Consider the following 57,671-nt stretch of genomic DNA (forward strand, 5'->3'; position numbering starts at 1 on the left):
GACCGGGGCGCGCACCGTCACGATCGGCGACGAGCGCGTGGTCGAGCTGGTCGTCCACGAGCTCGGCGACGGTGACGGCCCGCTGGTCGTCGTGCTCGGCGGGGTGCACGGGGACGAGCCCGAGGGCATGCTGGTCGCGCGCTCGCTGGTGGCCGACCCGCCGCAGCTGCGCGCCACCCGGCTGCGCGTGGTCACGGTGGCGAACCCGTCGGCGTACCGTGCGGGCACGCGCACCAGCGCCGCCGACGGCGCCAACCTGGCGCGCTGCTTCCCGGGTGCGCGTGACGGCGGCTGGACCGAACGGCTGGCCGACCTGCTCACCCGCGAGGTGCTCACGGGCGCCGACACCCTGATCGACCTCCACAGCGCCGGGCTGCACCTCGCGATGCCGCTGCTCGCGGGCGTCCTCAGCGAGGGTGCGCTGGCGGAGCGGTCCACGCACGTCGGGCGCACGCTCGGGCTGCCGTACCTGTGGTTGCACCCCGAGCTTGCGCCCGGACGCACGCTGAGCGCTGCGGCCGACCTCGGGGTCGCGCCGGTGTACGTCGAGATGCCGGGCGGGCCGTCGCCCGACCGGGCGGCGATGCGCGCGGTCCGCGCGGGGCTGCTGCGGGCGCTCGGCGCGACGTCCGGCGAGCCGGTGGCCGCACCGGTCGAGGTCGTGAGCAGCGGCAACCTCGACGACGCCGAGGTGCGGGCACCCGTCGACGGGCTGTTCCTCGCGTCCGTCGCGCACGGCGACGCCGTGGGTGTCGACGACGTCCTGGGCGAGGTGCTCGACCCGCTCCGACCCGAGCTGCCGGCGGTGCCCGTCCGGACGCCCGGCGCCGGGCACGTCATGATGCTGCGGCGGACGGCACACGTCGCTGCGGGCACTCCGCTCGCGACGGTCGCGCCGGTGGTGGCCCGGTGACCGCGTCGCACCAGCCGGTCCGGGTGGTCGTCGTCGGGTACGGCGGCTACGGGCAGCTGCACGCCGACGCGGTGCGGGCCGAGCCGGGCGCGCAGCTCGTGGCCGTGGTCGACAGCGATCGCACGGCGCGCGAGCGGGCGCGCGAGAGGTTGGGCGCGACGGTACCGGTGGTCGCCTCTCTCGACGAGGTGGCGGATGCCGACGCCGTCGTCGTCGCCACGCCCGACCGGCACCACCTCGCACCCGCGACCGCCGCGGTCGCGCGCGGCTGCCACGTGCTCGTCGAGAAACCCGTGACGACCGACGTGCCCGCCGCGGCGGAGCTGGGCCGGCGCGCCGCCGCGCACGGGGTGCACGTCGCGGTCGGTCACCTGCTCCGGTTCGACCCCCGGTTGCGCTGGTTGCGCGAGCAGGTCGCCTCGGGCGCGTGGGGCCCGGTGGTCCACATGGCGCTGCTGCGCAACGGTGCCGTCGAGCTGCGTGAGACCTACCGGGACGTCAGCCCGGTGCTGCAGGGCGGCGTCCACGACATCGACGTCGCCCAGTGGCTCGCGGGCAGCCCGATCGGCACGGTCACGTGCGAGGTCGCTCGGGCGCCCGACGGCGCCGCTGCCTTCATGACGATGACCGGAAGGACCGCCCTCGGCTGCGTCGTCACCGTGCACGCCGGTCGCACGCTCGACCTGCCGATGCCCCTCGACCCGCAGACCTGGATGTCGCTCGCGACGCCGAGCGTCACGGTGACGATCGACGGCGACCACCCGGTGCGGGTCGTGGGTGCACCGGCGCCGCCCACCCCGCTGCGCGCTGCGACGCCGGTCGAGATGCTCGCACGCCAGCTCGAGGCGTTCGTGGACCTCGTGCGAGGGGGTCCCGGCGGCGTGCTCGCCGACCTCGGCGACGGCGCCCGCGCGGTCGCGGTCGCGCTGGCGGCCGAACGGTCGGCGGCGCGAGGCGGCGTGCCGATCGCGGCGGACCGACCCGACGAGCACCCACCGGACCCATGAGGAGCACCCGTGCGTGACGCCATCCGGTCCCCCGACGCCTCGCTGCCCACCGGCCCGTGGCCGCAGGCCGTCCGTGCCGGCGAGCGGCTGCTCGTCCCCGGCCAGGGCCCCGTCGACCCTCAGGGCCGCTAGATCGGCGAGACGTCCGCGGAGCGTCTGCGTCGGGCCCGACCGCGCGGACCGGTCACGCCCTGCTCGTGCTGCTGCGGCCCACGAGCAGGGCGGAGATCGCCGTCGTGGCCGGGATCGCGAGCACCAGCCCGATCGAGGAGACCAGCGTCCGCGCCACCTCCTCGACGATCTCGCCCGCCATGAGGAACTCGAGCAGGGTGCGGTCGTAGATCGCGCCGATCATCAGCAGCGGCAGCGAGGTGCCGACGTAGGCGAACGCCAGCGTGTAGACGGTCGAGGCGATGTGGTCGCGGCCGATGCGCATCGCCCGGGCGAACACCCGCGCGCGCCCGGCGCCGGGGTCGCTCGCGTGCAGCTCCCAGACGGCCGAGGCCTGCGTGATCGTCACGTCGTTGAGCGCACCGAGGCCCGCGATGACGATGCCGCACAGCAGCAGCGCGCTCAGGCTCACGCCCGGGAAGGTCGAGAAGACCATGTAGGCCTCCTCGGAGCCGTTGCCCACGAGGTTGCCGCCGCCGATCACCCACCAGCCGAGCAGCGTCGTGATCGCGAGCCCGGCGAACGTGCCGAGCAGCGCCGTCGTCGTGCGGATCGAGACGCCGTGCGCGAGGTAGACCGCCAGGAACATCATCGCGCTGGAGCCGACGAGCGCGACCAGCAGCGGCGAGGTCCCCAGCGTGAGCGCCGGGATGACGAACAGCCCGACGACGACGAGCGAGGCCCCCAGGCCGACCACCGCGGCGACGCCCCGCCACCGGGCGACCAGCGCCACCACGAGCAGGTACGCCGCCGCCAGCAGGGCGATCGGCACGTCGCGGACGAAGTCGATGTAGACGAACGGGGACCCGGTGGCCGCCGCGCCCGGCAGGTACAGCATCCGGATCTCGTCGCCCCGCTCGACGCCGGCCTCCATCACCTCGGGCGGCACCTGCACGCTGACCTCGCGGCCGGCGTGCTCGCCGGTGCGCACCGCGACGACGACCTCCTCGCCGGCGGTGCCGGGCACGTCGACGACGACGCCGCGCTCGAAGGTCGCGCCCTCGGCGGTGAGCGGCACCGACCCGATCTGGGTCTCGCCGCGTGGCCACAGCGCCACCAGCCCGACGACGGTGGCCAGCAGCAGCGGCACCACGAGCGCGGCGAGCACGAGCCGGACCCGACGCGCCTCGGCGGCCGGGATCGTCACCGGCCCGTGCCCGTGCGCGTGCCCGGACCCGACCTCACGAGACCGGCGCCGTCGGCGCGCCGCAGGAGGGTCGGGGTGCTCCCCCGCCCCCTCCTGCTCCGGCGACGGCGCGGTCACGCCCCGGCGAGCCGCTCCGCGAGGTAGCCGCTCACCTTGTCGAGCGACACCCGCTCCTGCGCCATGCTGTCGCGCTCGCGGACCGTCACGGCCTGGTCGTCGACCGACTCGAAGTCGAACGTGAGGCAGAACGGCGTGCCGATCTCGTCCTGGCGGCGGTAGCGGCGGCCGATCGCACCGGCGTCGTCGAAGTCGACGTTCCAGCGCTTGCGCAGCTCCGCGGCGAGGTCCCGCGCCGGCGGCGAGAGCTGCTCGTTGCGCGACAGCGGCAGCACCGCGGCCTTGACCGGCGCCAGCCGCGGGTCGAGGTGCAGCACGGTCCGGGTGTCGGTGCCGCCCTTCGCGTTGGGCACCTCCTCCTCGTCGTAGGCCTCGACGAGGAACGCCATGAGCGAGCGGGTCAGACCGGCCGCGGGCTCGATGACGTAGGGCACCCAGCGCTCGTTCGTCGTCTGGTCGAAGTACGACAGCTCCTTGCCGGAGTGCTGCGCGTGCGTCGACAGGTCGAAGTCGGTGCGATTGGCGATGCCCTCGAGCTCGCCCCACTCCGAGCCGGTGAAGCCGAACCGGTACTCGATGTCGACCGTGCGCTTGGAGTAGTGCGAGAGCTTCTCCTGCGGGTGCTCGTAGTGGCGCAGGTTGTCGCGCGCGATGCCGAGGTCGACGTACCAGTCGGTGCGGGTGTCGATCCAGTACTGGTGCCACTCCTCGTCGGTGCCGGGCTTGACGAAGAACTCCATCTCCATCTGCTCGAACTCGCGCGTGCGGAAGATGAAGTTGCCGGGCGTGATCTCGTTGCGGAACGACTTGCCGATCTGGCCGATGCCGAACGGCGGCTTCTTGCGGGCCGCGCTCATGACGTTGGCGAAGTTCACGAAGATGCCCTGCGCGGTCTCGGGGCGCAGGTAGTGCAGACCGCTCTCGTCCTCGACCGGGCCGAGGTAGGTCTTGAGCATCATGTTGAAGTCACGCGGCTCGGTCCAGCGGCCGACGGTGCCGCACGCGGGGCAGGGCACGCCCGCGAGGCCGCCCTCGGGCGCGCGGCCCTTGCGCTCCTCGAACTCCTCGATCAGCTGGTCCTCGCGGAACCGCTTGTGGCACTGGAGGCACTCGGTGAGCGGGTCGGTGAACGCACCGACGTGACCCGAGGCGACCCACACCTGGCTGGGCAGGATGACCGCGGAGTCGATGCCGACGACGTCGTCACGGCCGCGGACGGTGGCCTGCCACCACTGCCGCTTGATGTTCTCCTTGAGCTCGGTGCCCAGCGGTCCGTAGTCCCAGGCGGACCTGGTACCGCCGTAGATCTCTCCCGACTGGAACACGAAGCCACGGCGCTTGGCGAGGCTGATGACGGAGTCGAGACGAGACGGGGCGTTGGCCACGTGGATCCACCTTTCAGACGGGGTGCCCGACCTGGCTGGCCGGGCGTCCGGCCCAGGCTAGCCCGTCGCGCAGGAGCCGATTTGACAACGGTTCTCAACTGGAATGAGAATCGTTCTCATGCCACGCCACCGCGCGCTCCTGCCCGCCCTCGCGGTCCCCGGTCTCGCGCTCGCGCTCGCCGGCTGCGCGGACGACGGCGGCGGCGGCTCGGGCCCGGAGGTCGCGGTCACCGCCTACCCCATGCAGTTCGTGGCCGAGCGCGTGCTCGGCGACGCCGGCACGGTCACCAGCGTCGCGCCCGCCGGCACCGAGCCGCACGACCTCGAGCTCTCGCCGTCGGCCGTCGCGACGCTCGACGGCGCCGACGCCGTGCTGTACCTCTCGGACTTCCAGACCGCCGTCGACGACGCGCTGGCCGAGGTCGGCAGCGGCCTGGTCGTCGACGCGGCCGACCACGTCGACCTCCTCACGGGCGGCGACGACGAGCACGATCACGACGACGCCGACGGGCACGACGACCACGGTCCCGACGACCACGGGCACGACCACGGCGGCGTCGACCCGCACTTCTGGCTGGACCCGCTCCGCGTGGCCGACCTCGGCGACGCGCTGGCGGTCGAGCTGGGCGAGGCCGAGCCCGAGCTCGCCGCGACGTTCGAGAACAACGCCGCGACCCTGCGCGGCGAGCTCGAGGACCTCGACGAGCGGCTGCGCACCGGCCTCGCCGGGTGCGTCGACCGCACGTTCGTCACCAGCCACGAGGCCTTCGGCTACCTCGCGCACGCCTACGACCTCACGCAGGTCGGCATCAGCGGCATCGACCCCGAGGCCGAGCCCTCCCCCGCCCGCGTCGCGGAGGTGCTCGCCGAGGCGCGCGAGCACGGCGTCACGACGGTGTTCACGCAGCCCGGAGGCCTGACCGCGGGCGCCGACGTCGTCGCCGACGAGCTGGGGCTCACGCTCGCTACGCTCGACCCGATCGAGCTCGCCCCGAGCGACACCGACTACCTCGGCGCCATGGCGGCGAACCTCGCCGCGCTGCGCGAAGGACTCTCGTGCCCCTGACCCCCGACCCGATCGAGCTCGACGGCGTGAGCGTCGCCGTCGGCGGCACGCGGCTGCTCGAGGCCGTCGACCTGCGCGTGCGCAGCGGCGAGGCCGTCGCACTGCTCGGCGCCAACGGCTCGGGCAAGTCGACGCTCGTGCGCGCCGTGCTCGGCCAGGTGCCCGTCGTGGCCGGCGACGCCCGGCTGTTCGGCGTCTCGACCCGGCACGCGGCAGCCCGCGCCCCGTGGCGGCGCGTCGGCTACGTGCCGCAGCGTCTCGGCGCGGTCTCCGGGGTCCCCGCGACCGCGCTGGAGGTCGTCACGACCGGTCTGCTCGGGCGGCGCCGGCTGCGGCTGCGCCGCGCCGACACCGACCGCGCGCACCAGGCGATGGAGCAGGTCGGCGTCGCCGACCTCGCCGACCGCCCGTTCGGCGTGCTCTCCGGCGGCCAGGCGCAGCGGGTGGCGATCGCGCGGGCGCTCGTGCGCGACCCCGACCTGCTGCTGCTCGACGAGCCGCTCGCCGGTGTCGACGTGCTCACCCAGGCGACCTTCGCCCGGCTCCTCGGCGACCTGCACGAGCAGGGCCGCACGATCGTCATGGTGCTCCACGAGCTCGGCCCGTTCGGCGACCTGCTCGACCGCGCGGTCGTGCTCCGTGCCGGCTCGGTCGTGCACGACGGCGCGATCCCCCGGGCCGAGCACCCCGGCACCGCGGGACCCGCGGCGGCGCACCTGCACGAGCACGACCACCTGCACCTCGACCACGTCATGCCGACCGAGCCGGCGACCCAGCGGAGCCTGCCGTGACCGCGCCCTCCACGACCCCGCGCGCGGCACGCCCGGCGCGCCCGACGCGAAGGGGCGACGCATGAGCGGGCTGCTGGAGATGCTGACCGTGCCGCTGTTCCAGCGCGCGCTGCTCGCCGCGCTCGTGGTGGGCGTGAGCGCCCCCGTCGTCGGTACCTTCCTCGTGCAGCGCCGGCTGTCGCTGCTGGGCGACGGCATCGGTCACGTCGCGCTCACCGGCGTCGCGCTGGGCTGGCTCGTGGGCGCCGCGACCGGCGCCGCGCGGGCCGATGCCTACGCGGTCCCCGGCGCGGTCGTCGCCGCGGTGATCGGCGCCGTCGCCATCGAGACGGTCCGGGGCCGTGGCCGCACGAGCGGCGACCTCGCCCTCGCGCTGCTGTTCTACGGCGGCATCGCGGGCGGCGTCGTCGTCATCGGGCTCGCGGGCGGCACCAACGCCAACCTCATGGCCTACCTGTTCGGCTCGCTCGCGACGGTCGGCACCGCCGACCTCGTGGCGATCCTCGTGATGTCGGCGGCGATCCTCACGGTCGGGCTCGGGCTGCGCACCGCGTTGTTCGCCGTCAGCCACGACGAGGAGTTCGCACGCTCCACGGGGCTGCCGGTCGGCGCGCTCAACATCGCCGTCGCGGTCGTCGCGGCGCTGACGGTGACGGTCTCGATGAGGGTCGTGGGGCTGCTGCTGGTGAGCGCGCTGATGATCGTCCCGGTGGCGGCCTCGCAGCTCGTGGCGCGCTCGTTCCGGCAGACCATGCGGCTGGCGATGGTGATCGGCGCGACGGCCTGCGTCGCCGGGCTGGTCGTGACGTTCGTGGTGCCGCTCGCGCCGGGGGCCGTGATCGTCGTGCTCGCGATCGCGATCTACGCTGGTGTGGCGGTTCTGCGGCCGGTGCTCGCGCGCGCCCGGCGCCGTGACGGCGGATCGAGGGAGGTGAGCCGCGGCGATGCAACGCATGACGCGGCAGCGGGCAGCGCTCGCTGAGCTCCTCGACGCGACCCCGGACTTCCGGTCCGCGCAGCAGCTGCACCAGATGCTGGCGGAGTCGGGCAGGCCGGTCGGGCTCGCGACCGTCTACCGCACCCTGCAGGCGATGGCCGAGGCCGGTGACGTCGACGTGCTGCGGATCGAGGACGGCGAGGCGCTCTACCGCCGCTGCGCGCACGGCCACCACCACCACCTGGTCTGCCGCGAGTGCGGCACCGCGGTCGAGCTGACCGGGGACGTCGTCGAGCGCTGGGCCACCCGGATCGCGCAGGAGCACGACTTCGTCGAGGTCGAGCACACCGCCGAGCTCGTCGGCACCTGTCGCGACTGCGCCGCCCGCCGCTACCGGGGTCGGTGACGACGGTGCCCGAGTTCCTCGCCTCGATGCCGTTCTGGCTGGCCTTCGCCGCGCTGTTCTGCGGCGCGATGGCGCGCGGCCAGATGCTCTACTGGGTCGGCAGGATCGCCACCGAGCAGACCTTGCGGCGCACCCACCCGACCGGCGGCTGGCGACTGCGCATGCACACCTGGCTCGCCGACGGCGGCGCCGACCCGGGCGTGCGGGCGCTGCGCCGCTGGGGTCTGGTGATGGTGCCGCTGTGCTACCTCACGGTCGGGTTCCAGTCGATGGTGCAGGCCGGCGCGGGCATCCTGCGCATCGAGACCTGGAAGTACGCCCTCGCCCAGGTGCCGGGCGCGCTGGCCTGGGCGACGATCTACGCGACGATCGGGTTCGCGGCCTGGGAGGCGATCGTGTCCGTAGCCGCCGGCTCGCCGGCGGGCATCGCCGCGATCGTCGCGGTCGTGCTCGTGGTCGTGTGCACGGTGGTGCTCGGCCGACGCAGCCGCCGCCGTGCCGCGGAGGCGCGCGCGGACGCGGCTCCCGAGCGGTCGGTCTAGCGCGACCCCTCGGGCTGCTCGGCCCGCCGGGCCTGCTCGACGGCGTCCACCGCGGCGCCGTAACGACGGTCCCGGCGCGCGTACTCGACCGCGGCGTCCCACAGGTCGCGGCGGTCGACGTCGGGCCAGTGCTTGTCGAGGAAGACCATCTCGGCGTAGGCGGACTGCCAGATGAGGAAGTTCGAGGCGCGCTGCTCGCCGCCGGTGCGCAGGAACAGGTCGACGTCGGGCAGGTCCGGCTCGTCGAGGTGGCGCGCGACCGTGCGCTCGGTGACCCGCTCGGGGTCGAGACGGCCCGCGGCGACCTCGCGCGCGATCGCGCGCGCGGCGTCGGCGATCTCCGCCCGACCGCCGTAGTTGACGCACATCGTGAGCGTGCAGGTCGTGTTGTCGCGGGTGAGGCGCTCGGCCTCCTCGAGCTCGGCGATGACGCTGCGCCACAGCCGCGGTCGGCGACCGGCCCAGCGGACCCGCACGCCCCACTCGTGCATCTGGTCGCGACGCCGACGCAGCACGTCCCGGTTGAATCCCATCAGCCACCGCACCTCGGCGGGCGAGCGCTTCCAGTTCTCGGTCGAGAAGGCGTACGCGCTGATGTGGGTGATGCCGAGCTCGATCGCCCCGGCGACGACGTCGAGCAGCACCGCCTCGCCGGCGGCGTGCCCCTCGGTGCGAGGCAGCCCGCGGGCGTTCGCCCAGCGGCCGTTGCCGTCCATGACGACGGCGACGTGCTTGGGCACCAGGTGCGGCGGCAGCGCCGGCGGGCGTGCCCCCGAGGGGTGCGGCGGCGGCGGTTGCGGCGAGCGCGCGCGGCTCATGCCCGCTCGACCAGCCGCAGCGAGCGGAGCGCACGCTCCAGGTGCCACTGCGTGTACACCGCCACGAGCCCGGAGCTCTCCTTGCGGTGCCGGTCCTCGCTCGCGTCGGCGGTGCGCCAGTCGCCCGTGAGCAGCGCGCCGAGCAGCGTCACCGTCTCCGGCGCGGGCGCCGCCGCCCCGGGCGGGCGGCACCGCGGGCACACCATGCCGCCGTAGGCGGCCGAGAACGCCCTGTGCGGGCCGTCGGCGTCGCAGCGCGCGCAGCTGTCGAAGCTGGGCGCCCAGCCGGCGATGGCGAGCGCGCGCAGCAGGTAGGAGTCGAGCACGAGGCTCGGGGCGTGCCGGTGCTCGGCCAGCGAGCGCAGCGCGCCGATGAGCAGCAGGTACTGCTGGGTGGCCGGCTCGCGCTCGATCTCGGTGAGCCGCTCCGCCGTCTCGACCATCGCGGTCGCGGTCGTGAACGACGCGTAGTCGGCGCAGATCGCGCGGCCGTGCGGGGCGAGCGTGTCGACCTGGGTCACGGTGTCGAGGTTGCGGCCCGCGTACAGCTGCACGTCGACGACGCTGAACGGCTCCAGCCGGGCGCCGAAGCGCGACGACGTGCGCCGCACGCCCTTGGCGACCGCCCGCACCTGGCCGTGCTCGCGCGTGAGCAGCGTGATGATGCGGTCGGCCTCCCCGAGCTTGCGGGTGCGCAGCACGACCGCCTCGTCCCGGTAGAGCCTCACCGGCCCATTGTCCCCCGACCGGGCGTCCGGAGGCGGCAGACGCGCCACGTGACGGCGACCACCCGCACCTGCGGCCCGGGCGAGCCGGTGCTGGCGGAGGTGCGCCTCCACCAGCACCGCCGCCGGGCCGAAGAACTCGACTCGTCGAGGTGGCCGCTCGTGCTGCCGCCTTCGACCATCCCGATCCACACGAGACAGCGCGAAGCGGACCATTTTCTCGACTTCGCGCGCCAGTGTGGGGCGATACGGTGAACCGTGTCAAGAGCCCGCGCCGCGCGCCGCCCACCCACCTCGCGCGAGGACGCGCTGCGCAACCGCACGAACCTGCTCCGCGCCGCCGGCGAGCGGATCGCGCTCCACGGCACCGCGGTGCCGCTCGACGAGATCGCGCGCGCCGCGGGCGTGAGCAGCGGGACCCTGTACCGGAACTTCGCGTCCCGGCACGACCTCGTGCGCGCGCTGTACGACGTGCTGGTCGACCGCTTCGACGCCCTCGTCGCCGAGCTGCTCGTCGCGCCGTCGGGGTGGGACGCGATCGTCGGCTACGTCGACGGCGTCATCGCGATCGCGACGGAGCACCCCGAGCTCGCCCAGGTGTTCACCTACATGCGCCGGGAGGAGCCCGGCTACCGACCGGGTGACCAGTGGGTGGAGCCGGCGGAGCGGGTCGCCGAGCGCGCGCACCGCGAGGGCTCGCTGCGCACCGACGTCACCGCGACCGACCTCACCTACCTGCCTCACCTGCTGGTGCCGATGCTGCGCTGGGTCGAGCCGCAGCGGCACGTGCTGCTCGCCCGGATGCGGGCGCTGCTGCTCGACGCGCTGCGGCCCCTCGACGGGCACGGCGAGCTGCCCGAGCAGCCGCTCAGCGTCGCCGAGCTGCGGGCAGGTGCGTTCGGCGGCACCTCCCGCGCTGAGACGAGCGCGAGCGGCTGCTCGACGGCTAGCGCAGCGCGCGGTTGACGGCGGAGATGATCGCCTTGAGCGAGGCGGTCGTGATCGACGGGTCGATCCCCACGCCCCACAGCACCTCGCCGTTCACCTCGCACTCGACGTAGGCGGCCGCGGCGGCGGACTCCCCGCCCGACAGCGCGTGCTCGGCGTAGTCGAGCACCTGCACCTCGACGCCGGTCTGCGCCATGACGCCGACGAACGCCGCGACGGGGCCGTTGCCGGCCGCCTGCACGGTGCGCTCCTCGCCGCGGTCGCTCAGCGAGACCGTGAGGACGTCCTCGCTGCCGTCGCCCGCCGAGGCGACCTGGGTCGCACCGAGCGCGAACCGGCCCCACGGCTCCAGGCCGTTGTGCTCGGCCGCCGGCAGGTACTCGTCGGCGAAGATCTGCCACAGCTGCTCGGCCGTCATCTCGCCGCCGAAGCGGTCGGTGTGCTTCTGCACGATGCCGGAGAACTCGATCTGCAGCCGGCGCGGCAGGTCGAGGCTGCGGGTGCTCTGCAACAGGTACGCCACGCCGCCCTTGCCGGACTGGCTGTTGACGCGGATGACCGCCTCGTAGGTGCGCCCGACGTCGCCCGGGTCGACCGGCAGGTAGGGCACGTCCCACACGACGGCGGTCTCGTCGCCGCCGGCCTGCGCGACCTGCTCGGCGCGGTGCGCGAACCCCTTCTTGATCGCGTCCTGGTGCGAGCCCGAGAACGCGGTGTAGACCAGGTCGCCGCCGTAGGGGTGGCGCGGGTGGACGTCCATGCGTGTGCAGTGCTCGACCGTGCGCCGCACCCCGTCGATGTCGGAGAAGTCGATGCCCGGGTCGATGCCCTGGCTGTAGAGGTTCATCGCCAGCGTCACCAGGTCGACGTTGCCGGTCCGCTCCCCCTGCCCGAACAGGCAGCCCTCGACGCGGTCGGCGCCCGCCATGACGGCCAGCTCGGCGGCCGCGACCGCGCACCCCCGGTCGTTGTGCGGGTGCACCGACAGCGACACGAACTCCCGGCGCGACAGGTGCCGGCTCATCCACTCGATCTGGTCCGCGTAGACGTTGGGGGTCGCCCGCTCCACCGTGGCCGGCAGGTTGAGGATGATCTCCCGGTCGGCGTCGGGCGACCAGACGTCCATGACGCCCTCGCACACCTCGAGCGCGAACTCGACCTCGGTGTCGGTGAAGATCTCGGGCGAGTACTGGTAGCCGAAGACCGTGTCGGGGTCGAGCACCTTCTCGGCGTAGTCCATGACGTGCCGCGTGCCGTCCGTGGCGAGCTCCTTGGTGGCCTCGCGGTCGTTGCGGAACACCACGCGGCGGAACACCGGGGCGGTCGCGTTGTACATGTGCACGGTCGCGTGGTGGGCGCCGATCAGCGAGTCGATCGTGCGCTCGATGAGGTCGTCACGCGCCTGCGTCAGCACCGAGATCGTGACGTCCTCGGGGATCGCGTCGTCCTCGATGATCGAGCGGACGAAGTCGAAGTCCGTCTGCGACGCGGCCGGGAAGCCGACCTCGATCTCCTTGTAGCCCATGCGGACCAGCAGGTCGAACATGGTGCGCTTGCGCGCCGGGTCCATCGGCTCGATGAGCGACTGGTTGCCGTCGCGCAGGTCGGTCGACAGCCAGCGGGGCGGCGCGGTGATCCGCTTGCTGGGCCAGGTGCGGTCCGGCAGGTCCACGTAGGCGGTGGTCTCGTGGAACGGGCGGTACTTGCCGACCGGCATCCCGAAGGTGGTGTGGGTCGTGGTGGTCATGCTGCTCGTGGTCCCTCTCGTCGTCTCCGGTGGCCGGGCACCAGATCACTCCGCGACGAGGGAGCCGGCCTCAGTGGGCCTCGCCGCGGCGACGAAGGAGGAGCAGCGCCGTCCGCACGTCGGGAAGTGTATCTCACGCCCGGGTCCGGCCGGGTAGAGCCGTCCTCGAGGTCCGCGCCACGATCGTCTCGCGGGTCGTGTCGATCCGGCCGTGCGCCGTTCGACCTGTGCGTGAGAGGGTCCGACGGGGACCCCGGGACGAGGAGAACCACGATGAAGTACATGCTGATCATGCGCACCACCGACGACGCTGCGCAGGAGAGCTTCGAGAACATCGATCTCGACGAGATCGTCGAGGCGATGGGCCGGTTCAACGCCGAGATGATCGACGCGGGCGTGCTCGTCGCGGCGGAGGGTCTCGACGACGCCGAGCAGGGCGTCGTCGTCGACTACTCCGCGGAGACGCCGGTCGTGACCGACGGCCCGTACGGCGAGACCAAGGAGCTGTTCGGCGGCTTCTGGATCCTCGACGTCGCATCGATCGAGGAGGCGACCGAGTGGGCGAGGCGGATCCCGATGGCCGGGCCCGGCATGAAGACCGAGATCCGCCGCGTCACGAGCATCGACGAGCTCCCGCAGGACAACGAGTGGGTCCAGCGCGAGCGCGCGTGGCGCGAGGCCACGGGTCAGCTCTGAGCCCCGGCGCGCTGCGGAGGGCGTCGAGGTCGTGACCGAGAACCCGGGCCGCCGAGCCGTCGAGGCGGTGTGGCGGATCGAGTCCGCCCGCATCGTCGGCGCGCTCGCGCGCCTGACGGGCGACCTCCCGACGGCGGAGGACCTGGCGCAGGAGGCGCTCGCCGAGGCGCTGGTCACCTGGCCGCGCGACGGCGTCCCGCGGCAGCCGGCCGGGTGGCTGCTGACCGTGGGGCGCCGTCGCGCGATCGACCTGTTCCGTCGGCGGTCGGCACGCGACGAGCGCTACGCCGCCCTCGCGCGGCACCTCGACGAGGGCGGCACCTCGGCCGGTCTGGGCCGGGAGACCTCCGACGACGGCGCGCTGCCGTGGGACCCCGACCGCATCGACGACGACGTGCTGGCGCTGCTGTTCACCGCCGCGCACCCGGTGCTGTCGCGGGAGGCGCACGTGGCGCTGACGCTCCGGGTGGTCAGCGGTCTGAGCAGCGACGAGATCGCGCGCGCGTTCCTCGTGCCGACCGCCACGGTGCAGGCGCGGATCACGCGTGCGAAGAAGACCCTGGGTGCGGCGCGGGTGCCGTTCGAGGTGCCGCCGCGCCAAGAGTGGCCGCAACGCCTCGGGGCGGTGCTGAGCGTCGTCTACCTCGTCTTCACCGAGGGCGCCCACGCGACGTCGGGACGCGCACCGGTGCGGGTCGACCTCGCCTACGAGGCGCTCCGGCTGGGCCGGGTGCTGAGCCGGCTGCTGCCCGAGGAGGCCGAGGTGCACGGCCTGCTGGCGCTCATGGAGCTCACCGCGGCCCGGTTCCCGGCCCGCGAGGGCCCCGACGGCGTCCCCGTGCTGCTCGAGGACCAGGACCGCACCCGGTGGGACCGCTCGGCGATCCGCCGCGGCCGGGCCGCCCTGGCGACCGCCGGACGGACCGGTCGGGGGCTGGGGCCCTACGGCGTGCAGGCGGCGCTCGCGGAGTGCCACGCCGCCGCGCGGTCGGTCGACGAGACCGACTGGGCGCGCGTCGTGCTGCTCTACGACGTGCTCGCCCGGCTCGCGCCGTCACCGGTCGTCGCGCTCAACAGGGCGGTCGCCGTCGCGATGGCCGAGGGACCCGCGGCCGGGCTGGCGGAGGTCGACGCGCTCGCCGACGACCCGGTGCTCGCACGCGGCCACCAGCTGCCCGCCGTCCGCGGCGAGATCCTCACCCGCCTCGGCCGGCACGACGACGCCCGCGCCGCGCTCGAGACCGCGCTGCAGCGGTGCACCAGCGAGCCGGAGCGGGTGCTGCTCGAGCGCAAGCTCGCTGCGCTCGGCTGAGCGCGCGGCTCAGTCCGCGGCGCGGACCCGCACGAGGTAGCTGCCCAGCAGCACCTCGGAGTCGATCTCGACCGGCTCCTCCGCCCACGGCCGCAGCGTGCGCCGGTAGCCGGTGCCGTCGACGACGGTGGTGCCGTTGGTCGAGGCGCGGTCGGTCACGTGGACGCTGTCCTCGGTGACGCGGAACGCCGCGTGCGTCTTGGAGACGGTCGGGTGCTGCACAGGCACGACCAGGACCACCTCCTCCGGCCGCGGCTGCGGCGACCGGCCCACGAGGCTGACGGCGCCGACCTCGAGCTCCCTGCCGTCGTCGAGCACGACGGCGACCCGGCGGCGAGTCCTGCCCGACCGGGTCGTGTCGCTGCCCGCCTACACGGTCTCGCCGATCTCGTCCAGGCCGAGGTCGTCGAGGCCGAGAGGGTCCGCTCGCCCGGGAAGGGGACGTGCGGCGGCGGACGCCGGTGCCACCTGGGCGTGCGCGTCCGGTGCCGGCGGCCCGCCCGTCGGCGCCGGCTGCTGCCAGGGCTGCGGCGGCAGGCCCGTCCTCGGCTGCGGCGGCGCGGGCTGCTGCCACGGCGGCGGGGACGGCTCGGACGCCGCCGGTGGCGGCGGAGGCTGCTGCTGCCACGGCGAGGACGCCGGCTGGTGGGCGGAGGCGGCTGGCACAGGCGACCCGGGCGCGGCCTGCCAGGCCGCGGTGGCGGGCGGGCCGGTGGGATGCTGCTGCGGAGCCGGCTGCGGCGCCTGGGAAGCCTGCTCCCACCCTGCCGCAGGAGGCGGCTGCCACGCCTGTGGTGCGCCGACGGGCGGCTGGGCAGCCGCGACGTCCTCCGGCCGCGGCGCCGGTGCGAACGCCTCCTGGTCGGTCTGCGGGGCGGCGCGCCCGAGCAGCGTCCGCACCAGCCACCAGCCGCGCACCGCGAGCGCGCTGGCGACGAGCAGCACGACACCGGCGAGCCCGAGCCCGACCCAGGCGGCCGTCGTCCCCGTCGTGGCGGCGACGGCCAGCGCGGCGGCTCCGGAGACCACCCCGAGGGCGGCGAGCACCAGCCGCACGACACCGGGCGCCTGGCCCAGCACCTCCACGCCGCGGACCGGGACCTCCGGCGCGACGGCGTACCACCGCCGCAGCCCGCCGAGCAGCCGGCTGCCGCCGACGACGGTGCGCCGGCCGAGCACGACCGCGACGACGAGCGCCACGGCGGCACCGACCAGCGCGACGACACCCATGGTGGTGGCGTCGTCCTCGAGCCGGCCGAGCCCGAACCACAGCGCGACGCCGGCGAGCGCACCGAGCCCGGCCGCCGCCGCTCCCACCGCGCTGCGCGCGGTGCCGGCATGGCTCGCGACGAGCACCGGGATCGCGAGCGGCCTGGCGTTGCGGCCACCGCTGCGAGGCGCGGTGTCCTCGAGGTAGCGGGCGGCGTCGGCGAGCAGTGCGTCGGTCCGGGAGCTCCCGGCGGTCGCGGCGGCACGCATGGGACCCATTGTGGTGCACGCGCCGGCCCCGTCCGGCGCGACCGGGGACCCGGCTCACGCAGTCGTGGGCCGGACCCGCCTCACCTCGAGCGCAACGACCTCAGGGTGAAGCGCGCGCGGAGCCGTCGACGCCACGACACCCCGCGGCCGGCCTGGCGCACGGCCGTGGCGACGTCGGCCCAGTAGGCGTCCACCTCGGCCTGCGACGGCGGCTCGGGCGCGAACACACCCGCGTCGGCGCGGCGCGCCAGCAGCGTCGTGCCGGCGCCGGTCAGCTCGCCGTCGAAGGTGGTGGCGGCCTCCCGCCTGGTCGCTCCGGTGCCGGCGACGACCCCGAGGTCGAGCACGCGGTCCGAGAGCTCCGCCCAGCCCCCGGCGATCCTGGTCTCGGGGGGCCCGGTCGACCGTCGGCGCCGCCAGCGGCGCGCCTTGAGCAGCGCGATCACCAGGAACGGCGACAGCAGCACCAGCAGCGGCACACCGACGACCGCGACCCAGAACAGGATCCGCTCCGCGGTCGTGTCCTCCTCGGGCTGCTCCTGCTCCGACGGCGCCTCCCCGCGGTCGAGCGGCGGCACGACCGGCGGCTCCTGCGGCGGCTCCGGTGGCTGCAGCACCTGCGGCTCCGGCCGGTCCTGCGGGTCGGGGTTCTGGACCTGTGGGACCTGGTCCTCCTCCGGCGTCGGGAAGAACGGCAACCAGCCGTGCCCTTCGAACGGGACCTCGACCCACGCGGTGACGTCGGAGCCCGTCACCGCCAGCGCGCCGTCCGCACCCGTCGTCGCCTCGGAGACGTCGAAGCCCATGACCACCCGCGCCGGCAGCCCCAGCGCCCGGACCATGAGGGCCATCGCGGCCGCGTACTGCTCGGCGTCGCCGGTCATCTGGTCGCTGTCGAGCATCGTGATCAGCCGGGCGGCGCCGTGGCCCGGGCGGGACGGGGCCTCGCCCTCCAGGCCGTGCGAGAAGTACCCGTAGCTCGACAGCGCGGTCGCGATCATGCTGACCCGCTCGTAGTCGCCGGTGGCGCCCTGGGTGTACTCCGAGGCGAGCGACGCCACGACGTCGGGGACCCCGGTGACCTCGGGCATCTGCAGGCGCGACGCCGTCAGCTGCAGCATCGACTCCGACGGCGCCGCGTCGTCGTCGACGACGTCCGGCTCGGGGCTGGCCACGAGCGTGTAGGCGTCGCCGCCGCGCAGCCGGGCGGCCACCAGGCCGGTGTCGGACGTGCGGTTGAAGTAGAAGGACTCGAGCAGCCGGTCGGCGCGGCTGCCACCGAAGTCGACGTCCTCGGTCGAGCCGATCGTCGGCAGCCACACCCCGCTGTAGTCCTCGACCTGCACGCGCACCCTGGCGGCGTCCTCCGACAGCTGCGGCACGAGGCGCTCGCCCGGTCGTGTGAACGTGCCGCTGCCGGCGGTCGCGGCCGTGATGCCCCAGACGTGCCCGTCGTAGCTGTCCATCGTGGCGAGCCGGACGCGCTCGGTGCCCCCGGGCAGCCCGGCGACCGTGAGCAGGGTGGAGTCGGCGAGCGAGTCGACGTAGCGGCGGAAGCTCGCGAGCGGGCTGGTGTAGTCGTGCGGGTCGGGCGGCGGGTCGATGAGGTCGCGCAGCACCAGCCGCGGGGTGTCGGGCGTCGCGACGAGCGAGGTCGCCGTGCCGCCGATCGCCACGAGCCCCAGGACGAGCGGCACCGCGATCACCCGGTGCGCCTCGAGCCGTTGGGCCCGCCACGCCACCCAGGTCACCGTGATCGCGACCGCGGCCACGCCGAGGACACCGGGCGCCACCGGCAGCCGCGTCCCGAACAGGATCGCGACGACCAGCACGACCGCGGGGACCAGCAGGCTGAGCGACCACCGCGTGGCGCGCAGCGAGATCGTCACCGCGACCAGCGTCCCGAAGAACGCCAGCAGGTACGGCAGCAGCAGCAGCACGCCGCTGGTGCCGAGCGGCGGCGCGATCGTCAGCACCTGCTTCCAGACCGTGACGACCCCTCGGCCCATGAGCCGCCAGGTGGTGACGGTCGGAAGCACGCCGCCGATCGCGGTCGACGGCGCGGCGAGCGCCCCGCACAGGAAGAACGTCGGCAGCGCGACGGCGAGCACCGTCAGGGTCGGCCACCGCCGCTGCGCGCCGAGGGTCGCGATCGCGGTGCCCAGCAGCGCGCCGCCGGCGACCGTCAGCCACATGACCGGTGTCAGGTAGACCTCGTGCAGCGGCGCCAGCGCCATGAGGACGAGCGCGACGGGCACCGCGATCGCGAGCACCCGCTCGGTCGTGAACCAGCCGAGCAGCCCGGCGCTCTGCTCGCGCAGCGCGCGGCGGCTCGGCGCGACCCCGGCGGCCGTCACCGCTCCACCTTCCGGAACCCGCGCGGCAGCTCCTCCAGGGTCGGCAGCGTGAGGACGCTGACGTTGCCCAGCCGGCTCGCGGCGAGCGTCGCGTCCTCGGCGAGCGAGGCCTGCACCGCCAGCGCGCGGACGCCGGCGGGCAGCACGGCACCGGCGGCGCGGATCTGGTGCGGCGACACGGCGGAGCCGAAGGCGAGCACGACGACGGTGGCCCGCTGCACGTCGCGCGTGATCGTGCGGGCGAGGTCGACGATCGTGGTCGGGGTGCGGGACGCCTCGATCCGGGTGAGCCCGTCGAGCAGCTGCCGCCGGGTGCGGTGCTGCAGCACCTCCTCGCTCGTCATCGCGGTGAGGTCGGACTCGCTGCTGAGCGCGTGCAGCCCCAGGGAGCCGACGGCGCTGATCGCCAGCTCCATCTCGTCCGGGTGGGCGTAGTCGCGCTCCTGCACCGACAGCGCGAGGACGAGGTGCGAGCGGCGGGTCTCCTCGAACTGCCGCACCATGAGCGTGCCGGTGCGCGCAGAGCTGCGCCAGTGCACGTAGCGACGGTCGTCGCCGGGCACGTACTCGCGCAGCGCGTGGAACGACAGGTCCGCGTTCGTGATCTCCCGGGTCTCGCGACCCTCGAGGTCGTGCAGGAACCCGGCCGCCGAGCCGCCGATCGTGATCGTGCGCGGGTGCACGTAGAGGTCCTCGGGCTCGGTCCACAGCACGGCGCGCCGGATCAGGCCGAGCGGGTCGCCGCGCACCGAGGAGACCGGACCCACCGTGATGACGCCGCGACGCTCGGTGGGGATCGCGAACAGCTCGTCGTGCTCGGCGCCGGCGCCCAGCGTCGGCAGCGCGAAGGACGCGCGCGCCGGGCCGACCGGCAGCTCGATGCGTGCGGGCAGCACCCGCCGGTGGCTGACGTTGGTCACCTCGATCGCGCCCATCGCCCGCTCGCCCACGACGACACGCCCCTCGCGCAGCCGCAGCCGCACCCGGTAGGGGTGGCGGCCCACCGCGAACGCGATCGCACCGACGACGAGGGTGAGCAGCCCACCGGCGACGACGATCGGCTCCAGCCAGCCGAAGCGCTGGCCCACGACCAGCGCGAGCACGCCCGTGCCCAGCACGACCCAGCCGGCGCGGCTGACCCAGCCGAGCACCGTCGTCGACCGCTTGACGCCCTCGACCAGACCCGTGACGACGCGCGACACCGACCGGGTGCCGGTGGCCCCCGGGATCGTCGACGGCGCGGAGGTCGTCGCGGTGGGCGTGCTCGGGGTGGTCATCGTCGCGCTCAGGCCTCCGAGCGCTGCGCGGGCGGGGGGATCTCGCCGAGGATGCGCTGCACGGACGCCATCGTGGTGCCGCCCTCGAACTCGGCCTCGGCGTCGAGCACCATGCGGTGCGCGAGCACGGGCTCGGCGAGCTCCTTGACGTCGTCCGGGATGACGTAGTGGCGGCCCTTGGACGCCGCCCACGTCTTCGCCGCGCGCACGAGCGCGAGCGCGCCGCGCACGCTGACGCCGAGCGCGATCTCCGGCGCCATGCGGGTCGCCTCGGCGATGTGGGTGACGTACTCGAGCACGGCGCCGTCGACGTAGACGTGCGAGGCCAGGTCGGCCATCGCGGTGACGTCCTGGGCGCCGATGACCGGCTGCAGCACCGAGGTGCGGTCGCGCAGGGCGGCGCCCGCGAGGATCTCGATCGTCGCCCGCTGGTCGGGGTAGCCGAGCGAGGTCCGCATGAGGAAGCGGTCGAGCTGCGCCTCGGGCAGCCGGTAGGTGCCCGCCTGCTCGACCGGGTTCTGGGTCGCGAGCACGATGAACGGGCTCGGCACGACGCGCGGCACGCCGTCGACCGTGACGCGCCCCTCCTCCATGACCTCCAGCAGCGCCGACTGCGTCTTCGGCGAGGCGCGGTTGATCTCGTCGGCGAGCACGACCGAGGCGAAGATCGGGCCCTCGTGGAACTCGAACTCGCGCTTCTCCTGGTCGAAGATCGTCACGCCCGTGACGTCGGAGGGCAGCAGGTCAGGCGTGAACTGGATGCGTGAGTGGCTCGCGTGCACCGACGCGGCCAGCGCCCGCGCGAGCGAGGTCTTGCCGGTGCCCGGGAAGTCCTCGAGCAGCAGATGGCCGCGCGAGAACAGGCACGTGAGCGCGAGCCGGACGACGTGCTCCTTGCCGAGCACGGCCTGCTCCACGTTGGCCACGAGGCGGCCGAAGGCGTCGGCGAACTGCTGCGCCTGCAGCGCCGTCGTGGTCGTGGTGCCGTTGGTGATCGTCATCTGCCGTCCGTCTCCTCGCCTACCAGTTGCCCGTGCCCGTGAACGTGCCCGGCGAGCCGCTGAGGCGCCACGTCACGGTGCCGTTGCACGTCCGGCCGTAGTGCGCCGTCGAGGTCCAGGATCCCGTACCTCCGAGCGACACCGTGTACGTCCGGCTGTGGTCGCAGTTCGTGCTGTTCGTCGTGAACCTCGCGGTGTAGGTACCGCTGGGCAGGTTCTCGTAGGTCAGGACCACCATCTGGCAGTTGTTGCTGCCGCCGGAGTCGCAGTTGACCACGGCCCCGCGCGCGACGCCGATCCTCACCGGTGGCGTCGGGTCCGCCTCCGCGCGCTGGTTGCGGACGTTCGACCACGGGCTCCACTGGCCGTGCTCGTTCTGCACGCGCAGCTGGAAGGTGTGGTTCTGCTCCCAGTCGCCGGAGACGCTGGTCTGGCCGGTCCGGTTGGCGTTCTGCGCCGACCCGTTGTCGACACGGATCTGCGCGCCCGTGATCGCGGCGCCGTTGCTCGACGCCGGGTAGTTCCAGCTGAACGCGACGGTCCGCCCGTTCGCCGAGGAAGAGATGCTGCCCGACGCCGGCGGCTGGGCGGGAGCCGCGTACGGGCTGGCCGCGTTCGAGGACGCGCTCCACGCTCCGCAGTAGGTGTTGCACGCGCGGACCTGGACCGTGTAGCTCTGGCCGTTGCTGAGCCCGCTGATGGTGGCGGGGCTGCCACCGAGGGTGCCGCTGCCGCCCGTGCTCAGGCGGTACTCGTAGCGCTGGATCGCCTGGCCGTTGTCGTTGGGCGCGGAGTAGGTGACGCGGAGCGTTCCGCTGCCCGTGTCGTTGTTCGCGACCAGGCTCGGCCTCGGAGGCTGACCTGGCGCGCCGAACGAGCGCACCTCGGACGAGCGCGGCGAGGCGTCGGACGACCCGGACCGGTTCTCGGCGACGACGCTCACGCTGTAGTCGTAGCCGTTCTCGACGTCGAACAGCCGGCGCAGCGTGCCGCCCGGCACGTCGACCGTGCGGTAGGCGGAGCCGTTGCGGTACAGCGTCACGTGGTACACGTCGATGCTGTCGCCGTTGGCGTCCGGCGCGGTCCAGCTCGCCTCCACCTGGCCGCCGGCCGGGTTGTCGATGCGGACCATCGTCGGCGCCGCCGGCTGCGCGGGCGGGCCCGAGGGGTACTCCGCGCGCGACCAGTCGCCCCACGCGCCCGGGTCGGGCGCGTCGTTGACCGCGCGCACGCGGAACCGGTAGGAGTCGCCGTTCACCAGCCCCTGCCACACATAGCTGGTGACGTTGCCGTCGAGCCGCACCTGGGTGGTGCCGCCTGGCGGCATCGGCGAGATCTGCACGTCGTAGGCGACGATGTCCGACCCGTTGTTGACCGGCTCGCGCCAGGTGAGCGAGAGCTCCTGGTCGCCGAACTGCACCGACGGCGCCGCGACCGGCCCGGGCGCCACGTCCGGCCGGGCCTCGGCCGAGGGTGCGCTCGGGTCGGACGACCCGACGGCGTTCGTCGCCACCACCGTGAACGTGTAGGTGACGTCGTTGGTCAGCCCGCCCACCCGGCACGTGGTCGTCGCGCAGGTGACGGTCGGCCCGCCGCTCGCGGTCACCTCGTAGCCGGTGATCGGCGACCCGTTGTCGTTGGGCGGCGTGATGTCGACGACGACCTCGGAGTCGCCGACCGAACCGATCGCGGGGCGCGCGGGCGTGTCCGGGGCGCCGAGCACGGTCGCGGTGATGCGCGCGTCCTGTCGGCGCTCGGGCTCACCGGTCGCGTCCTCGACGGTGTAGACGACGACGAACCGACCGACGTAGTCGGCGCCCGGCGTCACCACCACCTGGTCGCCGGAGACCGACGCCGACCCGGACCCGGTCTCGACGAACGCGTCGACGACCGTGCGCGGCTCGCCGTCGAACGGGTTGGTGTCGTTGCTCAGCACGTCGACCGTGACCGGCTGCCCCTGCGGCACCTCGCCCAGGTCGTCGTCGTTGGCCACCAGCAGCGGCGCGGAGCTCCCGGTCGCCGTGAGGGTGACGACGCCCTCGACCGGGTCGTTGACGCCGTCGCTCACGAGCACGGGCAGGTCGACCGTCGTGCCGCGGGGGGTGTCGAGGTCGGCCGAGGCCGTGAGGATCGCGCCGTTCTCGAGGGTCGCGCTGAAGCCGTCGGGCACCTCGCCCAGCGACAGCTCGAGGTCGGAGACCTGGGTGTCCGGGTCGTCGGCGAGGCGCCGGATGTCCAGGCTGACGGGGTCGCCGCCCGCCTCCAGCTCCATCGAGCCGTTGCGGAACGTCGGCGGCTGGTCGTCGGTCGCGATCACGCGGATCGGGATCGTCAGCACCGAGGAGATGACGTCGGCGGCGTTGATGTCGGCGAAGTCGGTGACCTCGAACGTGATCGACGCCGGACCGGCGTAGTCGGGCGCCGACACGAACCGCAGCGTCGTGGCGTCGACGACGTACGGGCCGCCGTCGCTGTTGGTCGCCGTCACGCCGTCGTTGTCGAACAGCCGGATCGGGCGGCCGGTCAGCGACACCACGTGCTCGGTGAGGTCGATGACCAGCTCCTCGTTGGAGTTCACCTCCAGCTCGGCGTCGGTCGTCAGCACCGGCCCGGTGTCCTCGGTGCCGGGCACCTCCACGAACGCGTACGTCGACTCGCCGTCGGGATCGGTCACCTGGTAGGTGACGACCTGCCGGGTCGGGGCGACCGGGATCCGCAGCCGGCCGTCGTCGAGCAGCTCGACGTCGGACTCGACCGGCAGCGACACCACGAGGTCGTCGTTGCTGCCGTCGGGGTCGTAGTCGTTGTCGAGCACGTCGACGTCGACGGTCGTCGCGTCGAGCAGCTCGATCGCGGGCACCAGGTCGTCGACCGCCACCGGCGGCACGAACGGCGCGTCGGCGTCGACCCGCACCGTCAGCGACCCCACGTCCTGGCCGCCGTGGCCGTCGTCGGCCTTGTAGAGGACCGTGTACTCGCCCTCCTCGCTCGGCGAGGTGAACGTGAGCATGCCGTCCTCGACCGCGACCTCGAGACCGCCGTCGTCGACGACCGCGGGGTCGCCGAAGCCGAGCTGGTCGCCGTCGGGGTCGGTGTCGTTGATCAGCACGTCGACCTGGATCTGCCGGTCCGGGCGCACGTGCACGAGGTCGGCGGCCGCGACCGGGCTGCGGTTGGTCGACGGCGGCGGGATGACGCCGATCGTCACGGTCGCGGTGCCGATCGCGCCCAGTCGGTCGCGGACCGCCAGCTCGAACGAGTCGGTGCCGCCCTCGGCGGTGTTGTACGCGACGTAGTCGATGTAGCCCGACTGCACGTCGACGATGCGGCCGCGCTCGGGCGAGGTGAGAGGGCCGACCAGCTGCACCGAGTCGCCGTCGGGGTCGATGCCGTAGATGTCGACCGGGATCCGGATCCGCTCGCCCGCGAACGCGCGCACCTCGATGTCGGCCGGCTGCGGCGGCGCGTTGACCTCGTCGCCGCGCGCCTCGACGTAGACGGTCAGCACCGCCGAGTGCGACTGGCCGTTGGTGTCGGTGATCGTGTAGGTGATCCTGTGCGTGCCCGGCTCGTCGGGGGCGGCGTAGCGCACGAGGTCCTGGCTCACGAACGCCAGCCCCGGGGTGCCCTCGGCGGGCTCGATCCCGCTCACGTGGATCTCGAGGCCGTTGGGGTGGGTGTCGTTGCGCAGCACCGGCACCGTCACGTGGTCGCCGACGCGCACCGAGGCTGAGTCGGGGTTGGCGACCGGCGGGAGCGTCTCGGCCTGCCCGTTCAGCGGCACGACGTCGACCTCGCCGTCGGCGGACCGGGTGCCGTTGGAGACCGTGTAGCCGATCGTCACCGGGCTCGTGAGGGTCCGCTCGGAGGTGATGCGCAGCACGCGGTGGTCGAGGATCGCGACCTGCAGCCCGTAGCCGTCGGGCACGTCGATCGACTGCACGGCCAGCACGCCGCCACCCGGGTCGGTGTCGTTGGCGATCGCGTCGACGGCGACCGAGCCACCCGGCGGCAGCAGCGCGGTGTCGCTCACCGCCACCGGGGCAGCGTCGGCGTCGGGTGCCCCGACGTCGACGCGCACCAGACCCTCGGCGCTGAGGCCGTCGTCGTCGGTCACGACATAGGTGAGGTAGTAGCTGCCGGCCGTGCCCGCGCGGAACGTGAAGGTGCCCGCGTCGGTGTCGGTGCGCACGTCGCCGCCGTTGGTGGGCGTGACGATCGCGAGCTGGAGGGGCTTGCCGTTGGGGTCGACGTCGTTGACGAGCGGCTCGACGACGACGTCCTCCCCCACGAACCCGGTGGCGAAGTCGAACACCGCCTGCGGCGGCACGGCGCTGTCGGGCAGCACCTCGACGTCGAGCGTGATCGGCACCGCCTCGCCGCCGCGGCCGTCGGTGACCTGCACGACGACCTGCTTGCGACCGGTCGTGACGCCGAGGTCCTCGACGGTCACGAGGCCGTCGGGGCGCACGCTCACGCGCAGCGTGTCGTCGGCCTGCCCGGACACCAGGTACACCGGGTCGCCGTCGGGGTCGCGGACGTCGTTGAGGATGTTGACCTCGACGGCCTGCCCGGCGACCACGGTCGCCTCGATCGGCTTGAGCTGCTCGGGGGCCGCGTTCTGCCCCTCGCCGTGGACGGCGATCGTGATCGAGGCGGTGTCCTCGCCGCCGCGGCCGTCGGTGACGGCGTACTCGATCACCGTCTGCCCCGAGGCGTCCGCCGCGAGCCTGATCTGGAGGGCACGACCGCCCAGGATCGGTTCGACGACCCCGAACGACTCCGGCGGCTGCTGGAACGACGCGACCGTGAGGAGGTCCCCGTCGGGGTCCTTGTCGTTGACGAGCACCGGGAGCACGACGGTGCGGCCGGGTCGGCCCGCGAGGTCGTCGGGCTCGGCGACCGGGTCGCGGTTCTCGGCCTCGCGGTCCAGCGGGACCTCGTCGGTCTCCTGCTCCGAGGGGTCCTCGGTCTCCTCGTCCTCGGCGTCGGAGGAGATCACGTCCTCCCAGTTCTCGACGAGGAAGAGGCGGTCCTCGAGCATCCAGACGTCGCCGCTGCGCAGGTCGTTGAGGACGACGAGGTCGCGGTTGACCCGGAACACCAGCTCCGCGCCGACCGCGGCCTGGGGCACCTGCTGCTCCTCGGCCTCGGCGTCGCCGCACACCCGCAGGTAGCTCGGCACGTCACCGGCCCACGCGCTGTGCACGCAGCCCCTGACCTGCACCGGCTGCGCGGGCGGCCCCGGCTGCTGGGTCGGCACGACACGCGGCTCGCCGCCCTGCAGCGGCACGAGGACCAGGGCGTCGGTGGTCGCGACCGCGACGACGTCGCCGTCCGCCGCGGATGCCTGCAGCCGCGCCGAGCCGATGTCGGCACCGAGCCCGGAGAGGTCGACCGGGTCGTGGTCGGGCCGGTGCAGCGTCAGCGTGCCGTCCTGCGGCTCGTGGGCGAGCACCACGGCCTCGTCCCCGACCGCCGTGATCTGGATCTGGGAGGTCGTGAGGTCGACGTCGTCCGGCAGCACCGTGACCTCGGGCGGCACCTCGGTGCTCTCCGGCTCCGGGGTCTCGTCGGTCGTAGCGGCGTCGGAGGGCTCGCCGTCGTCGGCGTCCTCCTCGGCGCTGCCGTCGTCCCCGCCGGCCTGCTCGCTCGGCGCGTTCGCCGCGGCCTGCCACGCCTCGGGGGTGTAGCGGACGATCTCGTTGTCGACCACGTCGACGAGGTGGACGGTGCCGTCGTCGCCCATCGCCATGTGCACGCCCTCGCCGAGGGTCGCGGTCGGCTCGACCGTCGCGTCCTCGACGACGCTCAGCCCGGTCGGGTGGGTGACCCACAGCCGCCCGTCGGCCGGGTCGAGGACGGCGACCGCGCCGTCGCCGAGACCGACCTGGGCGTCGGCCGGGATCGCCACCGACGACCCGGAGAACTGCACGTTGACGGTGTCGATGCGTCGCAGCAGCCCTGCGCTGCGGTCGAGCAGCAGCAGGTCGTCGGCGCGCTGCAGCAGGTCGATGTCGGCGGTCTCGGCCGCGAGCGTGGCGTCGATCTCCCGCACCGGGTGGTTGAGCCGGCCGACGAGCACGCTGCTCTCGTTGGAGACCCAGACGCCGCCGTCGTTGAGGTCGACGTCGGCGGTCGCGACCCCGCGGTACGTCAGCGAGAGGGCGACGATCGTGCCGACGACGAGCGCGACGACGAGACCGCTGGCCACACGCCTGCGGTCGCGCAGCCAGCGCGCTCTCCTCGACGGCATGCGCTCACTCCCCCATCACGAACGGCTGTCGGACCCCTGGACGGACGCCACGGGCGGTCCGGCGGTCGATCCTACAGAGGCAGGTTCGGCCCACCGATGGGCAGATCAGTCCACCTTCTCCATGGCTGCCTCGGCCGCCTCGGCCGCCGCAGCGGCCGCGACCTCCTCGGCGTTCTTCTCGAGCAGCTCCAGGTCGGCCGCGACGACCAGGCGGGAGGCGACGCTGTGCTCGACGAGGCGCGCGCGCCGGTTGACCGCGAGCTGCTGCTGCCCGCCGCGCAGGCCGCGCACGCCGTGCCGGCTGAGCTTCTCGCAGACGTTGTCCAGCTTGCGGTTGAAGCGCGTGATGCTCCAGCCCAGCCGCTTGGCCGCATCGGCCGACGTCGGGATCGAGGCGGTGCTCCCCCGGCCGCGCAGCACGGGCTCCGCGAGCGCCAGGATGAGGAGCTTCTGGGAGTCGGTGAAGGTCACCGGACCGATCGTGGTCTCGCCGACCTGGGTGCGCTCGGTCACCGACGAGGTGAAGGTGGGCTCGTCGCCGACGATGCCGAGCTCGTACGTGGTGGGGCCGGCGGTGAACAGCACGGTCGTGTGCGCGAACACCAGCGGCAGCCGGGCGCCCGGCGCGAGCCAGGCCTGCACGTTGCCCTCGCCGTCGGAGACCGTGGCGCTCAGGCGCGAGCCGACGTTCTCGAGCCACCACAGGCCGTCGTGGTGGTTGATCGTGAGGAACCGGCGGTGGAGGTAGGGGTTGTCGTCGACCTCGAGGTCGCCCTCACGCCCGATCTGGAAGGGCGTCGAGGGGTCGAGGTCGTACCACTCGCCGCAGAACTCCACCTGCAGACCCATCCATCAACCCCCTCTGGGACGACCACCCGGCGAGATCAGCCTGCGCACGTCCGCTCCCAGGACGAGAGCCACGCCTGCTCGGCACGGCTGGCGATCTCGACACACACCGTACCCGGATCCTCGACCTCGAGCATGGTGCCCGCCACCGGTTGCTCGGTGCCCTCCGCGCCCTGCAGCCGCCAGACGTAGGTCAGCTCGCCGTCCCACTCCGGCGCCTCCCACGTGAACCGGACGACGTCGCCGTCGCGCTCGCCGGTGAGGTCCACCGGCGGGTCGGGCACCGCCGTCGGGCCCTCGGTCGGCTCGTCGTCGTGTGTCACCGGCGTGGTGGTGGCGACGTCGTCGGGCACGTCGGGGCTGTTGAGGGCGCCGATGACCACGACCGTCAGCACCGCGAGCACCACCGCGATCGAGGCGAGCAGCGCCGGCCAGCGACGGCGCTGCGGCGCCGGCGGCAGCCCCTGGTCGCCGGGCGGCGGGGTCGGCACCGGCACGGGTGGCAGCGTCGAGTCGGACGGGCCGCCCTGCTGCACGGTCGTGACCATGCGGGCGCGGGTGCGCATGTCGTCCTCGTCGGCCGTCGAGCTCTCCGCCCGCGCCCACGAGGTGTCCGGCACGTCGAGCGTCGTCTGCGACAGATGCATCTCCTGCTCGACCCGCTGCAGCGCACGGCCGAAGGCGGCCGCGCTCGGGTAGCGCGCCTCGGGACGCTTCGCCATCGCACGCACCAGCACCGCCTCGAGCGACGGCGGCACGTCGGGCCGCCCGACCGGCGGCACCGGGTTGCGCTCGATCCGGGTGATCAGCTCGAGCGCCGAGTTGGAGCCGCCCGGCTCCTCGAACGGCGAGCTGCCCTTGAGGAGCGTGTAGACGGTGGCGGCCAGCGAGTAGATGTCGCCCGGCACGCCGCGCACCGCGTCGTCGGCGAAGAACTCCGGCGCCGCCCACGGGATCGACATGCCGACGGCCTCGCCGCCGGGGGTGGTCGTCGACACCACCGAGATGCCAAAGTCGGTCAGCGCGGGCCAGCCGTAGTCGGTCGTGAGCACGTTGGCGGGCTTGATGTCGCGGTGCAGGATCCCGATCCGGTGCGCCGTCTCGACCGCGCCCGCCAGCCGGATCCCGATCCTGATCGCCTCCGCGACCTGGATCCGCTCGGTGCGGTAGCGCGCCGAGAGGTTCGGCCGCGGGCAGTACTCCATCACCAGGTACGGCCGCCCGTCCGCGGCCGTGTCGGCGTGGTAGATCGTCACGATCGACGGGTGCGTGGACAGCTGCGCCATGAGGTTGGCCTCGGCCACGAACTGCTGGCGCGCCGACTCCGAGGACGCGTTCGCGAGCAGCACCTTGACGGCGACCTTGCGGTGCGGCAGCTCCTGGTTGTAGAGGAAGACGTCGGAGAAGCCGCCGGACCCGAGCAGCCTGACGTAGCTGAAGCCCGGGATCTCTGGGGGTGGTGCCGGGGGTCGTCTGGACAAGGGCGCGGGCCGGTCAGTACGCGAGCGGCGTGGTCGTGCTGGGCGGCGACACGACGGCGGTCACGCCGTCGCCGAGGTCGACGACGGTGCCGTGCGGCACCGGCATGCTCTCGCCCGGGTGCAGCCGCCGCGGCGGCGACCCGGGAAGCACCACGACCGTGCCGTTGGTCGAGCGCAGGTCCGTGACGAGCACGTTGTCGCCCTCGAGCTTGATCTCGACGTGCGTGCGCGAGATGTCCTGCTGCGGGCTCGGCACGGTCACCAGCCGCGGCGTCTCGCCGAACGTGAACCGCGAGGACTCCGGCGCCCGGCCGATGAGCACCGGGCGGTCGAGCTCGACCACCTGACCGGTCGACAGCTCCAGCAGCGCCACCGGCACGGGCTGGGCGAGGTCGCGCTCGTCGTCGTGCGGTGCGAGCGTCATGTCGACGGGGTGCTCGTGCGCGGGCAGGTCGGCGGCGCGGATCGTGTGGCCGTCGTGGTCGCCCAGGTCCGCGGCAGCACCGCCGAGCGCGGGCACCGGGCCCGCAGGACCGCCCGACCCGGTGACCGGCGGGCCCCACTGGGAGGCCTGCGGCGGCGGGGGCGCGGGCACCGACCAGGGCTCCTGCAGCGCAGCGGGCCGGATCTCGCCGGCGGCCTGGCCGCCGTCGGGCAGCCCCTCCATCTGCGTACCCTGCGCCGCCTCGGCCCACTCGCTCTCGGCCTCGGCGCCGTCGGCCGCCTCCTCCTCGTCCTCCTCGTCGTCGAGGACGAAGTCGGGCTCGACCTGCTCGCCGGCGGCCGCAGCCGCCTCCTCGTGCGCGGGGTCGAGCGCGGGCTCGTCGGCTCCGGGCTGCTCCTCGACCTCGGGCACGCCGGCATCGTCCGCGGGGCCGGGCTGCTCCGCGGCCGGCGGCGCGTCGACGTCGCTCTGCGCGTCCCCGGGCACGTCGGGCTCCTGCGCGGCGGGCTCGACGTCGGCGGCCGAGAGGAACACGGCGTCGTCGGCCTCCGCCGGTGCGGACTCGGCCACGGCGACCGAGGCACCCGCGGCGTCCGACGTCGGCTCGGTGGCGGCGTGCTCGTTCTCGGCGCCGGGGCCGCCCTCGAGCTCCTCGACGTCGCCGACCTGGATCCGCGCGGCGAGCACCTGGCCGCCCACGAGCGGGAACGCGCGGTCGCTGTCGGCCACCTGGAGCACGACACCGGCGCCCACCGGCGCGACGTGCTCGCGCCACGTGCGCATGCCGCCCGCGGAGACCTCGTGGCCGCCGACGTGCGCGACGACGTCACCGCGCACGACGACGCGGACGCCGTCCTCGCCGGGCTCGACGAACCCGAAGCCGGGCAGCGCGGCGAGGCCGTGGCCCGTCAGCACCTCCAGCCACGCCTCGAGCGAGCCGCCCTGGACGAGCGAGTCCCAGATGCGTGCCACGTCGCCGGCGTCGACCGCCGGGTCCAGCAGCGCGGCGCGCCCGTCGTGCGCGAGCGCGGTCCACTCGCCCGGTCCGTAGACGTAGGAGGTCATCGGGAGCCACCGTCCCCTTCGTGAGGTCGTCGGGTCATCGCGCGTACTCTCTCGGCATCGTGTCCTCGGGATCGTAAGCCCCGGCCAGCCGGGGCGCAGTCACCTCGTCGACGTCCCCGGGCAGCTCGAGGTCGACGACGACGACCGACACGTTGTCGCGGGCGCCGTGCGCCGTCGCACGAGCGAGCAGCCGGCGGGCGGCCGCCTCGGCGTCGTCGCCGTCGCCCAGCGTGGCAGCGATCTCGGCCTCGTCGAGCTCGTTGACGAGGCCGTCGGAGCACAGCAGGATCCGGTCGCCCGAGGTGGCCGCGAGCAGCCAGAAGTCGGGCGTCACGTCCACGCCGCTGCCGACCGCGCGGGTGATCATGTTCCGCATCGGGTGGGTGCGCGCCTGCTCCTCGTCGATCTCACCGGCATCGATGAGCTCCTGCACGACGGAGTGGTCCACGCTGATCCGGCGCAGCCCGGCACCCGACCAGCGGTAGATGCGGGAGTCCCCCACGTTGAACGCCAGCCAGCACAGCCGGTCGTCGGCGCGTGTGAGGACGACACCCGCGAGCGTGGAGCCGGCCGTCATCTCCGCCTCGGACTCGGGCGCGCTCAGCCCCAGCTCGGCGCGGATCCGCGCCTGGGCGTCGACGACCGCCTCGTGCACCTGCTCGGGCGACACCTCGCCGCCGAGGCCGGCGCCGTCGTCGGCGAGCCGGTCGGCGAGGTCGCCGAACGCGGCGACGACCGCACCCGAGGCCATCGCCCCGCGCGCGTGGCCGCCCATGCCGTCGGCGACGCAGAAGACGGGGTGGCGCGCCAGCACCGCGTCCTCGTTCGCCGCGCGACGGCCGCCGGTGTCGGTGACGGCGCCGTACCGGGTCGGCAACGAGGGTTCGGCAGGCTCGGCGGGCTCAGCGGGCTCGGAGGGCATCGTGGCGATCCTATAGTCGCGGGCCGTGCGCGGCCCGGCGGTCGTCGTCGGGGTGCGGGCCACCGCCGGGTGCTCAGAGCACCGGCGGGTAGACGCCCCAGTAGGCGGCGATGAGCAGCAGCCCCAGCGCACCGGCGTGCGTGGCCCACCACAGCAGCCGGCCCGCGAGCCCTGCGCGCTCGTCGCCGCTGCTCCAGCGGCCCGGGTGGAACGGCTTGGCGACCATGACGCTGTGCACCAGCACCGCGGCCGCGAACGCCCCCGCCGCCTGCACCGCGATCCAGCCGCCCAGGACGACGACGTCGTCGGTGCGGTAGTTGAGCGCGAGGTCGGCGACCTGCGCGCAGTACGCGACGAACAGCACGATCACCGCGACGGCGGCGATGCCGGTCGCCGCGGTGTGCCGCGCCACGGGCGCAGGCAGCCGTCGACCGACGCGGCGCCGCGGCAGCGCGGTCAGCACCCACAGCAGCGGCCCGCCGACCAGCAGCAGCGCCGAGCCCACGATGCTCCAGACGAGCATGTCGCCGTTGGCGTACCAGCGCGGCGAGTCGACCGGCTCGGCGCGGTAGGTCTGCTCGGGGGTGGCGCCGGCGACGCGCGGCGACGCCGTCGCGCTCTCGGGCAGCCCCAGCGTCCAGTCCGCGAGCAGCTCGCGGAACCCCGGGGCCAGGTCGCCGTCGACGCGGATGCCGTGGTTGGCGTCGGCGAAGTAGCGCACCGTGCACCGGTCGTTGCCGACCTCGGCGATGTCGTTCATCAGCTGGATCGGTCCCTGCACGATCGGCATCGAGGCGTCGTGAGTGCCGTAGACCATGAGCACCGGCTGCCGCAGCTGTCGCTGCCAGGGCGTCACGTCGAAGTCGACGTACTCCATCCCGCCGCCCGGCACGCTCGCGCCGGTCGCGCGCGGGATCGCCCGGAACACCGGCCACGGCACGTGCGTGTTGCGCAGGTAGCTGTCCATCGCGAACGCGGCCTGCTCGCGCGGCGGCACCACGGGCGCCGACACGAGCACGACGAACGCCACCCGCGGCTCCAGCACCGCGGCGACCGGCGCGATCCAGGCGCCCTCGCTCTCGCCGTAGACGCCGACCGCGCCCGGGTCGACGCCCGGGGACGACGCCAGCAGCTCCCAGGACACCAGGTAGTCGCGTGCCATCGCGACGTAGTCGCGCGAGGTCGTCGTGTAGGTGTCCATGCGCTTGGCGGGCACGAGCACGTGCACGCCCGCGCTCGCCAACGCCTGCGCCTGCTCGGCGAAGTTCGTGTGGCTGCCGGTGCCCGCGCCGTGCATGAACAGCATGCCGGGCTGGCCGTCGGGCGCCCCGACGGGCACCGTGAGGCGCGCGGTGACGGTCGCGCCGTCGAGCTCGACCTCGAGGTCGGTGCTCGTGGTCTCGTAGGTGCCGACGGGGGCCGTCTGCCGGTCGACGACGACACCGACGTCCGGGCTCTCGACCGTGAGGCTCTCGGTCAGCGGCTCGGGCTGCCACCGGGGCCCCGCGATCGACCCGATCAGCCCGAGGAGGAGGATCGTGCCCAGGACGGCGAGCACGAACCTGACCTTCACGCCCGACAGGGTAACGAGGTCCGGGGCACGGACCGCACCACGTCTCGCCGCCGGGCGCTGCCACGGGGTCAGAAGCCCAGGCGACGCAGCTGCTTGGGGTCGCGCTGCCAGTCCTTCGCGATCCGCACGTGCAGGTCGAGGTAGACCGCCGCCCCGAGCAGCGCCTCGATGCCGTGCCGGGCGCGTGTGCCGACGTCGCGCAGGCGCGCCCCCTTGGCGCCGATGACGATCGCCTTCTGGCTGTCGCGCTCGACGTAGACGTCGGCGCGCACGTCGATCATGCGGCGGCCGTCGCGGTGCGGCTGCTCGCGCTCGACCATCTCCTCGACCACGACCGCGAGCGAGTGCGGCAGCTCGTCGCGCACGCCCTCGAGGGCGGCCTCACGGATCAGCTCGGCCACCATGACGTGGTCGGGCTCGTCGGTCAGCTCGCCCTCGGGGTACAGCGGCGGCGACTCCGGCACGTAGCTCAGGAGCAGGTCGACGAGCAGGTCGAGCTGGATGTCCTTGACCGCCGAGACCGGCACGATCTCGGCCCAGTCGCCCAGCTCCGCGATCGCGAGCAGGTGCTCGGCGAGCCGCTCCTTGCTCACGGCGTCGGCCTTGGTCGCGACCGCCACCACCGGCGTGCGCCCCTCGCGCAGCTCCTGGGCGATGAACCGGTCGCCCGGGCCGACGCGCTGGTCGGCGGGCAGGCAGAACACGACGACGTCGACCTCCGACAGGGTGCCGCGCACCAGGTCGTTGAGCCGCTCCCCCAGCAGCGTGCGCGGGCGGTGCAGCCCCGGGGTGTCGACCAGCACGAGCTGGCCGTGCTCGCGGTGCACGATGCCGCGCACGGCGCGCCGCGTCGTCTGCGGCCTCATCGAGGTGATCGCGACCTTCTGGCCCACGAGCGCGTTGGTGAGCGTCGACTTGCCCGCGTTGGGGCGCCCGACGACGCACACGAACCCCGCCCGGAACCCCTTGGTCTGCTCGTCCTGCGTCATCCCTCGACCTCCTCGACCTCGGGCACCGGGGCCCGCGAGACCCGGATGGTGTCGATGCGCCGGCGCCGGCCCGCCGCGCTCACGGCCTCGAGGACGAGCCCGTGCGTCGTCGCGTGGGCACCGACGATCGGGACCTTGCCGAGCGCCTTGGCGAGCAGCCCCGCGACCGTGTCGACGTCGTCGTCGTCGAGCTCGAGCTCGAACAGGTCGCCGACCTCGTCCAGCGGCATCCGCGCCGGCACCAGGAAGCCACCCTCGCCGTCGGGCTCGACCTCGGGCTCGCTGCGGTCGTGCTCGTCGGTCAGCTCGCCGACGACCTCCTCGAGCACGTCCTCGATCGTCACCAGGCCCGCGATGCCGCCCCACTCGTCGAAGACGAGCGCGATGTGGATGCCCGAGCTGCGCATCAGCTCGAGCACCTCGTCGACCGGCTTGGTCTCGGGGACGAGCACCGGCTCGCGCAGCGTGACGTCGACCGGCTCGCTCTCCCGGTCCGGCCGGTCGGCGGTGTAGCGCAGCAGGTCCTTGAGGTAGAGCACGCCGCGGAGGTCGTCGATGCTGTCGCCGACCACGGGCACCCGCGAGAAACCCGACCGGACGAACAGGTTGCGCGCCTTGGCCAGCGGTGTGCCCGAGGCGAGCGTCACCATGTCGGTGCGCGGCACCATCACCTCGCGCACGATCGTCGAGCCGAGCTCGAAGACGCCCTGCAGCATCTCGCGCTCGTCGTCGTCGATCTGCTCGCTCTCGCTCACGCGGTCGACCATGTGGCGCAGCGCCTCCTCCTCGACCGCGCGCTGCTCCTCGGCGGTGCGGCCGGCGCGCTCGCCGAGCCGCGCGGCCAGCCGCGCCACCGGCTGCGCGAGCCGGCCGAGCACCACCATCGTGGGCCCGACGACCGCGAGCACCCCGACGGGGTCGCGGCGCCCGACGCGTCGGGGGCTGGCTCCGACGACGACGAGCATGATCAGCGCCGAGAGCAGGATCGAGCCGACCAGCACCTGCCACCAGGTGTCGAGCAGACCGACGAGCACCAGCGTGAGGCAGACGGCGCCCGCCATCTCGGCGAGCACCCGCAGGAACGTCGTCGCCTGCGCGGCCGGTCGCGGCGACTCCGCCAGCGCGACCGCGGCCCTGGCGCCGCGACGCCCCTCGACCTCCGCCTCGTGCGCCGCCGTCCGGGTGATGCTGCGGACCGCCTCCTCGCCCGCCGAGAGCATCGCGCCGAGGCTGAGCGACGCGAGCGCGAGCAGCAGCAGCGGACTGACCGGCACCCCCTCGGCGGGACCGGTGGTGGCGGCGAGGAGCGCCCCGCTCATCGGTGGGCGAGGAAGGTGAGCAGGAGGCGTCGCTGCAGCGCGAACATCTCCTTCTCGTCCTCGGGCTCGGCGTGGTCGAAGCCGAGCAGGTGCAGGATGCCGTGCGTGGTGAGGAGGAGCATCTCCTCCTCGGGCGAGTGGCCCGCGGCGCGCGCCTGCGCGACCGCCACCTCGGGGCACACGACGACCGAGCCGAGGATGCCCTCCTCGCTCGGGGTCTCCGCGTCGCCGGGCCGCAGCTCGTCCATCGGGAACGAGAGGACGTCGGTCGGGCCCTCCTCGTCCATCCAGCGCACGTGCAGGTCGGCCATGACGTCGGTCGTGACGAACCGGATCTCCAGCTCGGCCTGCGGGTGCACGTGCATCTCGTCGAGCACGTAGGTCGCGAGCTCGCTGAACTCGACCTCGTCCAGCGGGTAGCCGGACTCGTTGGTGACGTCGGTGCTCATCGGGACGCCTGACCGCCTCGCGCCTCGCGCGGGCCGCGCGTCTGCCGGGGTCGGCTCTCGCGCGACCTGCGCTCCCCCTCGCCGGACTGGGTGGCGTCCCAGCGGGCGTAGGCGTCGATGATGTCGCCGACGAGCCGGTGCCGCACGACGTCGGCGCTGGTGAGCCGGCAGAACTCGACGTCCTCGATGTCGTCGAGGATCTCCTGCACGACCTTGAGCCCCGACTGCGTGCCGCCGGGCAGGTCGATCTGCGTGACGTCGCCCGTCACGACGATCTTGCTGCCGAAGCCCAGCCGCGTGAGGAACATCTTCATCTGCTCGGCCGAGGTGTTCTGCGCCTCGTCGAGGATGATGAACGCGTCGTTGAGCGTGCGCCCGCGCATGTAGGCGAGCGGCGCGACCTCGATCGTGCCGGCGGCCATGAGGCGCGGGATCGAGTCGGGGTCGACCATGTCGTGCAGCGCGTCGTAGAGCGGCCGCAGGTAGGGGTCGATCTTGTCGTTGAGCGTCCCGGGCAGGAACCCGAGCCGCTCGCCGGCCTCGACCGCGGGCCGCGTGAGCACGATGCGGTTGACCTGCTTCGACTGCAGCGCCTGCACCGCCTTGGCCATCGCGAGGTAGGTCTTGCCGGTGCCGGCCGGGCCGATGCCGAACACCACCGTGTGGCGGTCGATCGCCTCGACGTAGTCCTTCTGTCCCACCGTCTTGGGCCTGATGGTGCGCCCGCGGGTGGACAGGATGTTCATCGTGAGGACCTGTGCCGGCCGGTCGGTCGTCGCGGCCGTGAGGATCGCGATCGCACGCTCGACGGCGTCGGCCTCCAGGGGCTGGCCGCTGGCCGCCACCTGGCTGAGCTCGTCGAGGAGTCGCTCGGCGAGCGCGACGTCGCCGGAGGGCCCGGTGAGCGTCACGACGTTGCCGCGCACGTGGACGTCGACGCCGCGGAAGCCGGCCTCGATCGCGCGCAGCACCTCGTCGCGGCGACCGAGCAGGGCGACCATGGGGACGTCGTCGGGAACCGTCACCTGGTGGGTGACGCTGGCGGTTGAGCTCTCGGTCATGGGTGGGCGGTACGCCCCGGTTCCCCTCGTCGGTGATGGTTGCCCGACCAGCGTACCGGTCCGCGGCCCGGCGTACCTGGCACGATGGGGGCATGGGCGTCGCAGCGGCCGCCGCGCTCGCCCCGTACGTCCGGAGCATGTCGGTCTACGACATCACCGGGCCGCCGGGCGTGCACCTCGGGCTGCCGTCGACGCAGGTCTCGGTCGTGCTCCCGGTGGACGACCCGCTCGACGTCGCGTGGTCGGGCGACCCGGGCAGCCGGCAGCGCTCGTGGCAGTCGGTCAGCGGGCTGCACACGCGACCGGCGCACATCCGGCACGGCGGACGGATGGCCGGCGTCTGCCTCGGGCTGACGCCCGCGGGTGCCCGAGCCCTGCTCGGTGTGCCCGCGGGGGCGCTCGCGGGCACCCTCGTCGAGCTCGACGACGTCGACCGCTCGTTCCGGACCCTTCCCGAACGGCTGGCGACGACCCCGTCCTCGGGCTGGGGCGCCGCCGTCGGCAGGGCGCTGCTGCAGGCGCTGGAGCGCCGCGAGGCGCGCGCGCCACGCGCCGAGGTGGGGCGCGCGCTGGCACTGCTGACGCGCGGCGCCGCGGTCTCCGCCGTCGCGTCCGACGTCGGCCTGACGCGGCGGCACCTGGGCGAGCTGGTCCGGGTCGAGACCGGCGTGACGCCGCAGCGGTGGCGGCAGCTGGCGCGGTTCCAGCGCAGCCAGCCGATGGTGGCCGCGGGACGCAGACTGGCCGACGTCGCAGCCGCCTGCGGGTACGCCGATCAGGCCCACCTGGCGCGCGAGTGGCGCGAGCTCGCGGGCTGCAGCCCGACGGCGTGGCGGCGCCAGGAGCTCCCGATCGTTCAAGACATGGCGGCGTCGCGTCAGCAGGATGGTGAGGCATGAGCGACAGCACGGTCCGCGCGGCGGACATCAAGCACTGGCAGAACATCACCTTCAACGACACCGCGGTCATGACCGCGTGGCTGGCCGCCATCGGCGTCCGGGAGCACGCGGTGTACCGGTCCGAGGACGACCCGGACGTGATCGTGCACGGCGAGTGGATCGGGCCCGGCGGGGCCGGGTTCATGGGCGGTTCCGCCCGCGAGGGCGCCGGGTCGCCCCCCGGTCAGGCCGCCGCGTACCTGGTGGTCGACGACCCCGACGACATCGTCGAGCGCGCGCTCGCCGCGGGTGCGACGATCATGGATCCCGTGAGCGACAAGGACTACGGCGGGCGCGGCGGCACGGTGCTCGACCCCGAGGGCAACCAGTGGTCGTTCGGCACCTACCAGCCCAGCTGAGGGGGCCGGGCGACCGACCCGGGCCGCGACGACCGTGACGAGCAGGAGCGGCGGATGCGGGTGATCGTCGTCGGGGGCGGCCACAACGCGCTGGTCGCCGCGACCTACCTCGCGCGGGCGGGCCACGACGTCGAGGTCCTCGAGGCCAAGGACCACGTCGGCGGGGCCGCCGTGAGCGAGCGACCCTTCCCCGGTGTCGACGTCCGGCTCTCGCGCTACTCCTACCTCGTCAGCCTGCTGCCGGACGCCCTGGCGGACGACCTCGGGCTCGACCTCGAGCTCCGGCACCGCCAGGTGTCGTCCTGCACCCCCTACCCGGGTCCGGGCGGTCCGGCCGCGCTCGTCGTCACCGACGACCGCGCGGCGACCCGGGCGTCCTTCCGCGACCGCACCGGCGACGACGCCGAGCACGACGCGTGGGAGTCGTTCTACGCCGACGCCCAGGTGCTCGTGGATGCGCTCGCGAGCACGGTGCTGCAGCCGCTGCCGAGCGAGGCGACCGTCCGGGACGCGGTGCCCGACACCGTCTGGCGCGACCTCGTGGCGCGACCGCTGGGTGAGGCGCTCGAGCGTCGCTTCCACGACGACCTCGTGCGCGGCGTGGTCGCGACCGATGCGCTCATCGGCACGTTCGCGTCGCTGCGCGAGACCTCGCTCGTGCAGAACCGCTGCTTCCTCTACCACGTGCTCGGCGGGCCGTGGCGGGTGCCGGTCGGCGGCATGGGCGCGGTGACCGCGGCGCTCGCGCGGGCGGCACGCGAGGCCGGGGCGCGGCTGACGACGGGCGCCCGGGTGAGCGCCGTCGAGCCGGACGAGGCCGGGGTGACGGTCCGCACCGCCGACGACGGCGAGCAGGCCCGCCGCGCCGACTGGGTGCTCAGCGGCGTGGCGCCTGCGACGCTCGACGGCCTGACGGCACGGGGCGGCGCGTCGGGTCCTCGCCCCGTCGGGGCCCAGCTCAAGCTCAACATGGTGCTCGAGCGGCTGCCGCGGCTGCGCAGCGGGGTCGACCCTGCGGTCGCGTTCGCCGGCACGCTGCACAGCGGCGAGGGGTACGACGACCTCGAGCGCGTGCACCGCGCGGTCGCCGCGGGCACGCCGCTGGGCGACCTGCCGGGCGCGCCGCCCGGCGAGGTCTACTGCCACACGCTCACCGACGACTCGATCCTCTCCCCCGCGCTCGCCGCCGCCGGCGTGCACACGCTCACCTACTTCGGGCTGCACGTGCGCGCCGACGACCCGACGCCGCGGGACCGGCTGGTGGCGCAGGCGGTCGCCGGGCTGGAGACGCACCTGGCCGAGCCGCTCGCGCCGCTGCTGCTGCGCGACGCCCGCGGCGAGCCGTGCCTGGAGGCCAAGGTGCCGCTCGACGTCGAGGCCGACCTCGGGATGCCCGGCGGCCACATCTTCCACGGCGACCTCTCCTGGCCGTGGCTGCCCGGCGACGCCGTCGCCGAGGACCCGGCCAGGCGCTGGGGCGTCGCGACCGCCTACCCGCGCGTGCTCGTGTGCGGCTCCGGCGCCGTGCGGGGCGGCGCAGTCAGCGGCATCGCCGGCCACAACGCCGCCCACGCCCTCCTCGAGCTGGCGGACTGACCGCGCGGTCGAGCACACGTGGCCCGAGACCCGGTTGGGGGCAGGACTGGGTCGAAAGCCGGTAGGGGCAGAACCGGGTTGAAAGCCGGTAGGGGGGGGCAGAACCGGGTTGAAAGCCAGTAGGGGGGCAGAAGTCGGTCGAAAGCAACCCCTCCGGATTCAACCCACTTCTGCCCCCGGAGACGGTTTCAACCCACTTCTGCCCCCGGTCCGGGTCTCGGCCGGGTCGTCCCGTGTCAGGCGGAGGCCGGCGAGAGCCGGCCGTCGACCATCTCGAGCACGCGGTCGCAGCGGGCCAGGACGTCGTGGTCGTGGGTCACCATGACGCCGGCGACCCCGCGCTCGTGGCACTGCTCGGCGAGCAGCGCCACGACGTCCTGGCTGCGCGCGCGGTCCAGTGCGGCGGTCGGCTCGTCGACCAGCAGCACCGCGGGCTCGTTGACGAGCGCGCGGGCGATGCTCACGCGCTGCCGCTCGCCGCCGGAGAGCTGACCGGGGCGGCTGCCGGCGCGGTGACCCATGCCGACCGCGTCCAGCAGCGGCTGCGGGTCGAAGCTGCGGGCGCGGCCACGCTTGTGCGCGATCCGGTACGCCAGCCGCAGCTGGTCGGCCGCGGTCAGCGCGGGCAGCAGGTTGCCGCTCTGGAAGACGTAGCCGAGGCGCTCGCGGCGGAACCGCGCCAACGCGCTCTGGCCACCGCGCTCCCACAGCGGGCCGAGGTCCTGGTCGAGGACCCGCACCGACCCGGAGGTCGGGGCGGCCAGCGCGCCGGCGACGGCGAGCAGCGAGGACTTGCCGGCGCCCGACGGGCCGATGATCGCGACGAGCTCGCCGGGGTGCACCTGGAGGTCGACGCCGTCGAGCGCGCGGACCTTGCCCTCGCCGTCGCCGACCTCGAGGGTGACGTCCTGCAGCACGAGCGTGGCTGCGGAACGGTCGCCGGCGGCCTCGGCCGCGACGGTGGGGGCGGTTGCGGGCTGCGTCATCGGGCTCCTCCGAGGGCAGTGACGGGTTCGATTCGGGTGACGCGGAGCACGGCGACGGCGGCACCCGCCAGACCGAGCAGGATCGTGACGACCGACGCGACGGCGATCGGCCCGGCCTCGAGGGAGAACGGCATCCCCTCGGGCATGAGGGCGCCGAGGCCCAGCCCCACGGCGACGCCGACGGCGGTGAACGTCACCAGCAGGATGCCCGCCTGCGTGAGGCCGTCGCGGACCAGGTAGCGCGCCGAGGCGCCCATCGCGCGCAGCACGGCGAGCTCGTGCCCGCGCTGGATCGTCCAGACGGTGAAGAACGCACCGACGACCAGCGCGCCGATCGCGTACAGGAACCACTGGATCATCGCGAGCGTCAGCGTCTCGGCCTGGTAGCCCGGGGAGGCGTTGAAGGACTCGACGAGCGTCATCGTGGTGGTGCCGGCGGCGGCGTCGGCCGCTGCGACCGCGTCGGTGTCGCCGGACGCGAGAGCGGACCCGGGCACCGCCTGCAGGGCGATCGCCGAGGCGTGGTCGGCGTCGACACCCGCGAGGTCGGCCTCGGTCGGGGCGGCGCCCGCCGGGGCGTCGCCGAGCGTGATCAGCCGCCACGTGGCGAGCGGGGCGTAGGCGACGTCGACGTGGCCGAACGTGGCCTGTCCCTGCGTGAAGCCGACGACCTCCAGCTCGGTCTCGGTCTGGTCGAGCGTGACGACCGTGCCGAGCTCGACACCCTCGGACCGCAGGGTCTCCGAGACGACGATGCCGGCCGGGGCGCCGAGCCCGGAGCCGTCTGACGGCGTCGGGGCGAGGAAGGAGTCCTCCTCGACACCGAAGACCGTGAGGTCGATCTGCGTGCCGTCGTCGGTCACCGCGTTGACGATCGCGACACCGATCGGCGTCGCGGCCTCCACGTCGGGCTGGTCGCGCCACGCGGCGAGCTGCTCGCCGTCGACGACCGAGCGGGAGAACGCGTTGTCGGTCTTGGTGCCCTCGTCGAAGGCGAAGGCGGTGACGGGCAGGTTCTTGAGGCCGGAGACGCCGTCGTTGACGAGGCCTCCGGAGAGACCGGACAGCATGACCATGAGCACGGCGATCAGAGCGATCACCACCCCCATGAGGCCGAACCGGCCACGAGCGTGGGTCAGCTCACGCACAGCGAGGAACACGGGAACCCTTCGGGGTCGCGCTGCCGCGGGCCGGGCGGGCAGGACGCCTGCGCACCAGCTCTTGCCGACAGCATGTCGAGAAGATGGTTCCAGTCTGCCACAGATCCCGACGGCCTGTCGGGTCGGGTGGTGTGAGCCCGCTCTCAGGAGCGGGCGACGACGCCGGTGCCCCCGAGCTCGCGCACCATCGGGGCGATGACGGCCGTCAGCGTCCGCACGACGTCGTCGAGCGAGCGGTCGCCGTCGAGCTGCAGGGTGGCGCCGTGCACGACCGCGTTGACCAGCTCCGCGACCTGCTCGGGTGCCGCGACGCCGACGTCGGCCAGGGCCCGCACGAGCGGCTCCTGGATCTCGCGGTGCATCCGCGCCGCCTGCTCGTCGAGCAGCTCGCCCGGCTCCAGCGCGGCGAGCGCGCTGCCGACGGCGTGCGCACCCTCGGCCACCAGCTCGAGGTTCGCGACGGCGTACGCGAGCACCTGGTCCGCCGTCGAGCCGGCCGCGGCCATCGCCGAGGTCACACGCTCGGTCCAGCGCGGGAAGACGTCGCGCACCATCGCCTGCAGCAGCTCCTGCCGCGAGCCGAAGTACTGGTAGACGCTGGTCCGCGCGAGCCCTGCGCGCGCCGCCACCTCCGCGAGCCCGGGCGCCTCACCGGTCTCGACCAGCAGCGCGTGCGCGGCGTCGAGCAGGGCGCGCTCACGGGCGGCCCTGTGCTCGACCAGCGTCGGCTCGACGATGCGGGGCATGCTCCGACCCTACCGACGCGCCGTGCCGAGAACCTTGTCGCGACGGTGCAGGTGCGCGACGTCACACGAGGTCGTCACCGATCTCCACCTGCGTGAACAGCTCGGGTACGTGCGAGTCCCAGACGCCGTGCGGGCTCCACACCCAGCCGCCGGAGTCCTCCGCCGGGGGCGCGGCCCTGTAGGTGTTGAAGCGAGAGGCGTCGATCCGCCAGACGTCGCCGGGACGGGGCGGCAGCGCGATGCCGTCGTGCCCGTGCGTGAGCACACCCAGCGACTGCCACGGCACGGCGATCTCGGCCGTCCATCCGCGGTCGCGGTCGCTGCTGTCGTTCAGGGTGCCGTCGACGGCGACCGCCGCCCGCAGGCCCGGCAGGTCCCACCGGAAGAAGCCCTCGCGGCGACCGCGCGGGTGGTTCAGCCCGACGCCGTCGAAGGGCTGGTGTCCCTCGGTGCCGGGTGCGAGCCCCGGCAGCGCGTCGAAGCCGGAGGCGCGGTAGGCGTCGGACCACACGAACAGCGCCTCGTAGATCGTGCCGAGCGCGTTGATCTCGAGCTCGTAGTAGGCGTCCGGGCCCGCGACGAACAGCTCGACGTCGTTGTCGTTGTAGACGAGGTCGTCGCGCTCGGTGACCCGCGCCTCGACGAACGGCTCCTCGACCCAGAAGCCGACGTAGAGGTGCTCGGCGTCCCACAGCACCGCCACCTCGGTGCCGTGCACGGTCTCGGTGCCGTGCACCATGTCCCGGAACCGGGGTGAGCGCGGTGCTCGCTGCCACGCCGGCTCGTCGAGCCGGCCGTCGACCGTGATCGGCTCGGCGACCCGCAGGGCGCGCCAGCGCTCGACCTTCTCCTCCGGCCACGGGAACGGCCAGCTCCGCGTCATGGCCGGACAGTAGCGGGACCGACGGCGTGCGCGACGCCGCCGCTCACGGCGCGGCCGCCGTTCGCACCGGGGGGCTCAGCCGGCCAGGTGCGCCCACCGGGGGGCCAGCCGGTCCCACGGGCCGACCTCGGCGACCTCGCCGTCGACCAGCACGACCACCCGGTCGGCGCGGGCCAGCGCCGCGCGCTTCGAGGTGGCCCCGACCACGGTGGTGCCGCGCTCGCGCAGAGCGCTCCACAGCTCGATCTCGGTGGCCGCGTCGAGCGCGCTCGACACGTCGTCGGCCAGCAGCAGCTCGGCCTCGGTCGCGAGCGCGCGGGCCAGCGCCAGCCGCTGCACCTGGCCGCCCGAGAGGCGGACGCCGCGGTGCCCCACGAGCGCGTGCGGCCCACCGGCCTCCTCGACGTCCTGGGTCAGCCGAGCACCGCGCAGCGGGCCCTCCAGCGCGCGGGGGTGGTCGAGCGTGATGTTCTCGGCGAACGTGCCCGACAGCACGCGCGGCACCTGGGCCACGTGCGCGACCTGCGCGGGCCGCAGGAACGCCTGCGCGTCCTCGACGTCGCTGCCGTTCCACCGCACCTCGCCGGTGTGCTCCACGAGACCCGCCAGGGCCGACAGCAGCGAGGACTTGCCCGAGCCCACCTGGCCGAGCAGCAGCACCAGCTCGCCGCGGCGGATCTCGAGGTCGACGCCGAGCACGCCGATCGTGCCGTCGTCGTGCACCGCGCTGACGCCGCGCAGCTCCAGCCGTTGCAGCGGTTCGCGGCGCGCCGGCGGCGGCGCGGGTGCCCGGCCCGTGACGAGGTCGACACCGGTCACGGGCGCGACGAGGTCGACACCGCCCGCGAACCGCGCGGTCGCGACCTGCCACGACCGGGTGCCCGGGGCCTCGGTGACGACCGCGCCCGCCACGATCCCGAACCACGCGAAGCCCGTGACCGCGTTGGCCACCAGCAGCGTCGTCGCGAGGTCCCAGCGGCCCAGCAGCAGCATCCCCCACGACACGACGACACCCGCGGACAGCGTGACCACCGGCACGGCGTCGAGGACCGCCTGCACCCGGTGCTCGAAGATCGCCGCACGCACGCGGCCGGAGTCCACCTCGCCGAGATGACGCCGGACGTCGGGCGTGCGGGCCGCCAGCTTGACGGTGCGGGCGGCGTCGAGCGCCGAGACCAGCGCTCGTCCGAAGCGGGCGCGCGCGGCCGAGGACCGTGTCGCCGACCGGCCCGCGATCGGTCGTCCGATCGCCGAGGCCGCCGCCGAGACCAGCATGACCGCGAGGAGGACGGCACCGGCCGTCCAGGTGCCGCTGATGAGCGCGGTCACCGCGACGACGAGCAGCCCGTTGACGAAGTCGACCCAGCGGTCGGCGTAGCGCACGAACCGGTCCGCGTCCATCGCCCGGGCGACGACCTCGCCGGGTGGCGTGGCGGGCAGCCGGTGCTGCCTGGTCTGCCCGTGCATGACGCGCATCCGGATGCGCAGCAGCACCTCCACCCACCAGCGCGGGTACAGCCCGATCGCGCGCGAGATCAGCAACGGCTGCGTGAGCAGCAGCACCGCGAGCGCGGCCACGAGCCCGATCGGCACCACACCGGCCTGCACCTGCTCGACCGTGCGGCCCCACAGGAAACCGCTCACGGCGCCCTGCGCGGCGACCAGGCTCGCCAGCAGGAACAGCAGCGCGGCGAACAGCCCCCACCGGGGGCGGACGAGCAGCGCACGCAGGATGCCGCGCGCGAGGCCGAGCCCGGTGCCCGGCTCCGGCACCGCCGGCGGCGGACCGGTGCGTCGGCGACCGCCGACGGCCTCGGCCGCCGGTGCCTCGGTCGCCGGAGGTGCGGCTCCGGTCTCGGCAGCCGTCGTCGCGTCCGTGGCCCGCTCCTGCGCGGGCTCGGTGCGCGCGAGCGTGTCGTCGTAGTCCTCGTCGTCGAGCGAGCCGTCGCTCGCGGCGGCGTCGAGCAGCGCACGGAACGGTCCGGGCGTGCGCGCGAGCGCCGCCCGGGCTCCGTGCTGCACGACGCGCCCGTGGTCGAGGACGGCGACGAGGCCGGCGCGCTCGATCGTGCCGAGCCGGTGCGCGATCAGCACCCCGGTGCGGCCGCGCAGCAGCCGCTCCGACGCGGCGACGACGCGCGCCTCGGTGAGCGGGTCCATGCGGGCGGTCGCCTCGTCGAGGACGACCAGCTGCACGTCACGGACGAGCAGGCGCGCGAACGCGACCAGCTGCTCCTCGCCGGCCGAGAGCGTGGTGCCGCCAGGCCCGAGCAGGGTGTCCAGGCCGTCGGGCATCCCCGCGACCCACTCCCCCAGCCCCAGCTCCTCGACGGCCGCCTCGACCCGTGCCCGCGGCACGTCGGCGAACAGCGCGATGTTCTCGGCGAGCGTGCCCGCGAGGATCTCGGTGCGCTGCGTGACGACGCCGATCGCGCGCCGCAGCTCCTGCAGGTCGAGGTCGCGCACGTCGGCACCGCCCAGCAGCACCATGCCACGCCCCGGCTCGACCGCGCGCGAGAGCAGCGAGGCGAGCGTCGACTTGCCGGAGCCGGTGCGCCCCACGAGCGCGATCGTCTCCCCCGCCGGCACGTGCAGGCTGACGTCGCGCAGCGCGAACGCGCCCTCCTCGTAGGCGAAGGTGAGGTCGCGCAGCTCGACGTCGAGCGGGCCGTCCGGCACCGGGTCGCCGCCCTCGGGCTCCGGCTCGACCGCGAGCATCTGGCGCAGCCGCATGACCGCGCCCAGGCCCTCCTGGATGTCCGGGAGGTGGTGCACGAGGTTGTCGATCTGCCCGATGAACATCGCGGTCACCAGGAACAGCGTCACGAGCTGCTGCACCGACAGCCCGCCGCCCGCGGCGAGCACGGCGCTGACGACGGCGGTGGCCGCGAGCAGCGCGTAGGTGAGCAGGCCGGCGCGGCGCAGCAGCCGCTCCTCGACCTGCACCACGCGGCGGAACTTCTCGTGCACGAGCGCGGAGAGCTGCGCGAGGCGGCGCACGGCGAACGGCTGCCCCAGGCTGGTGCGGAGGTCGTTGCGCGCGGCGACCGCCTCCTCGAAGGCGGCGGCGTGGTCGGTCCACGCCATCTCCTCGACGACCTTGCGGCGAGCGATCTCGGCGAGCATGCGACGGGTCGTGGCCCACACGAGGACGCCCAGCACCGGGAACAGCACCCACGCGGGCCACCAGGTCAGCCCGGCCAGCACCCACATCGGGACCGTCGCCACGAGCGTGCGGCCGGCACCCCACAGCTGTCGCCGCACGAGCGTGCCGACGGCGTGCGTGTCGTCGTCGACGCGGTCGAGGATCTCGCCGACCGCCTGCTCGGAGAGCACCGCGAGCGGCTGCCGGAGCGCGGCGCTCAGCAGGTCGCTGCGCAGCCGGCCCTCGGCACGGTCGACGACGCCCGCCCAGATCACCTGCCCGAGCCCGTCGAGCGCGGCACCGCCGACGACGCACAGCGCGAGCAGCACGAGCCCCGCCGTGGTCGGGTCCTCGGCGAGCCGACCGGCCGCCGCGGTGCCGAGCACCTGCCCGATCGCGCCTGCGGTCAGCGCCAGCAGCGCCGCGAGTGCGGCAGGCCGACGCAGCCGGCGCCAGTCGACAGCGCGCGACGGGTCGGGGGCACGCCGGGCGGGCCGCGGTGCCGCCTCGGGGCGGCTCGCGGCCTCGGTGGTCTCGGTGGTCTCGGGAGCGGTGATCATGCCGCCGACGACGCTACGACCGACCACCGACGTCGCCCGACACATTTTCGGCCGCCCCGCCGTGGGGGTGACAAACGTCTCCCCCGGGCGGCGTGCCACGTCTCTCAGTCGAGGTGCGCCAGGCGCGGCCAGAGCGTGTCCCACGGCTCGAGCGGGTCGTGGCACACCGCGACCGGCACCCCTTGCTCCTCGTTGTCGACACCGAGCCCGTTGTCGAGGCGGTCGCGGACCTCGCAGCGCTCGAAGAAGCGCTGCGTCCAGCCGTACTGGCCGCCGACGACCACGACGACGTCGGCGGCCGGCGGCGGCGCGGTGAGCGCGGCGAGCGCGTTGTGCCCGCTGACGACCGGCACGCCACCGCTGCCGTACCGGTCGAGCGCGCCCGCCTCGCCGTAGTTGCTCGCGATCACGACGTCGGCGCCGGCGTCGACGGCGACGTCGCGCACCTGCTCGGCGTAGCGCTCCCAGCCGACCTGGTCGGCGGCGAGCTGGTTGACCTCGGGCACCGGTGTGCCGCCGAGTCGCTCCAGCGGCACCAGCGGCAGCGCGACGACCGCCGCCACCACCCCGTCGAGCGCGACCGCAGCGATCGCGAGGCCCCGCCGCACCCGGCCGCGCGCCGCCCACTCCGCGACCGGCACGGAGCCGACGCCGTGCAGCACGAGCAGCAGCCCGAGCGGGTAGTAGGGCTGGGTGCCCATGACGACGGTCAGCACCACGAGCAGCCCCAGCGCCACCGGGAGGAACCGCAGCTCTCGCCACGCCGGCCGGCGCAGCAGCGCGACCACGCCCGCGCCCCAGACCGGCACCAGCAGCGGCCCCAGCAGCAGCGCGAGGAACGGCAGCACGAGCACCCGGACCTCGTCGGCGTTGGTCTCGCCGAGCGCCTGGCCCATCCGCAGCTGCGGCCACCCCTCGAGAGCCTGGTAGAGCAGGCTCGGCGATCCCACGACGAGCACCGCCAGCACCCCCGCCCACGGCCAGGGCGAGCGCAGCACGTGTCGCGGCCCCACCAGGAGGATCGCCACCCCGAGCGACGCCAGCAGCGCGAGCACCAGCAGCTTGTTGGCGAGCGCGAGCCCGGCGACGGCGCCGGCGGCGAGCCACCAGGCCGGTGAGCGGCGCACGGCCCGCACGACGCACAGCACGACGACTGGCCACAGCAGCATGTCGAGCGACGCCGTCAGCAGCACGTGGCCGAACGCGAGCGGGAACACCCCGAACCCGGCGCCCCATGCCGCGATCCCCTGCGCGGCCGCCCCGCCGCCGAGCTCGCGCGCGACCAGCGCGACGACGACGACCGTCAGGCACGCGGCCACGACCGCCGGCAGCCGCAGCGCCCACGGCTCGTCGACGACGGCCGCGAGGGACCGCGCCAGCAGCGGCGTCAACGGCGGCTGGTCGAGGTGGCCCCACGCGGGCGGCAGCATCCGGAAGTACAGCTCGTCACGGTGGTAGCCGTAGCCACCGGCGGTGCCTGCGAGCAGCAGCGCGAGGGCACCGGCCGCGCCGAGCACGCGGCCACGAGCCAGCGGTGGGAGCGCCTGCGCCACGCGCACAGGGTGGCAGAGTCGCGCCCCGCCGGGCCAGGGGTCAGCCCCAGCGGCCGGTGCGCGCGGCGAGCACCGCGAGCGCCGCGGGCCCCGCCGTCGAGCTCCGCAGCACGTGCGGGCCCAGCAGCACCGGCGCACCGCCGACTGCCGCCAACGCCTCGACCTCGGCGTCGCTCAGGCCCCCCTCGGGCCCGACCACGACGACGATCTCGGGCACGCCCTCGACCGGCACCTGCACGAGCGGCGCGGCAGCGACCTCGTGCAGCACGAGCACGAGCGCACCGCGACCGGTCGCCTCGGCCACGACGTCGACCAGCGCCTGGCCACGCACGAACGGCAGCAGCTCCGGCAGCCAGGACCGGCGGGCGACCTTCGTCGCCGCGTGCACGATCGCGCGCCAGCGCTGCTCGCCCTTGGCGGCCTTGTCGCCGCGCCACTGGACCACCGACCGCTCGGACTGCCACGGACGCACGGCGTCGACGCCGAGCTCGGTGGCGGCCTCGACGGCCATCTCGTCGCGGTCGCCCTTGGCGAGCGCCTGCACGAGCACGAGCCGCGGCGAGGCCGGCGGCTCGGACGTCACCGCCGTGACCTCGATCTCGACGGCGGCCGGTCCCGAGCCGGGCGCGACCTCGCCCACCAGCCGGGTCCCCACGCCGTCGACCACCTCGATCGGCTCCCCCGCCCGCAGCCGCTGCACCGACACGGCGTGCCGCGCCTCCGGGCCGGTGAGGGTCCACCGCCCGCCCGCGGCGACGCCGTCGAGCGCGCCCGGGTCGACGACGAAGACCGGCGCCGTCATGCCCCGGCGCTCAGCGACCCGCGAAGGTGTCCCGCAGCTTGCGGAACACCGAGCCCTTGACCGGTACCTGCCGCGCCTCCGGGCGCTCCTCGCCACGCTCGACGGCGAGCTCGCGCAGCAGCCGCTCCTGCTCGGGGGTGAGCCGGGTCGGCACGGTCACCTTGATGTGCACGTGCAGGTCGCCGCGCCCCGAGCTCTGCAGGTGCCCGATGCCGAGGCCGCGCAGCGTCACGACGTCGCCGTGCTGGGTGCCCGGCCGGACGTCGACCTCCTGGACGCCGTCGAGCGTCTCGATCGTCAGCACGGTGCCGAGCGCCGCCGCCGTCATCGGGAGCTCGACCTCGCAGTGGAGGTCGTCGCCGCGGCGGGTGAGCAGGCCGTGCTTCTTCTCGCGGACCTCGACGTAGAGGTCGCCCGCGGGGCCGCCGCCGGGGCCGACCTCGCCCTGCCCGCTCAGCTTGATGCGGGTGCCGGAGTCGACGCCCGCCGGGATGTTGACCGTGATCGTGCGGCGCGTGCGCACCCGACCCTCGCCCGAGCACTCGGGGCACGGGTCGGGGATGACCGAGCCGAAGCCGCCGCAGGCGGCGCAGGGGGCGGTCGTCATGACGTTGCCGAGGAACGAGCGGGCGACGCGCTGCACCGAGCCGCGGCCCTGGCACTCGACGCACGTCACCGGGCCGGTGCCGGGCCGGCAGCAGGTGCCGTGGCAGACCGTGCAGAGCACCGCGGTGTCGACGACGACCTCGCGGGTCGCGCCGAACGCGGCCTCCGCGAGCGTGACGTCGATGCGGATGAGCGCGTCCTGGCCGCGGCGCACGCGCGAGGCCGGCCCGCGCGACGCACCGCCGCCAGCGGCGGCCTGGAAGAACGTCTCGAAGATGTCGCTGAACCCGAACCCGGCGCCGGCACCGGACATCCCGGGCATGCCGCCACCGAGGTCGTACATGCGGCGCTTCTCGGGGTTCGAGAGGACCTCGTGGGCCTCCGTCACCTCCTTGAAGCGGTCGCCCGCCTCGGGGCCGGCGACGTCGGGGTGGAGCTGACGCGCCAGCTTGCGGTACGCCCGCTTGATCTCGTCGGGTGTGGCGTCGCGTGAGACGCCGAGCACCTCGTAGTAGTCCGTCACGCTTCTCGTCTCGTCCGTTCCTGCGGTCGTCGGGCGTCAGGACGCCAGGATCTTCGACAGGTACCGCGCCACCGCGCGCACCGCCGCCATCGTCGAGGGGTAGTCCATCCGGGTGGGTCCCACGATGCCCACCTGACCGAACCCGGCACCGACGCCCGATGTTCCGTAGGCGCCCGCGACGACCGCGGTCTCGCTCAGTCCCTCCGTGTGGGTCTCGTGGCCGATGCGCACGGCCAGCGGCGACTCCTCGGCCATCTCGCTGAGCAGCCGCAGCAGCACCACCTGCTGCTCCAGCGCCTCCAGCACCGGCGTGATCGTGCGGGTGAAGTCGACGTCGGCGCGCGCGAGGTTGGCCGTGCCAGCCATCACGATACGCTCGCCGACCTCCTCCGACATCGTGTCGACGACCACATCGATCACCGCGTCCACGAGCTCGGCGTCCTCGTGCGGGAAGGCCCCGACGACCTCGCGCAGCGCGGTGACCAGCTCGGGCATCCGCCGCCCCACGCCCGCGGCGTTGAGCCGGGCACGCAGCTCGGCGAGCGTGGCGCCGTCGAGCTCCTCCTGGGAGATCTCGACCGTGCGCTGCTCGACACGGCCGGTGTCGGTGATGATGACGACCATCAGCCGGTGGGTGGCCGCGGGCACGAGCTCGACGTGCAGCAGCGCCGAGCGTCGTAGCGAGGGGTACTGCACGATCGCCACCTGCTGCGTGAGCTGGGCGAGCAACCGCACGGTGCGCTCGAGCACGTCGTCGAGGTCGACGGCGCCCTCGAGCAGCTCGGAGATCGCGCGCCGCTCGGCGCCGGAGAGCGGCTTGACGACGTTGATCTGGTCGACGAACTCGCGGTAGCCCTTGTCGGTGGGGATGCGCCCGGCCGAGGTGTGCGGCTGCGTGATGTAGCCGGCCTCCTCCAGCGCCGCCATGTCGTTGCGGATCGTGGCGGGCGAGACCCCGAGGTCGTACCGCTCCACGAGCGTGCGGGAGCCGACGGGCTCGCGGCTGCGGACGTAGTCCTGCACGATCGCGCGCAGCACGTCGATCTGCCTGTGTCGACGTTCCATCGGACCCCCTCTCCACGCTGCTCGTCCCGACCGGGTGGCACTCGCCTGCCTCGAGTGCCAATTCTAGTCGCGGTCGCGGCGCCTCCCACGGTTTCGCGCCCGGCGTGCGTAACGTCTCGCCGCGTGAGTCACGACCGCTACGGCACCGATGTCCTCAGCAACGACCCGCACCGCTCCCGGCGCCCGCAGACCACCGACGTCCCCGCGGAGCGGGGTCTGGTGGTCGAGGACGTCGAGACCGGCTGGGTCGGGGCCGTGGTCCGTGTCGAGAAGAGCGGCGGCGAGCACGTCGTCGTGCTCGAGGACCGCAAGGGCCGCACGCGCACGTTCGGGCTCGGTGCGGGGTTCTGGGTCGACGGCAAGCCGGTGCGGCTGGTGCCGCCGCGCCCGAGCGCCTCGGCGCCGACCCGCCCGGCGCGCACCGCGTCCGGCTCGATCGCGGTCCCGCACGCCCGCGCGCGCGTCGCGCGCGCCTCCCGGATCTGGGTCGAAGGCCGTCACGACGCCGAGCTGGTCGAGCGGGTCTGGGGCGACGACCTGCGCCTGGAGGGCGTCGTCGTCGAGATGCTCGACGGCGTCGACCACCTGGCCGACCGGCTCGCCGAGTTCGGCCCGGGCCCGCAGCGGCGGGTCGGGGTGCTCGTCGACCACCTGGTACCGGGGTCGAAGGAGAGCCGCATCGCCGAGTCGGTGATGGCGCGGTTCTCCGGCGTGCTGGTGCTGGGCCACCCCTACGTCGACGTGTGGCAGGCCGTGCAGCCGGCGCGTGTCGGGCTCGAGGCGTGGCCGGACGTGCCACGAGGCACCGACATCAAGACCGGCACGCTGCGGGCGCTGGGCTGGCCGGCGAGCACGCAGGCCGACGTCGCGGCCGGGTGGAAGCGCATCCTCGGCCGGGTGCGCGACTACCGCGACCTCTCGCCCGCCCTGCTGGGGCGGGTCGAGGAGCTCGTCGACTTCGTGACGGTCGACTGAGTCGGAGTGCTCAGCCGACGACCGGCCGGCCCGGCGTCGCAGCGCCGCTGCGGCGGCGGTAGTAGTCGGCGAAGGCGAGCATCGTCACCGGGTTGGTCACCAGCGTGCCGACGCCGCACGCGAGCGCGCCGGCGACGTTGAGCAGGTAGCCGAGCAGCACCAGCACGATCGTCTGGGCGACGTTGTCGATGGCGAACCGCACGCTCGAGGCGATCGCGGTCGTGGCGGACTCGCCGCGGTCGACGACGAAGAACACCGACCAGATACCGAAGAAGCCGACGATCAGCGGCCCGATGCCGGTGATCGCGAGCAGCGCGCTGGCCAGCCCGACGATCACCGCGAGCACCAGCAGCTGGAGGACGTTGCGCGGGCGGAAGAAATCGGCGAGCGTGACGCGCTCCCCCGCGATCGCCCGCAGCGACGCCGTCGCGAACGCGCCCACCTGGACGATCGCCAGCAGCGCGACCACGAGCACGACGAGGAGGCCACCGAACCCGAACAGGGCCGCGAGGCCGCGCGAGACGTCGCCGTCCTCGTCGACGCGGCCGGCGCCCAGCACGCCGATCGCGAGCAGCAGCAGCCCGACCGGGACGACGAGCACCAGACCCCACAGGATCTGGGAGACGACAAACGGCCACGGGTTGGCCGTGAAGGCGCGCCAGCCGTGCCCTAGCGAGTCCACCGCCTGCGGCTCGCCGTCGCTCGGCGGGCCGTAGCCGGGGCCGGGTGGACCGTAGCTGCCGTCGGGGCCGGGGCCCGGCGGGGGCGGCGGCGGGAAGCCTCCCTGCTCGGGACCCGGGTAGGCACCCCGCGGGGGCGGCGCCTGTCCGTAGCCGCCGGGCGGCGGGGTGGCCGAGCCCTCGGTGGGCTGCGGGCCCTGGGGCGGGTTCTCGCTCATGGTCGCCTCGCTCGGGGTCGTGGGATGGACGGTGGGTGCGCGGACGGCGGGGGTCGAGCCGACCCCCGCCGTCGCGGTGCTGCTGTGCCCGGTCAGACCGGGGCGACCTGCTGGCCCGAGAGCCGCTTGTACGCGTACACGGTCGCCAGCGAGCCGACCGGGATGACGACGAACAGCAGACCGGTGCCGCAGATCACGATGACGCCCGCGATCGCGAGGCCGATGAAGATCAGGTAGAGCAGCACCACCTGGCCGAGGTTGCTCGTGACGAGCTTGACGCCCTGGCTGAGCGCGTCGCCGATCGCGAGCCCGCGGTCCAGCGCGAGCGGCACCACGAAGATCGTCAGCACGGTGACGAGGACCTGGAGCAGGCCGCCGATGCCCGGGACCAGGCCGACGAGGTTGCTCGCCAGACCGACCACGACCGCGGCGACCAGACCCGGCACGAGGTGCTGGAAGGAGAAGAAGTCGCCCAGGCTGTTGAGCCGCCCGTTCGCCTTGTGCAGCGCACCCTGGACCAGCACGAGGCCGAGCGCCGTGAGGATGAGCCCGAGGATCGCCGACATGATGCGCTCGGTGCCGGACATCGCGAAGGCGTCGTAGCTCGCGCTGAAGCCGCCGTCGGTCACCGCGCCGAACGGCGACAGGACGAGCGACAGGAGCCCGCCGACCACGACGAGGCCGAGCATGATCAGCAGCCAGTAGCCGACGTTCGAGCCGTAGGCCCGGAAGCCCCAGCCGACGGCCTCGGTCGCGCTGAAGGCCTGCGGCGCGCCCCACGGGCCACCGGCGCCCGCCGGGCCGCCGTACTGGCCGTACGACCCGGGCGGCGGCGGTGCCGCCGGGAACCCGCCGCCGGCGGGTGCCCCGTACCCGGGCTGCTGCGGGGGCTGTTGCCCGTAACCCGGCTGCTGCGGCTGCTGCCCGTAGCCGGGCTGCTGCGGCGGCTGCTGGCCGTAGGTGGGCGGCTGCTGGCCGTAGGTGGGCTGCTCGGGAGCGCCCGAGGACGCACCGAACTGCGGAGCGGGCGGCACCGGCGGGGTGCCGTAGCCCGGCTGCTGCGGGGCGCCCGAGGAGGCGCCGAAGCCCTGGTCGCCGGCGCCGTAGGACGGCTGCTGCGGCTGCCCGTACGCAGGCGGCTGCGGTGGAGCCTGCGGCGGCTGGTAGCCCGGCTGCTGCGGCTGGCCGTAGCCGGGCTGCTGCGGCGCCGCGGGATCCGCGGGAGCGGAGGGCTCGGCCGGGGTCGCCCCCTGCCCGGGCTGCTCGGGCTGCGCGGGTGGCACCTGGCCACCCTCGGACGCAGGCGGGAACTCGGCGCCACCGGCCGGGTCGGCCGGCGTGCCGCCGGTGTTCTGCGGGTCCTGCGGGTTGTCAGTCATGACGCTCCTGTGCACGGATCGTGGAGATCTTGTGCCGCACACGCTACAGACTCGACCCCCTCGCTCGCGGCTGCCACACGGGTGAGAGGTACCCACCCCGGACCGGACGGCGGCGCCGGGCACGGGGCGTCAGGCCACCAGCCGCCCGACGACGGTGTCCGCGAGGAGCCGGCCGCGGCGCGTCAGCCGGGCGACGCCGGCGCCCGCGGCGTCGGGGTCGACGAGGCCGTCGGCGGCCAGCTCGTGCAGGGTCGCACGGTGCTCCGCACCCAGCGGCAGCCCGTCGACGAGCCGGATCCCGAGCAGCACGTGCTCGTCGGCGACCTGCTCGGCCGTGAGCTGCTCGGTCTCGGCGACCGGCAGCTCGCCCGCCGCGACCCGCTGCGCGTAGGCCCGCGGGTGCTTGACGTTCCAGAACCGCGTCCCGGCGAGGTGGCTGTGCGCCCCGGGCCCGATCCCCCACCAGTCGTGCGAGCGCCAGTACGCGACGTTGTGCCGGCACCGCTGCTCGGGCCGGCGGGCCCAGTTGGAGATCTCGTACCAGCCGTAGCCGGCCTCGGCGAGCAGGGTGTCGGCGAGCTCGTACTTGGCGGCCTGGTCGTCGCCGTCGACCCCGGGGAGCTCGCCGCGTCGCACGCGCGTGTGCATCCGGGTGCCGGGCTCGATCGTCAGCGCGTAGGCGGACACGTGGTCGGGCTCCAGCGCCAGCACCGCCTCGAGGCTGCGGCGCCAGTCGTCCAGGCTCTCCCCGGGCGTGCCGTAGATGAGGTCGAGCGAGACCGCGAGGCCGGCGTCGCGCGCCCAGGCGACGACCTGCGGCACCCGGTCCGGGTCGTGCGTGCGGTCCAGCGTCGCCAGCACGTGCGGCACGGCCGACTGCATGCCGAACGAGACCCGGGTGAACCCGGCGTCGCGCAGCGCCTGCAGGTCGGCCGCCCACACCGAGTCCGGGTTGGCCTCGGTCGTCACCTCCGCGTCGGGCACGAGCCCCCACGTGCGGTCGACGGCGTCGAGCATCCGGGCGAGGTCCGCCGTCGGGAGCAGGGTCGGCGTGCCACCGCCGAAGAACACGGTCTCGACCGGGCGTCCCGCGAGCCCGCGGCGACGCAGCTCGGCGTCGGCGAGCGCGACCTCGGCGACCGCGCTCGCGGCGTAGCTCGCCTGGCTCGCGCCGCCGCCCAGCTCGGTCGCGGTGTAGGTGTTGAAGTCGCAGTACCCGCAGCGCACCGAGCAGAACGGGACGTGCAGGTAGACGCCGAACCGCGTCGCCGCCGCGCCCGGCACGCCGGCGCCGCTCACTTCTTCGCGGTCTCCTTGCCGCCGCCGGCATCGGAGGACAGCGCGGCGACGAACGCCTCCTGGGGCACCTCGACGCGGCCGATGTTCTTCATCCGCTTCTTGCCCTCCTTCTGCTTCTCGAGCAGCTTGCGCTTGCGGCTGATGTCGCCGCCGTAGCACTTGGCGAGCACGTCCTTGCGCAGCGCGCGCACGGTCTCGCGGGCGATGATGCGGCTGCCGACGGCGGCCTGGATCGGCACCTCGAACTGCTGCCGCGGGATCAGCTCCTTGAGCTTCTCCGTCATCGAGACGCCGTAGGCGTACGCCTTGTCGCGGTGCACGATCGCCGAGAACGCGTCGACGGTCTCGCCCTGCAGCAGGATGTCCACCTTGACGAGGTTCGCCTCGGCATCGCCTGCGAGCTCGTAGTCGAGCGTCGCGTAGCCGCGCGTCCGCGACTTCAGCTGGTCGAAGAAGTCGAAGATGATCTCGGCGAGCGGCAGCGTGTAGCGCAGCTCGACACGGTCCTCGCTCAGGTAGTCCATGCCCTTGAGCGAGCCGCGCCGCGACTGGCACAGCTCCATGATCGTGCCGACGTACTCGCTCGGTGCGAGCAGCGTCGCCTTGACCAGCGGCTCGCGGACGGAGGCGATCTTGCCCTCGGGGAACTCCGAGGGGTTGGTGACCACGACCTCCTTGCCGTCCTCCATCGTCACGTCGTAGACGACGTTGGGGGCGGTCGAGATGAGATCGAGGTTGAACTCGCGCTCGAGGCGCTCCCGGACGATCTCCAGGTGCAGCAGCCCGAGGAAGCCGCAGCGGAACCCGAAGCCGAGCGCGACCGAGGTCTCCGGCTCGTAGGTCAGCGCGGCGTCGTTGAGCTTGAGCTTGTCGAGCGCCTCACGCAGGTCCGGGTAGTCGGAGCCGTCGATCGGGTACAGCCCGGAGAACACCATCGGCTTGGGGTCGGC

50 protein-coding genes (3 of these 50 cut by a window edge) are annotated in these 57,671 nt (G+C 74.2%); 17 read left to right on the plus strand and 33 right to left on the minus strand.

The features are described 5' to 3' along the window. On the plus strand, window positions 1-2 hold a 2-nt sliver of the coding sequence (locus GPA02_RS06030; RefSeq protein WP_156199004.1) for a pyridoxal-phosphate dependent enzyme. 1,066 nt of this gene lie to the left of the window's left edge; just 2 of its 1,068 coding nucleotides fall inside the window; the start codon falls outside the window, past its left edge; the stop codon is cut by the window's left edge — 2 of its three bases fall inside, at window positions 1-2. Then, a protein-coding gene (locus tag GPA02_RS06035; protein WP_156199005.1) for a succinylglutamate desuccinylase/aspartoacylase family protein crosses the window boundary here: on the plus strand, window positions 1-913 show its 3' portion. The gene continues 2 nt to the left of window position 1, outside the view; only the last 913 of its 915 coding nucleotides appear in the window; only part of the start codon is in view: it crosses the left edge, with 1 base visible at window position 1; it ends in the stop codon at window positions 911-913. The genes GPA02_RS06030 and GPA02_RS06035 overlap by 4 nt, the downstream gene beginning before the upstream one ends. Further along, window positions 910-1,920 (plus strand): Gfo/Idh/MocA family protein, encoded by a 1,011-nt coding sequence (locus GPA02_RS06040; RefSeq protein ID WP_156199007.1) that lies wholly within the window; start codon window positions 910-912, stop codon window positions 1,918-1,920. The genes GPA02_RS06035 and GPA02_RS06040 overlap by 4 nt, the downstream gene beginning before the upstream one ends. 9 nt (window positions 1,921-1,929) lie before the next feature. Further along, window positions 1,930-2,052, plus strand: a complete 123-nt coding sequence (locus tag GPA02_RS19435; RefSeq protein ID WP_275689718.1) for a RidA family protein — start codon at window positions 1,930-1,932, stop codon at window positions 2,050-2,052. Between the two features lie 52 nt (window positions 2,053-2,104). Here GPA02_RS19435 and GPA02_RS06045 read toward each other — a convergent pair whose 3' ends face one another. Continuing rightward, entirely contained in the window at window positions 2,105-3,238 is a 1,134-nt protein-coding gene (locus GPA02_RS06045; RefSeq protein WP_240133915.1) for a YibE/F family protein, read from the minus strand. Between the two features lie 113 nt (window positions 3,239-3,351). Next, window positions 3,352-4,740, minus strand: coding sequence for a glycine--tRNA ligase (locus GPA02_RS06050; RefSeq protein WP_156199009.1), 1,389 nt, complete (start codon window positions 4,738-4,740; stop codon window positions 3,352-3,354). A 118-nt stretch (window positions 4,741-4,858) separates the two neighbouring features. On the opposite strand from GPA02_RS06050, the gene GPA02_RS06055 reads away from it, so the two are divergent. The 5 genes from GPA02_RS06055 (at window position 4,859) to GPA02_RS06075 (ending at window position 8,482) form a co-directional block, all read left to right on the plus strand. After that, window positions 4,859-5,806: a metal ABC transporter substrate-binding protein gene (locus tag GPA02_RS06055; RefSeq protein WP_156199010.1), complete on the plus strand. Its 948-nt coding sequence runs from the start codon at window positions 4,859-4,861 to the stop codon at window positions 5,804-5,806. Continuing rightward, a complete protein-coding gene (locus GPA02_RS06060) occupies window positions 5,797-6,597 on the plus strand; it encodes a metal ABC transporter ATP-binding protein (RefSeq protein WP_204986515.1) in 801 nt (266 codons plus the stop codon). The genes GPA02_RS06055 and GPA02_RS06060 overlap by 10 nt, the downstream gene beginning before the upstream one ends. 61 nt (window positions 6,598-6,658) lie before the next feature. Then, window positions 6,659-7,579 (plus strand): metal ABC transporter permease, encoded by a 921-nt coding sequence (locus GPA02_RS06065; RefSeq protein WP_156199011.1) that lies wholly within the window; start codon window positions 6,659-6,661, stop codon window positions 7,577-7,579. Beyond that, the gene (locus GPA02_RS06070) at window positions 7,542-7,940 is read left to right on the plus strand and encodes a Fur family transcriptional regulator (RefSeq protein ID WP_156199012.1); all 399 of its coding nucleotides are present in this window, start codon (window positions 7,542-7,544) and stop codon (window positions 7,938-7,940) included. Before GPA02_RS06065 ends, GPA02_RS06070 begins: the two co-directional genes overlap by 38 nt. Further along, on the plus strand, window positions 7,937-8,482 hold the full coding sequence (locus GPA02_RS06075) for a DedA family protein (RefSeq protein WP_156199014.1): 546 nt from the start codon (window positions 7,937-7,939) through the stop codon (window positions 8,480-8,482). The genes GPA02_RS06070 and GPA02_RS06075 overlap by 4 nt, the downstream gene beginning before the upstream one ends. Here GPA02_RS06075 and GPA02_RS06080 read toward each other — a convergent pair. Continuing rightward, the gene (locus GPA02_RS06080; RefSeq protein WP_156199016.1) at window positions 8,479-9,300 is read right to left on the minus strand and encodes an isoprenyl transferase; all 822 of its coding nucleotides are present in this window, start codon (window positions 9,298-9,300) and stop codon (window positions 8,479-8,481) included. The two genes, GPA02_RS06075 and GPA02_RS06080, sit on opposite strands and share 4 nt — an antisense overlap. Then, on the minus strand, window positions 9,297-10,028 hold the full coding sequence (gene recO / locus GPA02_RS06085) for a DNA repair protein RecO (RefSeq protein WP_156199018.1): 732 nt from the start codon (window positions 10,026-10,028) through the stop codon (window positions 9,297-9,299). The genes GPA02_RS06080 and recO overlap by 4 nt, the downstream gene beginning before the upstream one ends. Before the next feature lie 48 nt (window positions 10,029-10,076). On the opposite strand from recO, the gene GPA02_RS06090 reads away from it, so the two are divergent. Together GPA02_RS06090 and GPA02_RS06095 are read left to right on the plus strand one after the other, a co-directional pair. Further along, window positions 10,077-10,280 carry a hypothetical protein gene (locus GPA02_RS06090; RefSeq protein ID WP_156199020.1) on the plus strand — a complete coding sequence of 68 codons (204 nt, stop codon included), beginning with the start codon at window positions 10,077-10,079 and terminating at the stop codon, window positions 10,278-10,280. A gap of 3 nt (window positions 10,281-10,283) precedes the next feature. After that, window positions 10,284-10,991 (plus strand): TetR/AcrR family transcriptional regulator, encoded by a 708-nt coding sequence (locus tag GPA02_RS06095; RefSeq protein ID WP_156199025.1) that lies wholly within the window; start codon window positions 10,284-10,286, stop codon window positions 10,989-10,991. Here the strand turns inward: GPA02_RS06095 and leuA are convergent. Continuing rightward, window positions 10,972-12,720, minus strand: coding sequence for a 2-isopropylmalate synthase (leuA, locus tag GPA02_RS06100; RefSeq protein WP_240133916.1), 1,749 nt, complete (start codon window positions 12,718-12,720; stop codon window positions 10,972-10,974). The genes GPA02_RS06095 and leuA overlap by 20 nt on opposite strands. Window positions 12,721-12,993: 273 nt before the next feature. Between leuA and GPA02_RS06105 the strand changes: the two genes are divergently transcribed. Next, the gene (locus tag GPA02_RS06105; RefSeq protein WP_156199026.1) at window positions 12,994-13,416 is read left to right on the plus strand and encodes a YciI family protein; all 423 of its coding nucleotides are present in this window, start codon (window positions 12,994-12,996) and stop codon (window positions 13,414-13,416) included. Between the two features lie 31 nt (window positions 13,417-13,447). Beyond that, window positions 13,448-14,728 (plus strand): RNA polymerase sigma factor, encoded by a 1,281-nt coding sequence (locus tag GPA02_RS06110; RefSeq protein WP_156199027.1) that lies wholly within the window; start codon window positions 13,448-13,450, stop codon window positions 14,726-14,728. Between the two features lie 9 nt (window positions 14,729-14,737). Here GPA02_RS06110 and GPA02_RS06115 read toward each other — a convergent pair whose 3' ends face one another. From GPA02_RS06115 to GPA02_RS06185, 15 genes are all read right to left on the minus strand, one after another. Then, window positions 14,738-15,046, minus strand: coding sequence for an FHA domain-containing protein (locus tag GPA02_RS06115; RefSeq protein ID WP_156199028.1), 309 nt, complete (start codon window positions 15,044-15,046; stop codon window positions 14,738-14,740). 51 nt (window positions 15,047-15,097) lie between these two features. Continuing rightward, complete coding sequence (locus GPA02_RS06120) at window positions 15,098-16,207, minus strand: hypothetical protein (protein WP_156199029.1); 1,110 nt, start codon at window positions 16,205-16,207, stop codon at window positions 15,098-15,100. Between the two features lie 80 nt (window positions 16,208-16,287). Next, complete coding sequence (locus GPA02_RS06125) at window positions 16,288-18,564, minus strand: transglutaminase-like domain-containing protein (RefSeq protein ID WP_156199030.1); 2,277 nt, start codon at window positions 18,562-18,564, stop codon at window positions 16,288-16,290. Beyond that, window positions 18,561-19,841, minus strand: coding sequence for a DUF58 domain-containing protein (locus tag GPA02_RS06130; protein ID WP_156199031.1), 1,281 nt, complete (start codon window positions 19,839-19,841; stop codon window positions 18,561-18,563). Before GPA02_RS06130 ends, GPA02_RS06125 begins: the two co-directional genes overlap by 4 nt. A gap of 8 nt (window positions 19,842-19,849) precedes the next feature. Continuing rightward, on the minus strand, window positions 19,850-20,842 hold the full coding sequence (locus GPA02_RS06135; protein ID WP_156199032.1) for an AAA family ATPase: 993 nt from the start codon (window positions 20,840-20,842) through the stop codon (window positions 19,850-19,852). 19 nt (window positions 20,843-20,861) lie between these two features. Further along, on the minus strand, window positions 20,862-27,098 hold the full coding sequence (locus GPA02_RS06140; RefSeq protein WP_156199033.1) for an Ig-like domain-containing protein: 6,237 nt from the start codon (window positions 27,096-27,098) through the stop codon (window positions 20,862-20,864). Between the two features lie 105 nt (window positions 27,099-27,203). Beyond that, on the minus strand, window positions 27,204-27,947 hold the full coding sequence (locus GPA02_RS06145; protein ID WP_156199034.1) for an FHA domain-containing protein: 744 nt from the start codon (window positions 27,945-27,947) through the stop codon (window positions 27,204-27,206). Between the two features lie 35 nt (window positions 27,948-27,982). Continuing rightward, on the minus strand, window positions 27,983-29,425 hold the full coding sequence (locus tag GPA02_RS06150) for a serine/threonine-protein kinase (protein ID WP_156199035.1): 1,443 nt from the start codon (window positions 29,423-29,425) through the stop codon (window positions 27,983-27,985). Between the two features lie 13 nt (window positions 29,426-29,438). After that, complete coding sequence (locus GPA02_RS06155; protein WP_156199036.1) at window positions 29,439-30,935, minus strand: FHA domain-containing protein; 1,497 nt, start codon at window positions 30,933-30,935, stop codon at window positions 29,439-29,441. A 34-nt stretch (window positions 30,936-30,969) separates the two neighbouring features. Continuing rightward, entirely contained in the window at window positions 30,970-31,857 is an 888-nt protein-coding gene (locus GPA02_RS06160) for a PP2C family protein-serine/threonine phosphatase (protein ID WP_156199037.1), read from the minus strand. Between the two features lie 73 nt (window positions 31,858-31,930). Next, the gene (locus tag GPA02_RS06165; protein ID WP_156199038.1) at window positions 31,931-33,430 is read right to left on the minus strand and encodes an alpha/beta hydrolase family protein; all 1,500 of its coding nucleotides are present in this window, start codon (window positions 33,428-33,430) and stop codon (window positions 31,931-31,933) included. Between the two features lie 68 nt (window positions 33,431-33,498). Then, the gene (gene era / locus GPA02_RS06170; protein ID WP_156199039.1) at window positions 33,499-34,419 is read right to left on the minus strand and encodes a GTPase Era; all 921 of its coding nucleotides are present in this window, start codon (window positions 34,417-34,419) and stop codon (window positions 33,499-33,501) included. Beyond that, complete coding sequence (locus tag GPA02_RS06175) at window positions 34,416-35,738, minus strand: hemolysin family protein (RefSeq protein ID WP_156199040.1); 1,323 nt, start codon at window positions 35,736-35,738, stop codon at window positions 34,416-34,418. Before GPA02_RS06175 ends, era begins: the two co-directional genes overlap by 4 nt. After that, on the minus strand, window positions 35,735-36,187 hold the full coding sequence (gene ybeY / locus GPA02_RS06180; RefSeq protein WP_156199041.1) for an rRNA maturation RNase YbeY: 453 nt from the start codon (window positions 36,185-36,187) through the stop codon (window positions 35,735-35,737). The genes GPA02_RS06175 and ybeY overlap by 4 nt, the downstream gene beginning before the upstream one ends. After that, entirely contained in the window at window positions 36,184-37,248 is a 1,065-nt protein-coding gene (locus GPA02_RS06185; RefSeq protein ID WP_156199042.1) for a PhoH family protein, read from the minus strand. The genes ybeY and GPA02_RS06185 overlap by 4 nt, the downstream gene beginning before the upstream one ends. A gap of 92 nt (window positions 37,249-37,340) precedes the next feature. On the opposite strand from GPA02_RS06185, the gene GPA02_RS06190 reads away from it, so the two are divergent. Genes GPA02_RS06190 through GPA02_RS06200 form a run of 3 tightly spaced genes read left to right on the plus strand, consistent with a single transcriptional unit; the run spans window position 37,341 to window position 40,141 of the window. Next, a complete protein-coding gene (locus tag GPA02_RS06190; RefSeq protein ID WP_156199043.1) occupies window positions 37,341-38,147 on the plus strand; it encodes a helix-turn-helix domain-containing protein in 807 nt (268 codons plus the stop codon). Continuing rightward, window positions 38,144-38,545 (plus strand): VOC family protein, encoded by a 402-nt coding sequence (locus GPA02_RS06195; RefSeq protein WP_156199044.1) that lies wholly within the window; start codon window positions 38,144-38,146, stop codon window positions 38,543-38,545. Before GPA02_RS06190 ends, GPA02_RS06195 begins: the two co-directional genes overlap by 4 nt. A 54-nt stretch (window positions 38,546-38,599) precedes the next feature. Then, window positions 38,600-40,141: a phytoene desaturase family protein gene (locus GPA02_RS06200; protein WP_156199045.1), complete on the plus strand. Its 1,542-nt coding sequence runs from the start codon at window positions 38,600-38,602 to the stop codon at window positions 40,139-40,141. A gap of 236 nt (window positions 40,142-40,377) precedes the next feature. Here GPA02_RS06200 and GPA02_RS06205 read toward each other — a convergent pair whose 3' ends face one another. The 9 genes from GPA02_RS06205 to hrcA form a co-directional block, all read right to left on the minus strand. Further along, on the minus strand, window positions 40,378-41,127 hold the full coding sequence (locus GPA02_RS06205) for an ABC transporter ATP-binding protein (RefSeq protein WP_156199046.1): 750 nt from the start codon (window positions 41,125-41,127) through the stop codon (window positions 40,378-40,380). Then, the gene (locus tag GPA02_RS06210) at window positions 41,124-42,287 is read right to left on the minus strand and encodes an ABC transporter permease (protein WP_156199047.1); all 1,164 of its coding nucleotides are present in this window, start codon (window positions 42,285-42,287) and stop codon (window positions 41,124-41,126) included. The genes GPA02_RS06205 and GPA02_RS06210 overlap by 4 nt, the downstream gene beginning before the upstream one ends. Before the next feature lie 143 nt (window positions 42,288-42,430). Further along, window positions 42,431-43,033, minus strand: a complete 603-nt coding sequence (locus GPA02_RS06215) for a TetR/AcrR family transcriptional regulator (protein WP_156199048.1) — start codon at window positions 43,031-43,033, stop codon at window positions 42,431-42,433. A 61-nt stretch (window positions 43,034-43,094) separates the two neighbouring features. Next, entirely contained in the window at window positions 43,095-43,916 is an 822-nt protein-coding gene (locus GPA02_RS06220) for a carbohydrate-binding family 9-like protein (protein WP_156199049.1), read from the minus strand. 75 nt (window positions 43,917-43,991) lie between these two features. Further along, on the minus strand, window positions 43,992-47,621 hold the full coding sequence (locus GPA02_RS06225; protein ID WP_156199050.1) for an ATP-binding cassette domain-containing protein: 3,630 nt from the start codon (window positions 47,619-47,621) through the stop codon (window positions 43,992-43,994). 104 nt (window positions 47,622-47,725) lie between these two features. After that, entirely contained in the window at window positions 47,726-49,174 is a 1,449-nt protein-coding gene (locus GPA02_RS06230) for a glycosyltransferase family 39 protein (protein ID WP_204986516.1), read from the minus strand. 40 nt (window positions 49,175-49,214) lie between these two features. Continuing rightward, a complete protein-coding gene (locus GPA02_RS06235) occupies window positions 49,215-49,976 on the minus strand; it encodes a 16S rRNA (uracil(1498)-N(3))-methyltransferase (protein ID WP_156199051.1) in 762 nt (253 codons plus the stop codon). Between the two features lie 10 nt (window positions 49,977-49,986). Then, window positions 49,987-51,105 carry a molecular chaperone DnaJ gene (gene dnaJ / locus GPA02_RS06240; RefSeq protein WP_156199052.1) on the minus strand — a complete coding sequence of 373 codons (1,119 nt, stop codon included), beginning with the start codon at window positions 51,103-51,105 and terminating at the stop codon, window positions 49,987-49,989. Window positions 51,106-51,141: 36 nt separating this feature from the next. After that, window positions 51,142-52,170 carry a heat-inducible transcriptional repressor HrcA gene (gene hrcA / locus GPA02_RS06245; protein WP_156199053.1) on the minus strand — a complete coding sequence of 343 codons (1,029 nt, stop codon included), beginning with the start codon at window positions 52,168-52,170 and terminating at the stop codon, window positions 51,142-51,144. A 123-nt stretch (window positions 52,171-52,293) separates the two neighbouring features. Between hrcA and GPA02_RS06250 the strand changes: the two genes are divergently transcribed. After that, window positions 52,294-53,145 (plus strand): DUF3097 domain-containing protein, encoded by an 852-nt coding sequence (locus tag GPA02_RS06250; protein ID WP_156199054.1) that lies wholly within the window; start codon window positions 52,294-52,296, stop codon window positions 53,143-53,145. 10 nt (window positions 53,146-53,155) lie between these two features. On the opposite strand, the gene GPA02_RS06255 is transcribed toward GPA02_RS06250, so the two are convergent. The 4 genes from GPA02_RS06255 to lepA form a co-directional block, all read right to left on the minus strand. After that, window positions 53,156-54,043: an ABC transporter permease family protein gene (locus GPA02_RS06255; protein ID WP_156199055.1), complete on the minus strand. Its 888-nt coding sequence runs from the start codon at window positions 54,041-54,043 to the stop codon at window positions 53,156-53,158. Between the two features lie 92 nt (window positions 54,044-54,135). Next, window positions 54,136-55,422 carry a DUF2189 domain-containing protein gene (locus GPA02_RS06260; protein ID WP_156199056.1) on the minus strand — a complete coding sequence of 429 codons (1,287 nt, stop codon included), beginning with the start codon at window positions 55,420-55,422 and terminating at the stop codon, window positions 54,136-54,138. 129 nt (window positions 55,423-55,551) lie between these two features. After that, the gene (hemW, locus tag GPA02_RS06265; protein ID WP_156199057.1) at window positions 55,552-56,721 is read right to left on the minus strand and encodes a radical SAM family heme chaperone HemW; all 1,170 of its coding nucleotides are present in this window, start codon (window positions 56,719-56,721) and stop codon (window positions 55,552-55,554) included. After that, on the minus strand, window positions 56,718-57,671 hold the 3' portion of the coding sequence (gene lepA / locus GPA02_RS06270) for a translation elongation factor 4 (protein ID WP_240133917.1). The gene runs 939 nt beyond the window's last position; 954 of the gene's 1,893 nt are visible here — the last part of the coding sequence; its start codon lies off the right edge, out of view — the gene reads right to left on this strand; the stop codon is at window positions 56,718-56,720. The genes hemW and lepA overlap by 4 nt, the downstream gene beginning before the upstream one ends.

The sequence above is a fragment of the Actinotalea caeni genome (assembly GCF_009733795.1).
GTDB lineage: Bacteria > Actinomycetota > Actinomycetes > Actinomycetales > Beutenbergiaceae > Pseudactinotalea > Pseudactinotalea caeni.

Bases quoted from the DNA above. Each gene is read 5' to 3' on its own strand.
- GPA02_RS06055 (WP_156199010.1), top strand. From the start codon at position 4,859: ATGCCACGCCACCGCGCGCTCCTGCCCGCCCTCGCGGTCCCCGGTCTC.
- GPA02_RS06065 (WP_156199011.1), top strand. From the start codon at position 6,659: ATGAGCGGGCTGCTGGAGATGCTGACCGTGCCGCTGTTCCAGCGCGCG.
- GPA02_RS06070 (WP_156199012.1), top strand. From the start codon at position 7,542: ATGCAACGCATGACGCGGCAGCGGGCAGCGCTCGCTGAGCTCCTCGAC.
- GPA02_RS06080 (WP_156199016.1), bottom strand. From the start codon at position 9,300: ATGAGCCGCGCGCGCTCGCCGCAACCGCCGCCGCCGCACCCCTCGGGG.
- leuA (WP_240133916.1), bottom strand. From the start codon at position 12,720: ATGACCACCACGACCCACACCACCTTCGGGATGCCGGTCGGCAAGTAC.
- GPA02_RS06105 (WP_156199026.1), top strand. From the start codon at position 12,994: ATGAAGTACATGCTGATCATGCGCACCACCGACGACGCTGCGCAGGAG.
- GPA02_RS06120 (WP_156199029.1), bottom strand. From the start codon at position 16,207: ATGCGTGCCGCCGCGACCGCCGGGAGCTCCCGGACCGACGCACTGCTC.
- GPA02_RS06130 (WP_156199031.1), bottom strand. From the start codon at position 19,841: ATGACCACCCCGAGCACGCCCACCGCGACGACCTCCGCGCCGTCGACG.
- GPA02_RS06135 (WP_156199032.1), bottom strand. From the start codon at position 20,842: ATGACGATCACCAACGGCACCACGACCACGACGGCGCTGCAGGCGCAG.
- GPA02_RS06140 (WP_156199033.1), bottom strand. From the start codon at position 27,098: ATGCCGTCGAGGAGAGCGCGCTGGCTGCGCGACCGCAGGCGTGTGGCC.
- GPA02_RS06145 (WP_156199034.1), bottom strand. From the start codon at position 27,947: ATGGGTCTGCAGGTGGAGTTCTGCGGCGAGTGGTACGACCTCGACCCC.
- GPA02_RS06155 (WP_156199036.1), bottom strand. From the start codon at position 30,935: ATGACCTCCTACGTCTACGGACCGGGCGAGTGGACCGCGCTCGCGCAC.
- GPA02_RS06160 (WP_156199037.1), bottom strand. From the start codon at position 31,857: ATGCCCTCCGAGCCCGCTGAGCCCGCCGAGCCTGCCGAACCCTCGTTG.
- era (WP_156199039.1), bottom strand. From the start codon at position 34,419: ATGACGCAGGACGAGCAGACCAAGGGGTTCCGGGCGGGGTTCGTGTGC.
- GPA02_RS06175 (WP_156199040.1), bottom strand. From the start codon at position 35,738: ATGAGCGGGGCGCTCCTCGCCGCCACCACCGGTCCCGCCGAGGGGGTG.
- ybeY (WP_156199041.1), bottom strand. From the start codon at position 36,187: ATGAGCACCGACGTCACCAACGAGTCCGGCTACCCGCTGGACGAGGTC.
- GPA02_RS06185 (WP_156199042.1), bottom strand. From the start codon at position 37,248: ATGACCGAGAGCTCAACCGCCAGCGTCACCCACCAGGTGACGGTTCCC.
- GPA02_RS06190 (WP_156199043.1), top strand. From the start codon at position 37,341: ATGGGCGTCGCAGCGGCCGCCGCGCTCGCCCCGTACGTCCGGAGCATG.
- GPA02_RS06195 (WP_156199044.1), top strand. From the start codon at position 38,144: ATGAGCGACAGCACGGTCCGCGCGGCGGACATCAAGCACTGGCAGAAC.
- GPA02_RS06200 (WP_156199045.1), top strand. From the start codon at position 38,600: ATGCGGGTGATCGTCGTCGGGGGCGGCCACAACGCGCTGGTCGCCGCG.
- GPA02_RS06205 (WP_156199046.1), bottom strand. From the start codon at position 41,127: ATGACGCAGCCCGCAACCGCCCCCACCGTCGCGGCCGAGGCCGCCGGC.
- GPA02_RS06215 (WP_156199048.1), bottom strand. From the start codon at position 43,033: ATGCCCCGCATCGTCGAGCCGACGCTGGTCGAGCACAGGGCCGCCCGT.
- GPA02_RS06220 (WP_156199049.1), bottom strand. From the start codon at position 43,916: ATGACGCGGAGCTGGCCGTTCCCGTGGCCGGAGGAGAAGGTCGAGCGC.
- GPA02_RS06225 (WP_156199050.1), bottom strand. From the start codon at position 47,621: ATGATCACCGCTCCCGAGACCACCGAGACCACCGAGGCCGCGAGCCGC.
- GPA02_RS06235 (WP_156199051.1), bottom strand. From the start codon at position 49,976: ATGACGGCGCCGGTCTTCGTCGTCGACCCGGGCGCGCTCGACGGCGTC.
- hrcA (WP_156199053.1), bottom strand. From the start codon at position 52,170: ATGGAACGTCGACACAGGCAGATCGACGTGCTGCGCGCGATCGTGCAG.
- GPA02_RS06255 (WP_156199055.1), bottom strand. From the start codon at position 54,043: ATGAGCGAGAACCCGCCCCAGGGCCCGCAGCCCACCGAGGGCTCGGCC.
- GPA02_RS06260 (WP_156199056.1), bottom strand. From the start codon at position 55,422: ATGACTGACAACCCGCAGGACCCGCAGAACACCGGCGGCACGCCGGCC.